Origin of the sequence: Sphingobacterium chuzhouense (assembly GCF_014692525.1) — a bacterium.
In the GTDB taxonomy this organism is placed as follows: domain Bacteria; phylum Bacteroidota; class Bacteroidia; order Sphingobacteriales; family Sphingobacteriaceae; genus Sphingobacterium; species Sphingobacterium chuzhouense.
The window spans coordinates 1,268,770-1,326,440 of sequence record NZ_JACNYL010000001.1; the positions used below are offsets into that span (position 1 = coordinate 1,268,770).

The 57,671-nt window shown below is 43.0% G+C and carries 45 protein-coding genes (2 of these 45 only partly in view); 13 read left to right on the top strand and 32 right to left on the bottom strand.

Annotation, left to right across the window (positions count from 1 at the left end):
- From H8B21_RS04820 to H8B21_RS04855, 8 genes are all read right to left on the bottom strand, one after another.
- Positions 1 to 998: the 5' portion of an SLC5 family protein gene (locus H8B21_RS04820; RefSeq protein WP_190312626.1), read on the bottom strand. 604 nt of this gene lie to the left of the window's left edge; the window shows 998 of its 1,602 coding nt (coding positions 1–998); the start codon lies at positions 996 to 998; the stop codon falls past the left edge of the window.
- 25 nt (positions 999 to 1,023) lie between these two features.
- Positions 1,024 to 1,731 carry a PIG-L deacetylase family protein gene (locus H8B21_RS04825; protein ID WP_190312627.1) on the bottom strand — a complete coding sequence of 236 codons (708 nt, stop codon included), beginning with the start codon at positions 1,729 to 1,731 and terminating at the stop codon, positions 1,024 to 1,026.
- A 34-nt stretch (positions 1,732 to 1,765) separates the two neighbouring features.
- Positions 1,766 to 2,449 carry an RraA family protein gene (locus H8B21_RS04830; RefSeq protein ID WP_223814835.1) on the bottom strand — a complete coding sequence of 228 codons (684 nt, stop codon included), beginning with the start codon at positions 2,447 to 2,449 and terminating at the stop codon, positions 1,766 to 1,768.
- A gap of 21 nt (positions 2,450 to 2,470) precedes the next feature.
- Positions 2,471 to 3,250: an MBL fold metallo-hydrolase gene (locus H8B21_RS04835; protein ID WP_190312628.1), complete on the bottom strand. Its 780-nt coding sequence runs from the start codon at positions 3,248 to 3,250 to the stop codon at positions 2,471 to 2,473.
- 6 nt (positions 3,251 to 3,256) lie between these two features.
- The gene (locus tag H8B21_RS04840; RefSeq protein ID WP_190312629.1) at positions 3,257 to 4,402 is read right to left on the bottom strand and encodes a mandelate racemase/muconate lactonizing enzyme family protein; all 1,146 of its coding nucleotides are present in this window, start codon (positions 4,400 to 4,402) and stop codon (positions 3,257 to 3,259) included.
- An 81-nt stretch (positions 4,403 to 4,483) separates the two neighbouring features.
- A complete protein-coding gene (locus tag H8B21_RS04845) occupies positions 4,484 to 5,488 on the bottom strand; it encodes a zinc-dependent alcohol dehydrogenase (protein ID WP_190312630.1) in 1,005 nt (334 codons plus the stop codon).
- Positions 5,485 to 6,348: an amidohydrolase family protein gene (locus tag H8B21_RS04850; protein WP_190312631.1), complete on the bottom strand. Its 864-nt coding sequence runs from the start codon at positions 6,346 to 6,348 to the stop codon at positions 5,485 to 5,487. Before H8B21_RS04850 ends, H8B21_RS04845 begins: the two co-directional genes overlap by 4 nt.
- A gap of 139 nt (positions 6,349 to 6,487) precedes the next feature.
- The gene (locus H8B21_RS04855) at positions 6,488 to 8,341 is read right to left on the bottom strand and encodes a glycoside hydrolase family 2 protein (RefSeq protein WP_190312632.1); all 1,854 of its coding nucleotides are present in this window, start codon (positions 8,339 to 8,341) and stop codon (positions 6,488 to 6,490) included.
- Between the two features lie 267 nt (positions 8,342 to 8,608).
- Between H8B21_RS04855 and pafA the strand changes: the two genes are divergently transcribed.
- Both pafA and H8B21_RS04865 read left to right on the top strand, forming a co-directional pair.
- On the top strand, positions 8,609 to 10,246 hold the full coding sequence (pafA, locus tag H8B21_RS04860) for an alkaline phosphatase PafA (RefSeq protein WP_190312633.1): 1,638 nt from the start codon (positions 8,609 to 8,611) through the stop codon (positions 10,244 to 10,246).
- Positions 10,247 to 10,311: 65 nt separating this feature from the next.
- Positions 10,312 to 10,749 carry an RrF2 family transcriptional regulator gene (locus tag H8B21_RS04865; protein WP_190312634.1) on the top strand — a complete coding sequence of 146 codons (438 nt, stop codon included), beginning with the start codon at positions 10,312 to 10,314 and terminating at the stop codon, positions 10,747 to 10,749.
- Positions 10,750 to 10,752: 3 nt separating this feature from the next.
- Here the strand turns inward: H8B21_RS04865 and H8B21_RS04870 are convergent, their stop codons facing one another.
- Positions 10,753 to 11,859: an SGNH/GDSL hydrolase family protein gene (locus H8B21_RS04870; protein WP_190312635.1), complete on the bottom strand. Its 1,107-nt coding sequence runs from the start codon at positions 11,857 to 11,859 to the stop codon at positions 10,753 to 10,755.
- Between the two features lie 18 nt (positions 11,860 to 11,877).
- Complete coding sequence (locus H8B21_RS04875; protein ID WP_190312636.1) at positions 11,878 to 12,594, bottom strand: FadR/GntR family transcriptional regulator; 717 nt, start codon at positions 12,592 to 12,594, stop codon at positions 11,878 to 11,880.
- A gap of 128 nt (positions 12,595 to 12,722) precedes the next feature.
- Here H8B21_RS04875 and H8B21_RS04880 point away from each other — a divergent pair, with 128 nt between their 5' ends.
- The 8 genes from H8B21_RS04880 to H8B21_RS04915 all read left to right on the top strand — a co-directional run bounded on the left by H8B21_RS04880 (position 12,723) and on the right by H8B21_RS04915 (position 25,397).
- Positions 12,723 to 16,106 carry a SusC/RagA family TonB-linked outer membrane protein gene (locus tag H8B21_RS04880; protein WP_190312637.1) on the top strand — a complete coding sequence of 1,128 codons (3,384 nt, stop codon included), beginning with the start codon at positions 12,723 to 12,725 and terminating at the stop codon, positions 16,104 to 16,106.
- A 20-nt stretch (positions 16,107 to 16,126) separates the two neighbouring features.
- Complete coding sequence (locus tag H8B21_RS04885; RefSeq protein WP_190312638.1) at positions 16,127 to 17,680, top strand: RagB/SusD family nutrient uptake outer membrane protein; 1,554 nt, start codon at positions 16,127 to 16,129, stop codon at positions 17,678 to 17,680.
- An 82-nt stretch (positions 17,681 to 17,762) separates the two neighbouring features.
- Positions 17,763 to 18,683 (top strand): dihydrodipicolinate synthase family protein, encoded by a 921-nt coding sequence (locus H8B21_RS04890; protein ID WP_190312639.1) that lies wholly within the window; start codon positions 17,763 to 17,765, stop codon positions 18,681 to 18,683.
- Positions 18,680 to 19,822: a hypothetical protein gene (locus H8B21_RS04895; RefSeq protein ID WP_190312640.1), complete on the top strand. Its 1,143-nt coding sequence runs from the start codon at positions 18,680 to 18,682 to the stop codon at positions 19,820 to 19,822. Before H8B21_RS04890 ends, H8B21_RS04895 begins: the two co-directional genes overlap by 4 nt.
- Complete coding sequence (locus tag H8B21_RS04900; protein WP_190312641.1) at positions 19,819 to 21,057, top strand: MFS transporter; 1,239 nt, start codon at positions 19,819 to 19,821, stop codon at positions 21,055 to 21,057. Before H8B21_RS04895 ends, H8B21_RS04900 begins: the two co-directional genes overlap by 4 nt.
- A 22-nt stretch (positions 21,058 to 21,079) precedes the next feature.
- Positions 21,080 to 22,264, top strand: a complete 1,185-nt coding sequence (locus H8B21_RS04905) for an AGE family epimerase/isomerase (protein ID WP_190312642.1) — start codon at positions 21,080 to 21,082, stop codon at positions 22,262 to 22,264.
- A complete protein-coding gene (locus tag H8B21_RS04910; RefSeq protein WP_190312643.1) occupies positions 22,261 to 24,219 on the top strand; it encodes a family 20 glycosylhydrolase in 1,959 nt (652 codons plus the stop codon). Before H8B21_RS04905 ends, H8B21_RS04910 begins: the two co-directional genes overlap by 4 nt.
- Positions 24,220 to 24,239: 20 nt before the next feature.
- Positions 24,240 to 25,397, top strand: a complete 1,158-nt coding sequence (locus H8B21_RS04915) for a sialidase family protein (RefSeq protein WP_190312644.1) — start codon at positions 24,240 to 24,242, stop codon at positions 25,395 to 25,397.
- 1 nt (position 25,398) lies between these two features.
- Here the strand turns inward: H8B21_RS04915 and H8B21_RS04920 are convergent, their stop codons facing one another.
- The 6 genes from H8B21_RS04920 to H8B21_RS04945 form a co-directional block, all read right to left on the bottom strand.
- Positions 25,399 to 26,709: a UDP-N-acetylmuramoyl-tripeptide--D-alanyl-D-alanine ligase gene (locus H8B21_RS04920; RefSeq protein ID WP_317170371.1), complete on the bottom strand. Its 1,311-nt coding sequence runs from the start codon at positions 26,707 to 26,709 to the stop codon at positions 25,399 to 25,401.
- Positions 26,706 to 29,027 carry a glycoside hydrolase family 95 protein gene (locus tag H8B21_RS04925; protein WP_223814836.1) on the bottom strand — a complete coding sequence of 774 codons (2,322 nt, stop codon included), beginning with the start codon at positions 29,025 to 29,027 and terminating at the stop codon, positions 26,706 to 26,708. Before H8B21_RS04925 ends, H8B21_RS04920 begins: the two co-directional genes overlap by 4 nt.
- A gap of 7 nt (positions 29,028 to 29,034) precedes the next feature.
- Positions 29,035 to 29,862: an NHL repeat-containing protein gene (locus tag H8B21_RS04930; RefSeq protein WP_190312645.1), complete on the bottom strand. Its 828-nt coding sequence runs from the start codon at positions 29,860 to 29,862 to the stop codon at positions 29,035 to 29,037.
- 64 nt (positions 29,863 to 29,926) lie between these two features.
- Positions 29,927 to 32,335 (bottom strand): TonB-dependent receptor domain-containing protein, encoded by a 2,409-nt coding sequence (locus H8B21_RS04935; RefSeq protein ID WP_190312646.1) that lies wholly within the window; start codon positions 32,333 to 32,335, stop codon positions 29,927 to 29,929.
- 5 nt (positions 32,336 to 32,340) lie between these two features.
- Positions 32,341 to 34,053: a PspC domain-containing protein gene (locus H8B21_RS04940; RefSeq protein WP_190312647.1), complete on the bottom strand. Its 1,713-nt coding sequence runs from the start codon at positions 34,051 to 34,053 to the stop codon at positions 32,341 to 32,343.
- A 33-nt stretch (positions 34,054 to 34,086) separates the two neighbouring features.
- Positions 34,087 to 34,422: a PadR family transcriptional regulator gene (locus H8B21_RS04945; RefSeq protein ID WP_148918313.1), complete on the bottom strand. Its 336-nt coding sequence runs from the start codon at positions 34,420 to 34,422 to the stop codon at positions 34,087 to 34,089.
- 178 nt (positions 34,423 to 34,600) lie between these two features.
- Here H8B21_RS04945 and H8B21_RS04950 point away from each other — a divergent pair, with 178 nt between their 5' ends.
- Positions 34,601 to 34,984, top strand: a complete 384-nt coding sequence (locus tag H8B21_RS04950; RefSeq protein WP_223814837.1) for a VanZ family protein — start codon at positions 34,601 to 34,603, stop codon at positions 34,982 to 34,984.
- Positions 34,985 to 34,994: 10 nt separating this feature from the next.
- On the opposite strand, the gene H8B21_RS04955 is transcribed toward H8B21_RS04950, so the two are convergent.
- The 11 genes from H8B21_RS04955 to H8B21_RS05005 form a co-directional block, all read right to left on the bottom strand.
- Positions 34,995 to 35,687 carry a ComF family protein gene (locus H8B21_RS04955; protein ID WP_190312648.1) on the bottom strand — a complete coding sequence of 231 codons (693 nt, stop codon included), beginning with the start codon at positions 35,685 to 35,687 and terminating at the stop codon, positions 34,995 to 34,997.
- Between the two features lie 233 nt (positions 35,688 to 35,920).
- Positions 35,921 to 36,979, bottom strand: a complete 1,059-nt coding sequence (gene rlmN, locus H8B21_RS04960; protein WP_190312649.1) for a 23S rRNA (adenine(2503)-C(2))-methyltransferase RlmN — start codon at positions 36,977 to 36,979, stop codon at positions 35,921 to 35,923.
- A gap of 19 nt (positions 36,980 to 36,998) precedes the next feature.
- Positions 36,999 to 38,033, bottom strand: coding sequence for an LLM class flavin-dependent oxidoreductase (locus H8B21_RS04965; RefSeq protein ID WP_223814839.1), 1,035 nt, complete (start codon positions 38,031 to 38,033; stop codon positions 36,999 to 37,001).
- A gap of 72 nt (positions 38,034 to 38,105) precedes the next feature.
- The gene (miaE, locus tag H8B21_RS04970; RefSeq protein ID WP_190312650.1) at positions 38,106 to 38,687 is read right to left on the bottom strand and encodes a tRNA-(ms[2]io[6]A)-hydroxylase; all 582 of its coding nucleotides are present in this window, start codon (positions 38,685 to 38,687) and stop codon (positions 38,106 to 38,108) included.
- 22 nt (positions 38,688 to 38,709) lie between these two features.
- A complete protein-coding gene (locus tag H8B21_RS04975) occupies positions 38,710 to 39,348 on the bottom strand; it encodes a gluconate 2-dehydrogenase subunit 3 family protein (RefSeq protein ID WP_190312651.1) in 639 nt (212 codons plus the stop codon).
- Positions 39,349 to 39,359: 11 nt separating this feature from the next.
- Positions 39,360 to 41,096: a GMC family oxidoreductase gene (locus tag H8B21_RS04980; protein ID WP_190312652.1), complete on the bottom strand. Its 1,737-nt coding sequence runs from the start codon at positions 41,094 to 41,096 to the stop codon at positions 39,360 to 39,362.
- A 99-nt stretch (positions 41,097 to 41,195) separates the two neighbouring features.
- Entirely contained in the window at positions 41,196 to 42,425 is a 1,230-nt protein-coding gene (locus tag H8B21_RS04985; RefSeq protein WP_190312653.1) for a glycosyltransferase, read from the bottom strand.
- Between the two features lie 34 nt (positions 42,426 to 42,459).
- On the bottom strand, positions 42,460 to 42,888 hold the full coding sequence (locus tag H8B21_RS04990) for a hypothetical protein (protein WP_190312654.1): 429 nt from the start codon (positions 42,886 to 42,888) through the stop codon (positions 42,460 to 42,462).
- Between the two features lie 77 nt (positions 42,889 to 42,965).
- The gene (locus tag H8B21_RS04995; protein WP_190312655.1) at positions 42,966 to 43,769 is read right to left on the bottom strand and encodes an ABC transporter substrate-binding protein; all 804 of its coding nucleotides are present in this window, start codon (positions 43,767 to 43,769) and stop codon (positions 42,966 to 42,968) included.
- A 171-nt stretch (positions 43,770 to 43,940) separates the two neighbouring features.
- Complete coding sequence (locus H8B21_RS05000) at positions 43,941 to 45,182, bottom strand: DUF4374 domain-containing protein (RefSeq protein ID WP_190312656.1); 1,242 nt, start codon at positions 45,180 to 45,182, stop codon at positions 43,941 to 43,943.
- Positions 45,183 to 45,226: 44 nt separating this feature from the next.
- The gene (locus H8B21_RS05005; protein WP_190312657.1) at positions 45,227 to 47,743 is read right to left on the bottom strand and encodes a TonB-dependent receptor; all 2,517 of its coding nucleotides are present in this window, start codon (positions 47,741 to 47,743) and stop codon (positions 45,227 to 45,229) included.
- A 112-nt stretch (positions 47,744 to 47,855) separates the two neighbouring features.
- Here H8B21_RS05005 and H8B21_RS05010 point away from each other — a divergent pair, with 112 nt between their 5' ends.
- Complete coding sequence (locus H8B21_RS05010; RefSeq protein WP_190312658.1) at positions 47,856 to 48,887, top strand: helix-turn-helix transcriptional regulator; 1,032 nt, start codon at positions 47,856 to 47,858, stop codon at positions 48,885 to 48,887.
- 123 nt (positions 48,888 to 49,010) lie between these two features.
- On the top strand, positions 49,011 to 50,051 hold the full coding sequence (locus tag H8B21_RS05015; protein WP_190312659.1) for a linear amide C-N hydrolase: 1,041 nt from the start codon (positions 49,011 to 49,013) through the stop codon (positions 50,049 to 50,051).
- A 70-nt stretch (positions 50,052 to 50,121) separates the two neighbouring features.
- On the opposite strand, the gene H8B21_RS05020 is transcribed toward H8B21_RS05015, so the two are convergent.
- The 5 genes from H8B21_RS05020 to H8B21_RS05040 all read right to left on the bottom strand — a co-directional run.
- Complete coding sequence (locus H8B21_RS05020; protein WP_190312660.1) at positions 50,122 to 51,414, bottom strand: acetylxylan esterase; 1,293 nt, start codon at positions 51,412 to 51,414, stop codon at positions 50,122 to 50,124.
- Positions 51,415 to 51,553: 139 nt separating this feature from the next.
- Complete coding sequence (locus H8B21_RS05025) at positions 51,554 to 52,840, bottom strand: DUF3748 domain-containing protein (RefSeq protein WP_190312661.1); 1,287 nt, start codon at positions 52,838 to 52,840, stop codon at positions 51,554 to 51,556.
- A 278-nt stretch (positions 52,841 to 53,118) separates the two neighbouring features.
- Positions 53,119 to 54,294, bottom strand: coding sequence for a sialidase family protein (locus H8B21_RS05030; RefSeq protein ID WP_223814841.1), 1,176 nt, complete (start codon positions 54,292 to 54,294; stop codon positions 53,119 to 53,121).
- A gap of 10 nt (positions 54,295 to 54,304) precedes the next feature.
- Positions 54,305 to 55,777 carry a RagB/SusD family nutrient uptake outer membrane protein gene (locus H8B21_RS05035; RefSeq protein WP_190312662.1) on the bottom strand — a complete coding sequence of 491 codons (1,473 nt, stop codon included), beginning with the start codon at positions 55,775 to 55,777 and terminating at the stop codon, positions 54,305 to 54,307.
- Positions 55,778 to 55,779: 2 nt separating this feature from the next.
- A protein-coding gene (locus H8B21_RS05040; RefSeq protein WP_223814842.1) for a SusC/RagA family TonB-linked outer membrane protein crosses the window boundary here: on the bottom strand, positions 55,780 to 57,671 show its 3' portion. Its footprint extends 1,432 nt past the window's final position; the window shows 1,892 of its 3,324 coding nt (coding positions 1,433–3,324); its start codon lies off the right edge, out of view; its stop codon occupies positions 55,780 to 55,782.

Genomic DNA, 57,671 nt, shown 5'->3' on the forward strand with positions numbered 1-57,671 from the left:
GCCAGCACAATGCCTTTAACACCCGAAGGCGCAAATGTCTGCAACGCAAGTGGAAAAGCTTTGTCGTAATTATTAGGTAATAAGCTTGGTCCTTGATGCATCACGTCTAACCAATGGTACATCACTAATCCCATCAAACAGGTGACAATCGGCAATACGATACCAATAAAACCCGCAAATACGATTCCCATCATACCGTCCCAAGTGCTTTTAGCAGACAATATCCGCTGTATCATTACTTGGTTGGACGATTGATAAAACAGAAACACGCCAAAGGATGCCACTACAAGCCCTAAGAAAGGAGCTTCGGGATCCGAGGGCGGATGATATAAATGAAAGCGTTCAGGAGCCGCCTCAACCATGGCATTCCAACCTCCTGGAATATGGTCAAGAGCCAACCAGAAAAAGAGAACACCGCCTACCATAAAGAGGATACATTGTATGGCGTCCGTCCACATCACCGAGTTCAACCCTCCAAGCAACGTATAACTCCCCGTAGCGATTACAATGCCGGCCATTACATAATACTGATTCCATCCTGTGAGTTCACTGACAGTAATACTCCCACCATAAAGAACAGGTGGGAGAAAGACAAACACATAGCCGGTCAACATAACCACGCTATATATACTGGCACATGCAGAACCAAAACGACGCTTCAAAAATTCCGGTACCGTCATAATCTTATTGCGTAAATACATCGGGATGAAGAAAATCATCGTCAGTAAATACGTAGGCAGAGCCCACCAAGTCCAATTTGCAATACCCATTCCATCTTTATACGTAGCTCCCATTGTTCCAACAATTTGCTCGCTTGAAACCGTTGTGGCAACAAAAGCAGCCCCAACAAGATACCACGGCATTTTGCCCGAAGCCAAAAAATACCCAGTTACCGTTCGGTCTGCCCGTTTTGCTGCCATCAGTCCAATAATGATGACGACTAACGTTATACATCCAATGATAACGAGATCCAATAAGGAAAGACTAAAATTTTCCATTCAAAATTAGTTTATAGATTCGCTATTAAGGTAAAACCCGACGGGTCAACCCCCGTTGGGAAGCGTCCAACCTCGTAAAGCCTTCCGCATACCGACATCCTGCTGCTAAGCCTCTGAATCCCGCCTGCATCTGAATCATCCAGTTCATATCAATACTGGCTAAATCTTCCATAGCGACAAATTGACTTTTGTGGCAAGCAAGCATAGCTTTCTTTGTCTCAAAAACGTCGGTTATATCGACATATTCGGTAGGAAGAAAGTTTATACCACCTATGTTATCCATATAATACAATTGTGCTCCCGCGAAGCGGCAAGCTGGCAGCGATTGTCCCGGCATATGTGGCAATCCTTTTTGGAAATAGGAATCAAATACCAATTGGCTCACATAGCGATGGTCAGGATGATAATCATTCGGCGAATGCGTAAAAATAACATCTGGATCTGCTCTTCTCAGCACGTCAATCATAAGGTGTCGTTGTTCTTTATCCGGGAACACCAGTTCGTCCGTTACCCCTGTCCATATTAAATCTGCACCAAGTATTTCAGCTGCTGCCCGAGCCTCTTTTTCACGGGTGGCACTTAAGATATCCGGTTTCACTACGGCATCACCGATACTACCATCGGTAAAGATGGCGATTGTAACACGATGGCCTTCTCGCACGTAACGCGCAAGAGTTCCGGCACAAAGCAATTCGGTATCGTCAGGATGTGCTGCTACACAAAGTATATTCATATTTTTATATTTCTTAAAATTGTTAGTTATCCTATTAAAGAACGCCATATCGGTCATACACGGTTCGCAATGAGTCACCGTTCAGCAAGTCTCTTCTCGACTGGTTTTCTTTTGAAACTTTCTCGAATGAAAGGTCAAGTACCTTGTCCTCTATGTTTTGCGGAACAACTACGACACCGTCAAAATCTGCGAAGATAAGGTCTCCCGGTTTGACCACGACCCCACCACATTTAACCGGTACGTCATAGGCCATTACGCGTCCGCGACCTAAGCTGTCGACAGGTTTGATTCCTACATAGAATAAAGGATAGCCCATGTCAATCACTTTAAGACAATCGCGTACCATGCTATCACAAATAGAACCTACTGATCCATTTCGCATAGCGATCGTACTCATCAACTCTCCCCAAGGAGCATTGGTACAAGCATTATCGGTTGAATGGATAACAACATCGTTTTTTCCCAAAGAATCTACAGCCTCAATCTCCAGGTCATATGCATCAGCTTCGATATAATCAGTCTCCATCCAGCGTAGTGTTCTCGCTCTGCCCACAATGGTACAATTCTTAGGATCCAAGGGTCTCAATCGTTGATGCATTGCACAATCCCGATAACCCAAAACGTCTAACACATCGGAAACAATGGGTACATATAAATTCTCCCTGATCCAATCAAATTTTTCCTGATCTTGCATAAAATGCTTCTTTTCCGTAATCATAATTATAGTTCAAAATATTATTTATAATTTCTTTATAGTATTTGCATCCCAAATAACCGGCTGCATTCTTTCGGGTTGGATACAGCGCTCAGCTAGTCCTTGCTGCGAGCAGTACCATCTGAAGGTTTCCGGATTTTCACTATTCAGCGCCATCATGTCATAGTGATTAGGATGTACATATTTAGGCTGCACAGCTTGAACAAAATGTGTTGCCTCTTCCGGGTTTGGATTTCCCCATTTTCCATTGATGGGAACCAACATGAGTTCCGGCTGTCTCGGTGCAGCAGCTAATACAAGAGGGTGATATTCTGTATCGCTGGTATGGTATACATTTCTACCGTTAGCAAACCGAACGGTATAGCCTGTAGTATCCAAGACATCCGCACCACCCGGAATTGTAAAGACTCCCGTTATTTCGACCGAGCGAAACTTCCATTGCTCACCCGCATGGAGGATAGCAACCTGTTTTTCCGGCACCCCAAGTTCAATTAATTTCTTCGCTGCTTGCCTAGGAGCAACAAACCGTGTCGTATCCTTGTATCTATAAGGACGGATAGTTTCGGGATCCAGATGATCCAAGTGATCGTGGGTCACCACATATACATCGGCTCGCAAAGCGTTAGGTTCGATAGGTACTGGATAGAGACGTGAGAATTCGGGAGCACCGTGAGCTGCAGAATCCGAAAGATAGGGATCGATTACAACCGTCATATCTGCTGAACGGATAATGTAACCTGCTTGCCCCAGCCACCACAATACGGCCTCAGTGTGTGATAATTGAAAATCAAGAATCTTTTCCATAATACGCTACAGATTTACACAAAATTTTCGCACAGCATCTTCATTCACCTCAATACCTAATCCAGGACCGTCCGGCACAGTGATATAACCGTCTCCCTCAAGCTGCACCGGATTGCCAATCACTTCCCGTAACATCGGGTTATCACTAACATTATATTCCAAAAAGAGGGAGCGTGGCAATACTGCGTTTACATGTAAAGCAGCTGCTGTATTTAAGTCCGTAAGCCAGGCATGTGGACATACATCCACGCCCGCATACTCCGCTTCCCACATAATTTTACGCATTTGGGTAAATCCTCCACAACGCGTAATATCCGGCTGCACTACATCAATACCGCCCTGTTGTATCAATTGTCTAAATCCCCAACCTGTAGCTTCCTGTTCCCCTGCTGCCAAACGGGTTTTAACTCCAGCAGCCTTCGTCTTTCCATAACCTTCATAATTTTCAGGGTGCATAAAATCTTCCAACCAATAGATATTATATGGTTCCAAAGCCCTACAAAGGGCAATAGCATCGTGTGCGCTGCGATCTACCATCCATCCGGGGTCAACCATTAAATCAATATCTGGTCCCACCGCCTCTCTTGCGGCTTCCACCAACTTGATATCCAATTTGGGATCTTGGCCAAACACCCCCCATCCAAATTTGATAGCTGTGAACCCGCGCTCCAGATAAAAAGCACAAGCGTCCCTGATGGCTTCGGGCGTTGGTCTGAAAAGCGTGGATGCATATGCCCTCACCCGGTTACGCCTGGCACCACCTAATATTTTGTAAATCGGTTTACCGATTGCTTTACCAATAATATCATGACAAGCAATGTCAAACCCTGACAGCAACTGCATAGCAACTCCCCTTCGTCCGTAATAAATCGAGTGCCTATAGATCTTATCCCACAAACGCTCGACATCAAAAGGATCTTCGTCAAGCACAATCGTGCGCAATCCCTCAAAAAAGGGTTCAGCCGGAGCATTCACCGCAGCAACGCCAACATGCGAAGAGGTTTCAATATCCGACCAACCTATTATACCCTCGTCGGTACTTACTTTTAACAGCAAGCAGTGTTTGACTCCTCTTGCCTCTTCGCTTCCTTCAGGAGCGGTGTTTTCGTAAGGTGATTCCAGAATAAAAGCTTCTACGTTTGTTATCTTCATCTAATTTTATTATTAATGAGTGTAAATTTCAATGGTATAAATGAGCTTGTTACACCAGGTTTGTTTGTATCTTTTCGTATTTTAGGTCTTATTAAATATTAGTGCTACTTTAAGCGCCAAATCATGTCGGTCTTTCGCCAAATGAAAAGCTTCTGCCCATTGCGCAAAAGGTACCTCATGAGTGACGAGATCCGAAAGATGTAACGCTGGATCGGACAGGCACGTTAGCGCCTCATCCATTTTATCCTCGTCGTTACAGCATCCCACGATTTCCTGTTCGGAGACGTGCAAAGTAAAAAGATCAATCGATACTGGATCTTGAAGCAAACTGAAAATTACCACCCGACCGCGTTTTCGAAGAGCAGACAGACAAGTCTGCAATGCCGTAGAAGAACTTACTGCCAATATCGCAATATCTACAGATCCTGACGCAGGATTATCTACAATTTCTACCCCAGGAATCATCCCCAAACGAAAAGGCTCCTTACCAGCCACCATTACGCGTGATGCTCCAGCCCGTATAGCTAAACGTGCAATGATATTTCCAAATGGCCCATCACCCACGACCAATACATCTTTACCCATGACGTTCCCTGCCCGTGATATCGCTTGCAAACAATTGGCTACAGGTTCCATAAGCGCTCCTAAAGAAAAGGAAACTTCGTCGGGCAACTCCCGAACCCGATCAACTCGTTGAACATAATATTCAGCAAAGGTTCCAGGGCGATCAATTCCGAGATGTCCCATGCGCAAACACAGATGACCGAAGCCCCGAAGGCATTCTGCACATTCTCCACATGGCACAACAGGATGTGTAGCCACACGCATGCCCGAAGAAAGGTCTTTTACGTCGGCGCCGCATTGCACAATGACTCCCGCCCCCTCGTGACCCAATACCTTCGGTAAAACAGTCCCAAATGGATTTTGTGCTATGTCATGCAGATCTGAAGTGCAAATCGTCGTCGCCATCGTCCGAATCAATACTTCATCGGGTTTCGGTATCGGCAATGGAAGCCTGACTTGAACCAATTGGTTTAATCCTTGTAACTGAAGTGCGTGCATGGTTGCAGGAAGTTGAATTGTCATTGCTGTATGGATTTAGGATTAGGTAGACCTAAGCATCTTAATGTGTCTCGGCGTATAATTCCTTCAATTACCTCGCTTGAAACGGTGGGCAAACCGCTTCCATCGATAATATTATTCAATTCCCGCACACCTTTCAGCGAATCCTCGGTAGTGGTAAAGGGGAAATCAGAACCAAAAAGTACCTTCTCATGCGTGCGATATTCTACTAATAAACGCATAGAATTATAAAATTGCCAAGGTCTGTAGTATAAAGCGGAGAGGTCACAATAGACATGCCGATGCCGTCGGATAAGCGCTATCGCCTCCCCCTCCCAAGGATGTGCCAGATGAGCGAGTACTATTCGTAGCTCCGGAAAGTCCATCGCAACGGTATCAAAATGGATTGGACGGGAATAATCCAACGGTGTACCGCTTACGAACGAGGTGCCCGCATGAAAAAGAACAGGCAGACCATGTTTCACACAGTAACGGTATATTTCATAACATCTCGGATCCGCAGGATGGACATTTTGATACAGGGGAGACATCTTAACACCCACGGCACCCCATTGTTGATGACATTTCTCCAATTCTTCCATAAAACCTGGTCTACCAGGATCGATAGAAGCAAAAAACAAGAGTCGGTGTGCAGCTCTTGAAACATGCATTGCAACGAACTCATTCGGGATATTCCAGTCCGTTGCTGCGGCCTGCAAACCAAATACAACGGCTACATCCGCTACCTTAGTTGTTTCCAAATGACGCTCGGCTACATTTCCCCAGACCTGAGGATCGACACCACAACGTTCCAGATCTGCTTTCAATTTAGGACCGAAATCTGTTTCGGCTAGAAAAACATGGGTGTGAACATCTACTATCATAAAATATTCTAAGCTGCCTAAAAAATGTGTGTTAACTAATACAATGATAAGATTTAATTTGTCAAGCTTTCTGCTCCATATAAACCAAAAACTATCCTATTTCTTCTTTTTGCATAAATCGTCGCCAATAGTCAATCCGTTATTTTATCAGATTTTTATCGTACAATTTTTGATGTATCTCCATTAACTCCTTCTCCGGAATCTTCATTACTTTTCGATCATACGTCATTAGTCCGTTGGTCTCTATTTCTACATCGGTTGTCTGCGTGTAAACGCCAGCAGACAGTCCTTTAGGAATTAACAAACTCAGGTTGCGAACTAATTCCATATATCGTTCTCTCAACTCGTTCTTATCTTTGAAAGACTGATAACCCCAATTGTCTTTTTCTTGCCAAGTATGTCCTTCTATAGGCAATCCCAATCCGCCATATTCACCCAAGACCAAGACATAATCTTTCCCAAAAAATTGTGGATTAGGCATAGCAGCATCTGGATAATTATGAATATCCAGTATATGACCTGGTGCATTGAAGTTCCCACCACTTGCACCATTGACCAACCGAGATGGATCGTATTGTATAGTCCAATCTACAATTTCTTGTGTCTTGAACTGTCCCCACGCCTCATTGAACGGCACCCAAATCACAATACTTGGAAAATTGTGGAGCGCATCCATGATATTTTTCCATTCTCTTCTAAAAATGGCCTCAGATTCAGGAGTACGATTTTTTTCCTGCTTTCCATGGCTTATTTTTCCCGGATCTTTATTCCAAATATTACCTTCAAAGTCATCTCCACTAGGCATATCCTGCCAAACCAATATGCCTATACTATCACAGTGCCTATACCATCGGGCAGGTTCTACCTTGATGTGTTTACGGATCATGTTAAAACCCATCTCCTTGGTTTTAAGAATGTCAAACTTCAATGCTTCGTCAGAAGGGGCGGTGTGTAACCCGTCTGGCCACCATCCTTGATCCAACGTGCCATAATGAAATACGAACTCGTCATTGAGGTACATGCGTTGTATACCTTGTGCGTCCCGTTTCTTCGTTATTTTACGCATAGCAAAATAGCTTTTTGCTTGATCGATGATTTTTCCTTTACGTAAAATTTTAACTTTGAGGTCGTATAATTTGGGATTGTCCGGTGTCCACAGCTCAGCGTTAGGAACACTTAAGTTCAACTCTTCTCCAATCAAACCCTTTTTTTTCACTATTTTTTTATTACCGTCATACGCTTCTACTACAAGCTCATCTCCGGATTGTGCTGCTATTATAGTGGCAGAGAATTTCAGTTCTGCACGATCAACATCTGGCGTTTGCCTTGTGCTTACAATATATGTTTCGGGAACATTTTCCAACCATACGGTCTGCCATATTCCGGAAACAGGCGTATACCAAATACCATGGGGATTATTGACTTGCTTTCCTCTTGGCTGAGGTCCATCGCTTGTGGGATCCCATACCCGAATGGCAATCTCCTGTTTATTGCCTTTTTTTAAATGGGGGGTAATATCCATACTGAACGGATCAAAGCCCCCTTCATGCCTACCGGTGTGTTTCCCATTGACATAAACATCACACTGCCAATCTACCGCGCCAAAATGTAAAATCGTTTTCTCTTTCCGTAAACTCTTGTTAATTATTATTTCATTTCGGTACCAAAGTGCCTCTTCTTTACTAATACGTTTACCAACACCTGAAAGAGCCGATTCTATTGCAAACGGGACCAAAATCTCACCGTCCCAAGAATCTGGGATACTTTCATTCTTTTTGTTTGTGATTTTATACTTCCAAAGTCCATTGAGATTCTGCCAATTCCCATTCCGTTCCAACTGCGGTCTGGGATATTCGGGATGAGGACACTGTGGATTTACCTTTTCCGCCCAGGGAGTCATTATTCTATTCTCGACTGGTTTCCAGGTTTGTGAATATCCAACTGTGGCTACTGCAATTAAGATACAGATAAATGCTATAGTTGTTTTTACCATGATTTAGTATAATTTATAAAGTTACATATTCTTTGATTCCGCTTCCCATAGAAGCTTTTTCAAAACATACTCGTCGGTACAATGATAAGGGCAATTAGATAAAACTCTTTGCTCCATGTAAACCAAAAACTACCCTATTTCTCCTTTTTGTATTTTATAAATATCTAAAAGTAACAACTCTTTTGTCTTATGTAACGAATCTTATACTGGGAAGTATCTAAAAAATCATCTACCTTTATCTACTCTTTCTAAGTAAACTAAGTTATTATGTGGAAATTTTTCTTTACAAGTCTTCTGACTGTAACTATAGCGCTTCAAGGACATGCACAACCGGCACGCCCAAAGTTGGTTGTTGGATTAATGGTAGACCAGATGCGATGGGACTATATCTATAGATTTGCAGACAGGTATGGCGATGATGGGTTCAAGCGTATGCTAAAGGAAGGTTTTTCTTGTGAGAACACCCTTCTCAACTATATTCCGACTTTTACTGCAATAGGACACAGCTCGGTTTATACGGGCTCTGTTCCATCCATCCACGGCATCGCAGGGAATGATTGGATTATACAGGCAACCGGACAACCCATGTATTGCACACAAGATGATAACGTCCAAGGAGTAGGGACGCAAGAAAAAGAAGGGCAACAATCGCCTCGCAACCTACTGGCATCCACCGTTACCGATCAATTGAAACTGGCGACCAACTTTCGGTCTAAAGTTATCGGTATCTCCATGAAAGATCGTGGTGGTATCCTCCCCGCCGGTCACTTTGCAGACGCGGCTTATTGGTTGGAAGGAAAATCCGGAAATTGGATCTCAAGTACATTCTATATGGAAAATTTGCCCCATTGGGTAGAGGACTTTAACAAACGGAAACTGGCAGATAAATATTTAAAGCAAGACTGGAATACATTATACCCTATCGAAACGTATACCAACAGCACAGCTGATGACACCCCTTATGAAGGCAAATGGCCTGGTGAAGAGGCTCCTACATTTCCCAGAAAAACTTCTGAATTGATGAAAGATATAGGTTACGAGCTCATCAAGACAACACCCCAGGGAAATACATTGACACTCGACTTTGCCAAAGCAGCTATCGAACAGGAGCAATTGGGTAACAATCCAACAGAGGATACAGACTTTTTGTGCGTGAGTTTATCTGCAACGGACTATGTTGGACACCGTTACTCGTTATCGGCTGTAGAAATAGAGGATACCTATCTTCGCCTTGACCAGGATATTGCAGATTTTTTGGCGTATCTAGATAAATATATAGGCAAAGGTAACTATACCTTTTTTCTTACCGCAGATCATGCAGCGTCTTATAACCCCATGTATTACACAGACCAACAAGGGAATGGAGGCTATTTATTTACACGGCAAATCCAACGTAGCCTGAATAGCGAACTTCAAGAAAAATTTGGCAGTGACAAAATAGTAAGGAGTTTGATGAATTACCAAGTGCATCTCAATTACACACTCATAGATTCCCTTCAACTCAACCTTAAAGATGTCAAGGAAACGATTATCAATTCGCTTAACAAGGAAGAGGGTATTACGTATGTCATTGATATGGAAGGGAACCAGAATATGTTCATTCCCGCCCCACTCCGGGAGAAAATTATCAATGGCTATAATCGTAGGCATAGTGGTGCTATCCAGATTATTGCAGATCCCCAATGGTATGCTGGCACACCGCGTAGCCCGGGAACAACTCATGGTGTGTGGTCGCCATATGATTCACACATACCACTCGTATTCATGGGCTGGGGCATATCGCAAGGCGTAAGCAATAAAGAAGTACATGTGGTAGATATAGCTCCAACACTGGCTTCATTGCTACATATTATGGAACCGAATGGTAACATCGGAAGGCCAATAGTGGAGGTATTAGGACAATAAGTCAAGGGCAAATTATTTTTCCGTATCTTTGCCCTACTATTGATTGATCCATAAAAAGGGAACGCATGCTTTCTAAGAAAACAAAATACGCCATCAAGGCGCTCATGGTGCTGGGACGTAACTACGGAAAAGAACCTATGCAAATTGTAAGGATTGCAGAAGAGGAACGTATTCCTAAAAAGTTCTTGGAACAAATTCTTTTAGAAATGCGTAACGCTGGCATATTGTATTCTAAAAAAGGCGCCGGTGGGGGTTACAGCTTGAACAAAGCGCCAGAAGACATCTACCTTTCTCAGGTAATGCGATTAATCGACGGCCCTATCGCCTTACTACCTTGCGTGAGTCTTAATTTTTATCGTTCTTGCGAGGAATGTGTAGAAGAACATGCTTGTGGTATTCGCGATACCTTTATTGAGGTTCGGAATGCGATGCTGCAGATTCTTAATGACACAAGTATCGCACAACTTATCAATAAAGAGAAGCACTTGTCCTTGGATGTATAACTGTTAAAAGAGGCTTTTCAAAAGTTTTTTATACGCCTCAGCGATTTTTAACATACCGGCATCATTAGGATGAACATAATCTACTGTCGAATCAATATCCAAACCGATTTCTTTATTCGTTAAAAGATATAGATTTACTATCCCTTCTTGTTTTAGTCTGTCCAGCGCAACCCTCAAAACCTCGGTCGTCTGCTGGAATTGTTGATTTTTGTCGGTATTTAGTATATGCGCATCAAATCCAGAAGAATGTTCTGTAAGAATAATCGGTGTTGTCTGTTGTTTCTCCCGAAGTGTTATGACTGCATGGTAGATTAAGGAGTCCAATTGTTGTTCGCTCCAATCGGGCGATATGGTGAGATTAGGTAAACAATCCAAAATAATAGCTTTCGCTGGAGTTGCTCCGATAAGTTCTAAAAGCGGGGCTTCTAACCGACCATTGCCCGAAAAGCCCAGATTCAACACCGGACTGCAGATAGCCCTTTGCAGGATGTTAGTCCAACCCAGACCGGGTCGAGATGCACATGCGCCCTGTGCGATCGAGGTTCCATATACTATAACTGGAGGTTCTGTTTCTGTAATAAAATCTACCGACAGCGAATCAGGAATGCCGATTTCCATCCAAGAGACTGTATTATACAAGGGTAAGTACAACTGATAGATTCGGTCGGCGCTGGTCTCCATCGCGTCAAACAGGTAGGTGATCGTATCTTTGAAATCATAACGCCCCGATGCCCAATGCCATTCATTTTTATCGGAATCGTAGGCATATAAATCTACACCACTCACACCGGTAGCTGGCATATGTGGCATATCTAAAGCATGTTTCACGGTGTAGCGCACCTGGATCCGGTTAGCTTCAGTTTTAAAACTGATCCTAAGACCGGCACTGTTCGTACTCAAGTACCACACGGGATCTCTAACCTCTTCCTTCATTGCCTGAGGCAGACGTTGATAGGAAGATATCCCTTCCCGGTCTAGGCGACCGTTGATATGTCCCTCTACTAGAACATCTATCCATTTCCAAGTTTGTCGGGCGTAGCCCTGCGAGAAGCTTATAGTCGAAAATAGTATCAAGCTACAGAAGCGAGCTATAAATCGTTTTTGTGTCATGTCTTCTATTGTAAAACTCTATACCACATCAAGGATGCGTGCAAAATGATTATTAAGATGCTGCCGGATAGCTTTGCGGTAGGCTTCTGCATCTCTTTGCTTCAATACCTGCACCAACTCCTTATGGGAAACAAATTCGCCCGCCACAATGGGTCTTTCCAACAAACCGCTTTGGTGTACATATTGAAAAATGGGGAATAACATTTCCTGTAACTCCATCAGAATTTTATTCCCAGATATTTTATATAGCTTTCCATGAAACTTAATCTCATCTTCGATTTGCCAAGGATAAGCCGTATCACCGGAAACCACGGTTTCCGCAATCTCTTCCAATTCTTTAATATCTTCTTCGGTAATCTTACTGACAATGAAGTCCGCCATCCCCACCTCCAGCGCCAACCGCATTTCAAATATATCTTTAAGTGTCTCACTATCGAGAATGGAGGGATGGAACACCTTTCGTAACGATCCTAATACATCTGGATTTTTCAATACCGCCCCTTTATGTTTCTTTGATTCAATCAGTCCGATCGTCTTTAGACGCAATAAAGCTTCTCGTATTACTGTACGGCTGACTCCAAAACTTTCCGCAAGATCAAGTTCTTTGGGTAATACATCTCCCACTTTCAGTTTCTTCTGTTGTATGAAATGGATAATACGTGCCTCTACCTTGTCTACTAGGCTGGAAGTATCTATCTCGCCTAAACTATCTATAGAATCCTCTACATTAATCATGTCTATTTTCCCCTAGTTTAATAATTTCTTACGCAATAATATCAAAAAAATTTTGATTTATAAAACATTATGTCATACATTTGTTTTTGATTATGTATAACATAACTCAATTTAAAAAAACAAAAATTATGAGGAGCACACATTTAACAACCACAAAAAGCCTCGTCTTACTATTTTTTCTTTGCCTACTGCAGGGAGATGTCTTCGCACAGTCCTTATTAAAAGGACGGATAGTCGGGGTAGACAACGTACCATTGAACGGCGCAAGTGTAAAAAACAACACACAAGGTGTCGCTACATCGAGCGATGAGCACGGTAATTTTTCAATACGTGCACAAGTTGGCGATATACTGATTTTCACATCGGTGGGCTATCAACCCCAAAACATGACCGTAACCAATTTGAATACGCTCCAGATTTCCCTACGAGTAGATGATACTTCTCTCGAGGAAGTTGTGGTCATGGGATACGGTACTGTCAAGCGCACAAAGATAACCGCTTCCGTTTCCACCTTGGACAACAAAGTATTGGAGACCGGTATGCGGGCCAATCCCGCACAAGCGTTAGCAGGAACGATACCAGGTGTCCGTGTATCAACAGGTTCGGGTCGACCGGGTGCTATGCCGAGTATAGTATTACGTGGGGGAACTCACTTCGACGGTTCGGGTAGCCCATTAATTTTAGTTGACGGACAGGTTCGCGGCAGTCTTTCCGACATTAACCCTGACGAAATTGAACGGATGGATATACAGAAAGATGCTGCTGCCACCGCGATATATGGAGCACGGGCAAGTAACGGCGTAATTATCATAACGACCAAGAGTGGAAAAAGCGGTAGTTCGTCCCTCGATTTTAAGGTAAATAGAGGTATTAATTACCTGAACGTGCCATACGACTATCTAAGTTCCGAGGACTATATCAAATGGAGTCGTTTGGGAGCTGTTGAAGCGATTAAGATAGGAACCTTAGCGAACAATACCTTGGGAGCTCCCGGTCCTCGGGGGACGGGTAATGCTTACTTCGCCGCCGATGGTACAACACCACTGGATGGTAACTACGTTAACGAAGGCCGATGGAGCTTAATGCGTCTAACCGATCAGAACCGATTTCTATTGGATCAAGGGTGGAGAACCATGAGAGATGCCGTTCCTACCAATGCAGCCGGTCACTATGATCCCAATGGTGAATACTACGATTTGATATACGAAGACTTCAACTATGGCAATCTAGCATTCCGGACACCAGCCCCGTCGCAAGATTATAATCTCTCGTTTTCTGGTGGAAATGACAAAGCCTCGTATTATAGCAACGTCGGTATCTATGATGAGCAGGGCTTGTCCTTAAATACCTTTTATCGTCGTTATAATTTCGCGGCAAACGCCGATTACAAACTCAAAGATTGGATTACTTCCGAATCCCGTGTGAACTGGACCCGTGCCAACTGGCGGGATCAATCTTTGACTAATGGCGAAGCGAATTACTGGGGCCGGATGCTATCCGCTCCTCCTACCCTGCGTAGCAGAAGTCCAATCACCGGCGATTGGATCTTAGGTAGAGACGCCAGCGACGGAAATCCTTTGGTCAACATTGACAAGTATATACGCCGTTCGCAAAATGATAAATTTACATTAAACCAAGGACTAGTTGTTAATTTCCTACCCGAATTGACACTCCGTCTGAAAGGTATTTTATATTATGAGGAGGAATACCATGAATCGTTCGACAAAGATTTCAGAACGGGTTTTTTGAGTACAACCAATCCAGATGCCGGATGGAACAGACAACGAAACAGTTCTGCCAGCTTTTGGCGCCGTATAGGTCAAACTTACAACGCGGTTTTGAACTATGATAAGTCCTTTGATCAGCATAATGTCAGTGCCTTGGCCGGTGCCGAGTTTTATGATGCCTATTATCGCTCTTTGGGAGCATCGGGAGCCTTAGCTCCTACAGATGATTTCATGGCGTTGGGTCTCACCACCAATACGTCAGACAATCCTACACGGGGTGCATCCTCTTCACACTCCAATGATCGAATCATTTCGCAATTTGCACGTATAAACTATGATTTCGACGACAAGTATCTTGCTTCGTTTACCTTCCGTCAAGACGGTATATCCCGATTACACAGAGATAACAGATGGGGCTTTTTCCCTGCAGCTTCTATCGGATGGGTAGCAACACAAGAGGATTTTGTCCGAGACAGTGCTCCATGGCTAAACTTTCTGAAACTTCGTGCCAGCTGGGGTAAAAACGGTAATATCGGTATAGGAACAAATGACCCCATAGGCATCTATCAAGTGCAGGGCAGCTACGGGGTAACAGGGGCGTATGACCAAACTCGCGGTTTCCTGTTTTCAGATCCCACTTTACCTGAGTTGACTTGGGAAAAAACCAATACAACGGAAGTGGGTGCCGACATTGGTTTATTAAATAATAGACTCAATCTTTCTGTGGCCTATTACAACAGAATCACCTCCGATAAGCTTGCTTACATTGCCCTCCCTAGTTCGGCAGGCATCGCATCCATTCGCACAAACAATGGTAACATGCGTAACCGGGGCATAGAATTCGAAGCTGGCTACCGCATCTTACAAAACGACAATTTCACTTGGTCGGTAAATGCCAACGCCGCTTATGTGCGTAACAAAATCTTGAAATTACCTTTTAATGGCAACGAACGGAACAGACAGGGAGGAACACAAGTATACGACCCTGCGAGCGGATCATTGGTATGGGTAGAAGGACTCCAGGAAGGCATGGAATGGGGTGAGATCTACGGTTTCCGGATGACAGGCATCATCCGAAACGAAGAAGACCTGGCGAACTACAATGTTCGGGATGAAGCCGCCGGAGAGGCATACAGTATTGGAGGTGCCGCAGGTCGACGTGTCGCCAGCCAGCGGGTCATCGATGAACAGGGCTTGACAGGTTATTTACCAACACAACTGGGCGATGCGATGTGGGACGATATCAACGGAGATGGCGTCATCAATCAAGACGACCGTGTCAAACTGGGAAACACCCTGCCGAGATGGACGGGAGGCTTTAACACCACATTCGGTTACAAAGGTTTCTCTTTGTTCACCAGACTTGATTTCGCCCTAGGCCATATTCAAATGGACCGTCAGCACGTTTGGTCGCTCGGTTATATGCAGGGTGAGTTCAATGCCGGAGATATTGTCAAAGACACATGGACACCCGACAACCCAAATGCGAAATATCCGCGCTACGTATGGGCGGATCAGTTAAACATGAAGAACTTCGATCGTCCGAGCAATCTGTTTTATGTAAACTCAAATTATTTGGCGTTCCGAGAAGTATCATTGAGTTATTCTGTACCGAAAGAATGGATTAGTCGGGCGAAAATTGCCGGACTGACACTAACCGCTACAGGGCAAAACTTAGGATATATTTCGAATAAATTGAATTCACTTCCTGAACGTACAGGTTTTCAAAACAGTGCTTATACTATTCCGACGATGTTGATTTTCGGCGGAAAGATTACATTCTAAATTTAATTGATATTAAAGCAATGAAAAAGCATATAAAAATATTGGCCGTCATCTTTTCTTTATTGGGAATGACCGCCTGTAATAGCCATTTAGATCTTGTTCCCGAGGATTACTTCGCAGACGGGAACTACTGGCAAAATGAAGCGCAAGTAGATAATTTCATGACGGGCATTCACTCTCAATTACGCGGGCAGCAGTTTCAATTTTTCCGCTTAGGGGAAATGCGTGGTGGTGGCTTGACAAACGTCGCAAAATTTCCTGTTTCATTAAATGAACTGACCTTAATAGAGCATAATATGACCGAGGTATCCCCCGGCTTGTCGGCTTGGGCTGGTTTTATGAATTCTATTCTTCAAATCAATCTCTTCATCGAACGGGTAAACAGTATTTCTTTCCTACCCGAAACTAAAAAGAATACCCTCCTTGGTCAAGCATACGGGTTAAGGGCTTTCTATTACTTCCATTTGTTGCGTACCTATGGTAGCGTACCATTACGTCTTTCAGCAGATGTATTGAATAGCCAGCCTGATCAGGTTGCCCTACGCTTAGCACGTTCCTCCGAAGCGGAAGTGTTAACTGCTGTGAAGACCGACATCACCAAATCGCTGGAACATTTCGGGTCTGAACAAGGAGCCAATAAAGCCTATTGGAGTCTGAATGCCACGCGTATGCTAAAAGGTGAGGTTTATTTATGGTCAGCAAAGGTATACGGTACCACGGCTGATCTTACAGAAGCGAAGGCTGCTCTAAATGCCATTACCGGCTATAATCTCCTATCGGATTTTGCAAACGTTATCAAAACGAAACGCAACGAGGAGATCATTTTTACCTTACCTTTTGCATTTAATGAAGCGGAGGCGTCATCATCGTCATTATTCCTATATGACTTACCTTCTTTTAGTGGTCTTTATTACAAAGATACGGTCGATGTTAACGCACCAGTTCTCTTAGACCCATTGACGCTGCAACAGACGAGTTCTCAAACGATACAACGCTATGCTTACAAATATGAATTATTCCAATCATATGAAGCGGGTGATCAACGGCGCGATGCAACTTTTTACGATTTTTATGCCTTGGACCGCAGCGTAACACCTCAACGTGTTACGACCCGCAATATCGTCCTTAATAAATTCTTAGGCACTATTAACAACAACATTCGTAACTATACCGATGATTGGCCCGTATACCGGGAAGCGGATCGTTTATTAATGCTGGCCGAAATTGCCAATGCGGAAGGTGCCAACCCACAAAATTTCATCCAGCAGATTAGAAATAGAGCGTTTAACGGAAACGATCCAATGCCTTTTGTAAATGGTAGCCGGGATGCTAACGAAATGGCTATTTTCGAAGAACGAATGAAAGAATTCGTTTGGGAAGGAAAACGTTGGTACGATATCCGTCGAATGAAATATGGTACTACACCACTGGTTTTCCGTTCTTCCAGTCATCCGTATGGCGTCCTTAACCAAAGTACAGAAGCTTACAAGATTTTATGGCCAATTGGTCGGGATGTGTGGACAAATGACCCATTGGTTGATCAGACACCGGGATATGAAACCACTAAACCCTAAATAACGGGAAAACCGATCTTGGCAAACAAGCTGGTTCGGTTTTCTTACATTTTTTAAATAAAACAAACAAATTCAACAAGATATGAAACGTATTGAAGGCCTTATTGCCGCTCCCTTTACACCTTTCCACGGTAATGGGGAGCTAAATCTTGATCTGATCCCGTCGTACTATGCGTTACTTAAAGCAAACAACGTAACCGGAGCATTTATCTGCGGATCGACAGGCGAAGGGGTATCGCTTACTTTTGATGAGAAAGTCGCCGTCATGGAAAAGTGGGCCACGTTAACAAAAGACGACACCGATTTTAGTCTCATGATGTTTTTAGGCGGAACAAATATTAAGGAATGCAAACAATTAGCTACGTTAGCCGAGAAAGCAGCGGTTGACGTCATTTCATTTACTTCTCCTTTTTACTTTAAACCTGCTACGGCACAACAGCTAGCTCAATGCTGCGCAGAAGTTGCAGCAGCGGCTCCAAACACGGCGTTTTACTACTATCATATCCCCGTACTGACGGGCGGAAATTATGCTATGATCGATCTCTTAAAAGAAGTCGACAACTTGGTACCGACCTTTACTGGCATCAAATATACCCATGAAGATTTCATGGACTTTTTATCCTGTATGAATTTTAACAACCGGAAGTATGATATGCTATGGGGTCGGGATGAAAACATGTTATCCGCATTAGTATTAGGGTCCAAAGGTGCCGTAGGCAGTACATACAATTATGCGGCTCCCATATATCACGAATTGATCGCGGCCTTCGAACGCGGCGACTTCCAGGCGGCTAATGCCTTGCAGCAAAAATCCATTGACATGATTACCTTGTTAGGAAAATATGGTGGAATTGCAACAGGTAAAGCTTACATGAAATTGGTAGATTTGGATTGCGGCACCTTCCGCTTGCCCGTCAAAAATATGAACGCGAAGCAATTTGAAGCGTTTAAGACAGACGTGGCTGCCATAGGGTTTGAATCTTTTAAATCAAAGCAAGCATGAAACTAAAAACCTCCATCCTCTTGCTGACCGTCGTTTTGGGATCCTGTTCTTCAGATGAGAAATCAAAGACGATCCGTTGGGATAACCAAACAAAGCTACCGACTAACGTCGATGGATCCGCGCATTTAGGTCTGGCAGGCCCAATAACCGGAATGATTGGTGACAGATTATTGATAGCTGGTGGCGCAAATTTTCCCGAGAAGATGCCTTGGGATGGCGGTACCAAACGCTATGCGGCACAAGCATATATTTATCAACTGGAGGATGGAGTATTAACATTTTTAGGCGAATCTGAACTAAAGGAAGCCGTCGCTTATCCGGGCAATTGTTCAGTGGGGTCAGCACTCTATGTAGCGGGAGGCGAAAACCAAAACGGTGCGGTTCGATCCGGGAAAAAATTTTACCTAGAAGCGGATACGCTCCATGAAGAGCCACTCCCTGATTTACCGGTTGCCTTAACCAACGGCAGTTTAGTATTTGCTTCTGGCAAGCTCTATTTTGTGGGCGGCGAAAATCAGCAGCTGGTATCAGACAAGATATATGGCCTGGATTTATCTGCTGAAAACGGTGTATGGGAAGAAGTACTCACCCTAGCACACCCTGTATCTAACGCTGTTGTCGTTTCGGATCAAAAAAATAAACTTTATATCGCCGGGGGCAGGATGCGCAATGTCGACAGCTTGAGCACCATCTACGATCAGCTATTTGAGGTTAACCTACACACCGTGTCAATCAATAAAATTGCGGAGCTCCCGGAGCCGGTTGCGGCGGGAACAGGTGTCTGGGATGATAACGGTCATATTTTATTGTTCGGTGGTGATCACGCCGAAACCTTTCATCGGGTAGAGGCTTTAATTGCACGGATTAACCAAACGACAGATGACTCATTGCGAAACGCATTAATCGAAGAGAAAGCGATGTTGCAACGCGAGCATCCGGGCTTTTTACCCCATACTTGGTCGTTTAATGTGAAGCGCAAACAATGGAAAAAACGGGATGATATCGTCGGCAAAAGTCCGGTAACTACCACCGCCCTGTGGTATCAGCAACATATTATTATCCCCAGTGGGGAGATTCGAGCCGGTGTGAGAACCGATCAGATCTTAGTAGGGCAAGCGGATAAAAACGGAGCTTTATGAAAAACAACAAACTTTATCCTTGGGTAGTTGTCGGATTGCTATGGGTAGTAGCATTACTCAATTACCTGGACCGTCAGATGCTTTCGACCATGCGCGACTCCATGCAAATCGACATTGTCGAATTGCAAAAGGCGGAAGCTTTTGGTGTATTGATGGCCATCTTTCTATACATCTACGGTTTTATGAGTCCGGTAGCGGGCGTAATTGCTGACCGCGTGAACCGAAAATGGCTTATTGTCATTAGCTTATTTGTATGGTCGGCCGTGACCTATGGCATGGGGATGGCCACGAACTATAATCAATTGCTCGTTTTACGGGCGATCATGGGTGTCAGTGAGGCCTTATACATCCCTGCGGGTCTTGCTCTCATTGCCGACTATCATACCGGGCGCACACGATCCTTGGCTATTGGTATCCACATGACAGGGCTATATATGGGGCAAGCACTGGGTGGATTCGGTGCTACCGTAGCTGCCAGTTATGGTTGGCACAGTGCTTTTCACTGGTTTGGCATTGTGGGCATCATCTATGCCGTCATCTTGAGTGTGCTCCTTCACGAGAAAAAGTCCGATATGGTGACCGGCACAACTGTTCCGATCAAGCTTTCCTTTCTAAAAAGTCTTTCCACTTTATTTTCGATGACGGCATTTTGGGTCATCTTGTTTTATTTCGCAGCACCTAGCTTACCAGGTTGGGCGACAAAGAACTGGCTACCGACACTTTTTGCGGATAATTTAGGTATTCCCATGGCACAGGCGGGACCACTCTCCACCATCACGATCGCTGCCTCGTCCTTCGTAGGCGTTATTGTTGGCGGTTTATGGAGTGACCGCTGGGTGCAGAAGAATATCCGCGGACGGGTATTTACGAGTGCTATCGGTCTTGGGTTTACCATTCCGTCGCTTATTTTGCTGGGCATGGGAGATACCTTTATCGCGATCGTGGGAGCGGCCGTACTTTTCGGTTTAGGCTTTGGGATATTCGACGCCAACAATATGCCGATTTTATGCCAGTTTGTACCGCCACGGCTTCGAGCTACGGCCTACGGATTCATGAATATGATGGGGGTATTTGCAGGGGCAGCCGTGACACAGGTTTTGGGTAAATTTAAAGATGAGGGTCTTTTTGGCGGGGGATTCGCCATGCTCGCACTCATCGTTGCTGCGGCCTTAATCCTACAGTTGTTAACGCTTCGTCCGAAGACAATCGATTATATCGACGAACAAAATAAATAAAACCCTCACAATAAAACACAAAATGAACAACGAACATCTCTTATCGCTTCGCGATTTTTATAAAAAACAACTACTAGAAGATACTGTTCCGTTTTGGTTTCCGAGATCATACGATCCTGAATACGGCGGCTACTTATTGATGCGAGATGCTGATGGCAGCTTAATCGATACGGATAAAGCGGTTTGGATACAAGGTAGAGCCTGTTGGCTTTTGTCAACCTTATACAACACGGTAGAGTCTCGGAAAGAATGGTTAGAGGGGGCCAGACTCGGCTACACGTTCTTACGGGAGAAGTGTTTTGATACCGAAGGCAAAATGTATTTTCACGTGGACCGTACTGGCGATCCTATTCGGATGCGTCGTTATTTCTTTTCCGAAACATTCGCCGTCATAGCTGCTGCAGCCTATGCAAAAGCATCTGGTGACCCTGAGGCAGCAGATTTTGCGCGTAAAATGTTCGGAATCTGTCTGGAATATGCACAGGGTGAACGCCGAATCGAACCGAAGTTTGAACCGACAAGACCAGCAAAGGGCATCGGCGTGCCTATGATTATGATCAATACCGCACAGCAACTGCGCGATACCATAGGAGACCCCCGTTGTGATGGGGCAATAGCGAGTTGGATAACAGAAATAGAAACATATTTTGTAAAAGACGATATCCGCTGTGTTATGGAGCAGGTTGCGCCTGACGGGAGCATTATCGACCATATCGACGGGAGGACGCTCAATCCGGGCCACGCTATCGAGGGCGCCTGGTTTATTTTACACGAAGCACGTTACCGCAATAACAACCCTAAACTGATTGATTTGGGCTGTCGAATGTTAGATTATATGTGGGAACGGGGCTGGGATAAGGAGTACGGTGGTATCCTGTATTTCCGTGATGTGTATGATAAGCCGGTACAAGAGTACTGGCAAGACATGAAGTTTTGGTGGCCACAGAACGAAACCATTATCGCCACTTTATTAGCGTATCTCGTGACCGGAAACGAAAAGTACGCCAATATGCATGAGCAGATTCATAACTACGCGTATTCCCATTTTCACGATAAGGAGCACGGAGAGTGGTTTGGCTACCTGCACCGCGACGGAAGGATTTCACAGACGGCTAAAGGCAACCTCTTTAAAGGTCCTTTTCACCTACCGCGTCAGGAATGGTATTGTTGGTCGATTTTAGAAAATTTTATCAATCAGGCAACATGAGATATATAGTTTTTATCTTCTCGTGCTTCATCATCTTAAGCGGGACTACCACATTTGCACAAGATAAACTCATCCCCCAACCGATTCATATCGAGCGGGGATTGGGTTTCTTAGATTTAACAGCGGGTATCCGGATCGAAGAATCTTCCGCTTCACTGACAAAGGAACATCAGCTTGCCCAGACGATTTTCGAAGGATGGGCTATCACTATTCGCGATCAAGCAGTGGAGAACGTGCCGGCTGTAAAATTGGTACTCGCTCAAGACACTACGGCCGATCAATCGCACGAGTCGTATCATCTCCAAGTCCACAAAGAGGGCGTAAAAATTACTGCGCCTTCACCTGCAGGAATATTTTATGGGCTGCAGACCTTGAGACAGTTTACGTTGCAAAACCGTAAGCTCGCGGTATATGAAATACGGGATAAGCCGGCGTTTTCCTGGCGGGGATTCTTAGTGGATGTAGGCCGTAATTATCAGCCGTTGTCTATGCTGAAAGAACAGATTGACGTAATGGCACGATATAAGCTGAATGTGTTGCACTTTCATTTTACCGAGGATATTGCCTGGCGTTTATCCAGTAAGAAATACCCCGGACTGACCAACGCTAAATACATGACCCGATGGGCAGGTGATTTTTATACAGAAGCGGAATTCCGCGAGTTGATAGCATATTGTGCTGACCACCATATCTTATTGTTGCCGGAAATTGACATGCCGGGCCATAGTGCTGCTTTCAAGCGTTATTTCAGTGTTGACATGCAATCGGACAACGGCATCATACATATTAAAGAGCTATTGGAAGAGTTTGCAACAACCTACCCCGGACTTCCTTATTTACATATTGGAGGCGATGAGGTCAAAATCACGAATAAAAACTTTATGCCGGAAATCACACGATTTGTGGAAGAGCTAGGCTACAAGACAGTGGGCTGGGATCCCGGTAGTAACTTGATGTCGCAGACCATCCGCCAACTTTGGATGGGTGGACCCGAAGCGGTGCCAGTGCAAGGAGAGATGGTATACATCGACTCGAAACATCTCTATATTAATCACATGGATCCTTTAGAAACGGTAACGACACTTTTCTTCCGCCGGATCGGTGAACAGGATGCGGGACATCGTAATCTGAAGGGAGCAATATTATGTTCTTGGCCAGACCGCGCTGTCGCTGCTCCTAAAGATATGTTTTATCAAAATGCCATTTATCCTTCATTATTGACCTTTGCGGAACGGATTTGGCAAGGTGGAGGCAAATCGGGATGGGTTGCAAATATCCCAGCGGTAGATACCGAAGGTTATACTTCTTTTAGGGAATTTGAAGAAAGACTACTCGATCATCGGCAGCGCTTCCTCTCGGATAAACCGTTTCCATATGCCAGGCAAACAGACATGCAATGGGAATTGATCGGACCATTCGACAATAACGGAGCGCTATCGCAATCTTTCGCTATAGAGACCGATCCTTTTTCCGACACGTTAGAACCTGTTAAAACGGTAGTGGGCGGTACAGTAATTTTAAGACATTGGTGGGCAGATATTATACCAGGAGTGATCGATAATCCCGAACCTAATACAACCTGGTATGCCCGAACAAAAATCTGGAGTGACGAAACGGGATCAAAACCTTTTTGGATTGGGTTTGATAATCTTTCGCGTTCTTACGCCAGTGACTCGCCCGCATCAGGAACCTGGGACAAGCGGCAAAGTAAGCTCTGGGTAAACGGTACCCTCATAGAACCGCCAATATGGAAACAGGCAGGACAAAAAGGGGAACTGGAAATCCCCCTAATCGATGAGGGATATTCATTCCGCGAACCGACTATGATTACCCTAAAAAAAGGATGGAACAATGTTTTGATTAAATTGCCTGTCGCATCGTTTAAAGGTGCGGATTGGCAAAATCCCGTCAAGTGGATGTTTACCTTTATACCTTATAATGTAGATGAAAATTAAAAAACGATAAATATAACAACATGAGAAAGCTATTGTTAACTTTTTGCTCCGTAACCTTTTCACTGCTATTGCATGCACAAGAGGTCACCGTTTTCAAGTCGGGCGATGACGGTTATGCCAGCTATCGTATTCCTGCTATTATTAAAAACAAAACAGGTGAATTGATTGCTTTCGCCGAAGGACGTGTAGATCATGCAGGAGATTATGGAAATGTGGACATCGTATACAAAATCAGTCATGATGGCGGCAAGACATGGGGAACATTGCAGGTAGCGGCAGATTACGACAAGCTACAAGCCGGAAATGCCGCTCCCGTAGTGGATTTATTTGATCCACAGTATCCAAACGGACGTATTTTCTTGTTCTATAATACCGGGAATAACCATGAGCATGAGGTTCGTGCGGGTAAAGGCCTCCGCGAACTGTGGTATATCACATCGACAGACGGTGCCAAAACATGGTCGGAGCCGGTCAATATCACCACACAGGCACACCGTCCAAACCAGCAGTCTGCTAATCCGGTCTATAACTTCCAAGAAGATTGGCGCGCTTATGCCAACACGCCTGGACATGCACTGCAATTTGATTCCGGGAAATATAAAGGACGCCTGTACATTCCAGCAAACCATTCCGCCGGAGATCCCAAAGAGAAGGGTAAAGACTATTTTGCACATGCTTATTACTCAGACGATCACGGTAAAACGTTTCAATTAGCAGACAAAATTACATTTGAAGGTGGTAACGAAACAATGGCTGCACAAATCTCGGATACAGAATTGTACATGAACACTCGCAACCAACAAGGGAATGTACGTAATCGTATTGTAAGCTATTCCAGCGACGGTGGCGTAACTTGGGATACCACATATTATGATCGTAACCTCCCTGATCCGGTCAACCAAGGTAGCACGCTATCTTGGAAAAAAGGCAACAAATATATATTGGCTTTCTGTAATGCAGCTCACCAAAAAAATAGAGACAACCTTACCTTACGCCTTTCCAAAGACAAAGGGAAAACCTGGTATTTCAACAAGGTCATCGCCAAAGCACCACAAGGTTACAACGGAGCTTATTCAGCCTACTCCGATATCGTTTTGGTGAAGAAAAATCAAATTGGCATTCTCTATGAGAAGGACAACTATAAAACGATTGTATTTACGGTGGAAAAAGTTAAATAATCTATAGCATATCCATCAGTTTTTCAAAAGCCATTCCACGAGAAGCTTTCAGTAGGATAGTACTGTTAACAACAGGATGTTCTCTGAGAGCTTCTTTAGCATTGTCCGTCGTTTCGTAAAATTCAGCTTTCGTATTTTGATGGGCATAAAACGCCTCACCCACAAAGATGGTCCGATCGGCATCGATGGCTAGCGCTTTGTCGACCACATATCGGTGTTCTTTCGCAGCATCGTCACCCAATTCAAACATATCGCCTAGTACGATTACTTTATGTTCCGCTTCGATAACTTCCAAGTTCGCCAACGCGGCTTCCATACTACTCACATTTGCATTATAATAATCGGCAATGACGACATTTTGTCCCGTTTTTGTGATTTGCGAGCGGTTATTGGTGGGCGTATAGGTCACAATCCCTTGATTGATATGGACATCATCTATACCGAAAAAATGTCCTACCGCAACTGCAGCTAATATGTTTTCCGTATTATACGAGCCTGTCAATTGCGTTCCTACTGTATGATACACCTCCGCATCACGTATTTTCCAAGAGACACAAAGAAGAGGATTGGCATATTCCAATCGTCCTACGATGTCGTTTGCCGGCGAAAAACCATAGCGAACAATTTTTGAAATACCGCGCTGCATTTCCATCTCTCGCAGGTATTCATTATCCCCTTGAAGGAACAATACGCCATCATGCATTTTGAGAAAATCATACAGCTCGCCCTTGGCTTTCTTCACCCCATCAAACGAACCAAAGCCTTCCAAATGTGCCTTCCCTACATTGGTGATCAGTCCGTGTGTCGGTGCAGCAATATCACACAAAAATGCAATTTCTCGCTGATGGTTTGCGCCCATTTCGATAACCGCTATCTCGATGCTATCATCTATAGAAAGCAGTGTTAGTGGGACACCGATGTGATTATTGAGATTTCCTTTTGTCGCATACGTTTTAAAGCGTTGCGATAATACCGCATATAATAACTCTTTGGTAGTAGTTTTTCCGTTCGTTCCTGTGATCCCGATAAAGGGTATATTCAGTTGGTGACGGTGATACCGAGCTAGATCTTGCAATGTAGCCAACACATTTTCTACCAGAATATAGCGCTCGTCCGTTACATATTTTCCTTCGTCGACAACCGCCCATTTGGCACCGTTCTCCAACGCTTGCGCTGCAAACTCATTGGCATTAAACCGTTCTCCTTTTAAGGCAAAAAATATACTGTTAGGTGTTATATTACGCGTATCCGTAGATACAGCGTGATGCACTTTATATAACGAATATAACTGTTCGATTGTCATGCTGTTCATATCTTTTTCTTTATCTTCTCCTGGTTCACGAGAACATCCACTATTTCGCCCTTTTTCCCTTGCACTTTATAGTCTATTACCCGACCATCTTTCCATCGAATATCCACGGTATAATTTCCTCGCGCTTTCAACCCTTTCACTTCACCACTATGCCACGCTTTAGGTAAGGCGGGGAGCAAATGGATATAACCATCATGCGATTGTATGAGCATTTCGGCAATTCCAGCAGAACCACCAAAGTTACCATCAATCTGAAATGGAGGATGTGCACAGAAAAGGTTCGGGTATGTTCCAGCTCCTACCCCTTCATAGGTCATTTCATCTTTAAAGGCAGGTTTGAGCAATTGTCGAAGAATCTCCAACGCGTGATCGCCATCGTGCAACCGAGCCCAGAACAAAATCTTCCAAGCACGAGACCATCCCGTTCCCTCGTCTCCTCTTGCAAGTAGCGTTTTCTTTGCTGCTTCCGCCCACTCAGGCGTGCTGACCGGCGAAATGAAGTGCGCAGGATATAGTCCATATAAGTGCGACACATGGCGATGTTGAGGTTCAACTTCTGCATAGTCCTCCAGCCATTCCATCACACGACCTGAGTGACTGACGACCACTGGGGGCGGTATGTCTCGAAGTTGCTGCTCCAACTCTGCTACAAAAGGATCCTTTAATTGGAGTATGTCATTCGCTTGAATCACGGCTTCATAAAGTTCCCGTACAATCTGATTGTCTATTGTAGGCCCCATGACGACCGATGCAACCTTGCCGTTTGACATCTTGAAAGCATTTTCCGGCGAAACCGAAGGAGCAGAGACCCACCAACCGTTCTTGGGCTCTTTGACCAATGTCGCATGGTAAAAAACCGCTGCATCTTTTAATACAGGGTATATTTCTGCAAGGTAATCTTCATCTTTCGTAAATTGATAATGCTCCCACAGATGATTACAAAGCCAACCCGAAGCTGTACTTGCGCCCCACGATGCCTGCTCACCTGGCGCTGAATAACCCCAAATATTAGTCATCATATACACCACCCAACCAGGCGCATTATAATAGGCTTTGGCCGTCTTCTCCCCTTCCTTTGCAATACGCTTAATCAAATTGATAAAGGGTTTATGGTACTCGGAAAGGTTATTTACTTCGACGCCCCAGTGATTCATCTGTGCATTAACATTCAAATGATAGTCTCCGTTCCAGGGCGTTTGGATTTGATGTGCCCACAATCCTTGCAAATTTGGTGGAAGTGCATTTTCTTTTCTCGGCGCCGTACTGGCTATACTCAGATATCGTCCAAACTGATAGTATAAGGCAGCCATCCCATTATCCTGCGTAGGATCTTCGAAAAACTGCTGGATACGCTTGTTGGTAGGGATGTCTTTATTATCCCCATTATCTTCTAGACGGAGAGAGACACGATTGAAAATTTCTCCAAATTGTTGACGATGTGCTTTCCATAGGCTTTTGTACGTCCATTTAGCAGCATCGGCCAACAAATGCTCCACAGCTTCTTCGGGACGGTGTCCATAATAATCTGTTGATGCCGCAAAAATGAGCAGTACTTCATTTGCATTTTTCACAATGACCTGATGGTCATACGTCATGTTGCTGCCTCCTTTAGTAAGGATTTTTACTTTGCCTGCAAATCGTAACCCATCCCCTCCTTTTCCATCGGGCAATGTACCACTCCATGTCATTTCGTTATCAGTCACGTTCATATGGCGCACATTTTCATCACGGTAAAAATGTGTAGCAAAGGTAATGGCTCCCTTCTTATTTGCCGATAAGCGGATTACACCGATATTCCCATCAAATGAAGTAAAATATTCGCGTAGATACCGTATACCATTCGCTTCAAATGAGGTTGTTGCGGTAGCATTTGCCAAATTCAATGTGCGTTTATACTGCGAAACCTCGCCCGGTATCGTATGTAGAAAATTGAGGAAACCAAAGTTCTGAAAGCTCCCATAAGGTACTTCTGCTCCCTTTCCATGACCCGAGCCCTTTCCTTTCGTTACAAAGTTCCTGTTGACCAACGCTTCTGCCTCATCATTCTTACCCTCGAACAATAGTTTTTGAATCGCATCAACACTTTTATATGCATCATCCTTATTCGGATCTTCGGGGCTTCCCGACCACATCGATATTTCGTTCAATACGATGGATTCATCCAGAATCTTCCCGTCCGGCATCATGCCAATCTGACCATTACCCAAAGGCAAGGTTTCTTCCCAACGGACAGCGGGTTTATCATACCACATGGTCAAATCCTGCGCACACAAATGGCAGGTGAAGTGGAGGAAGATGATAAGGCTTAAGATTTTCAACCTTTTTTTACTTTTTATCCAGCTTAAATGCTTTGACGCTATTGCTGTTAAACGTCGGAATGTATATCGTATTCGTTTCCGGGTGTATGCCCAAATCTGCTGTATTCATCTTCCCTTGAACATCCATCAACTTTTCAAAAGAACCGTCAGCCTTTACATAATACACCAAACCTCCCCAGCACGTAACAAGAAAATCTCCATCGTTACCTACTGGTTCCAATCCATCCCCTCCTAATTCAAAACCCTTCGCGATAACGGTGCTTTTCTTATTTGCATCGACCTTCCAAAGTTCCGGCCCTACTAAGGCATAAAGACTTCCCTTAATAAATTTGAGTCCATTGACATTCGGTGCATTTTCTAAAAATACCGTAGGTTTATTATTCCGCATCTGGTATATCGTACCCGTACGTGTATCGGATACGTAGACAACACCGGCATTATCTACTGTCACATCGTTCAAAAACACAGCTCCTGGAAATTCAATTTCATTAACGACATTACCGGTCACAAGATCTACAACAGAAACAGCGGTAATATCCGCCACATATAAAAAATCCTTGTAACTGGCCATTCCTTTGGGTGCATTCAATCCGGTTACCCAATTTTGGTCCTTCACGCTGCCATCCAGATTTAACACAGCAACACCGCCTTGCCCATCTTTTGTTGCACCGTCTCCGTCAATCAATGACACATATAACACATTATTTCCGGCATGATAAAGCACAGATTCGGGAACAGGCAAATTTTTCGTTTCCCACAATTCCGTCAGTTGATGTTGACCGAATGCCGTTGTGGACAATGCAGCTCCTAAAGAAAAAAGAAGTAATCGTTTCATATTATCTTAGTTTGTTTTAAACCCTTACAAGATAACAATTTTTTAGAAGTTTGGTTTACTAGCCCTACCTCGCACGGCTTGCTTCTTCAGATTCTGCATCTCTTTTTCTAATTTGTTGTTTCAGATTGCCGAATTTATACGTATAGGTCAACCGAATTGTTTGGTTATCGTTATACTGCCGGATTATCGAATTGAACTGTCCGAAATTTGTAGACACGTTATTCTGTTGTGTCCGAAAAATATCCGTTCCTGCCAATTTCAAAGAGCTTCGCTCGTTTTTGAAATTATAATTCACACCAATATCTGTTCCCCAACGTGCGTGAATTTTATAGACATTATATAGAAATGCACTGTTGTAATTAACAGACAATTCCGCAGAAAATGCTTTGTTCAGCTTAAAGTTATTTGTGCTGCGCCCTTGAAAGAAAGTAGAGCCCAAGTCTGCGTATTCTCCTGCGATAGGGCCTTTAAAATGCATATAAATAGTCGTCAGATTATTGTTCATCGTCCAGAACTTCCCTATTCTTACAGGTGCGTTGATATTCAAATAAGATGTCACCGTATTGGCTAAATTCTCCCGTGTAATCCACGCCTGACCTGTCACGGAATCCTGTCCCAAACTTTCTACCATCGCATCGTTGGTCAAATCCGTTCCCAATGTAAAGTTGAACATCTTGTATAGGGTATAATTCAAGGTAAAACCGTTGGTATACTGCGGATTGACATAAGGGTTCCCCCTCATAAACGTAAACTTGTCAATATAATATTCGAACGGATTCAAATGCCTGTAGTTTGGACGGCCTATCTTTCGAGCATAACTTAGCGAAAGAATATTGTTTTCATTCATCGTATAGGATACATTTGCCGAGGGGAACCAATCTAAATAATCGCGCTTCACACGTTTTTCCAATGTAATAGAGTTTCCATCGGAGACGGTGTATTCCGTTCGAAGCCCCATTTTCATCGACCATGGTCCGAATTCACGGCTATAGTCGGCATAAGCCGCTGCTATCTGCTCTGTATATACGAAATGGTTGGGACGACCTGCATAATCTTGCCATTGGTTATCGACAAAATGCTCAAATTGCAGATCATTATCCGAGCGCACATTACTATACTTCAATCCTGTCTCCAATTTACCACCTCTTCTCAACTTTTTTTCAAAATCCAACTTGGCAACATAGATATCAATATCTACAGGCATCCGACTCCTTTCTAACTCGGGATCATACAGCAGGTTTCCGGCAGGATCGGAAGTGCGATATTCGTAATTGATATTGGAGTTGTTGCGGAAAGCACTCCAGTCCAAATCTAATACCAGCTTACTACCCAATGTATCCAATTGGAGCTCGTTGTTAAAGTTGACCGAATAACGGTTAAAAGGTGTTATCGATTTCGAGGAGGCATCCAATACAGAATCAACAACGCCGATGCGAGGGCCGATATTGGTCAGGCTGGCATTATCCGAAATTTCCTCATCATTGTCACCTGAAAACTGCAATAACATTGTATTTCTTTCCGAGGTTTTCTGCTCTACTCCTACCCTATAGTTATGTGTTCTGTTTGTCTCGACAAGGTATGCATCCTGATCAAATACGCGATCGGTACCATCTGATGGAATAACCCTTTCCATGTTTAGATCAAATTGTCTTTTATTCCGGGCGAAACCATACGTTCCAAAAATAGTCGTATTGTTTTTCTTATAATTGAGGTTCAACGACGAATTTCCCCGGGCATGTTTACCGTGGGCAGCACTTGCCAAAAATGAACCATTAAAACCTTCTAATTTGTTTTTCTTCAACACGATGTTGATCGTACCAACCGTTCCTTCCGCATCTTCCTTTGCACTTCTTATCGTGCTAACCTCTACACGCTGAATCTGATCACCGTTCATGGCTTTAAGGAATGCCGCAAGCTGTTCGCCGGTCATATACGTCTGCCTCCCATCAATCGTTATATTTACGCCTTGTTGCCCCATTAGCTGAAGATTTTCATCTTTATCAACACTTACACCTGGAGCGCGTTGTACCACTTCAAGCGCATTATTGCCTGCTGCCAATGTGGAGTTCTCCACGTTCAAGACCAGCTTTCCATCTCGTTGCTGAACGAGTGGCACCTGTCCTTCCACCGTTACCGCATCGATTGTTTGCGATTCGGGCTTTAATATCATATTGTCTACTACAATCGATTGCCCTGTTACCTTTAATAAAGAAGATTTGCTTGTTTCGTATCCTACAGATGAAGCCTGTACTACAAATTCACCAGGAGGTACATTTTTTATGACATATCGTCCATGCTCATTGGTTACCTCTGTTTTTATGAGTGCTCCAACTTTTGCCGTCAATAAGTAAATTGATACATTTGCCAACGGTTCTTGCTGTTCATTAAAAACACGACCGCTTACTTCCCCTTGTTGTGCCTGTGCTGTAAATACAGTAACGAGGAGAAAACATACATTTAAAATAATGCGCATAAAAATTAGCTTTCTTCTTTTTTAGTATTGATTTTTACGTTGTTGTCTTTCACTTCAATTGTCACATTCGAGCCGTCGATACGGATGACGGAATCTTTCTTTTCAGACTCCACGATCTCTTTCTCTTCCTCTTCTTCTTTTGGCTTTGGTGGTTGAGCACAGCGCAACCCTGCATTAGTCATTGTCCACTCCGTGTACTTCTGTTGATTTTCATTGGGATAGTTGTTGCGACATTCCCAGTAAGAAATGTCCCGAATTTTATGCTCTATTTCTTGCTGAAGCACTACCTTGGCACCCTGCGGGAGATATACGGTCACCGTCACCTGTTGATCTCTGTCCAGCGCATTTTTCTTCAACAAAAAGTGGCTGGGAAACAAGAGAGTCTTATCTTCTTGTATAGCCTCATAAACGATATTATGTGCACGTTCAGAAGCCAATTGATATGTTTTTCCTTTGGCAGAATAACTATACTGTATATAAGGCTGGCTCAGTGAATCGATATTTTCAAAGTAGATACTGATATCACGATGCAGGTAATTCCGTAGATCCTGTCCATCCAGTTGAATATTAAATTTTGATTTTAGTGAGTCTTGTTCACTAGCATCCAGAACACGGATATCTTTTTCCGTAAAATAATAGATTTCCTGTGGTTGAATGCTTTTTTGCACATTGATGGTACTCTTTTCCCGAAAATCTTGCGACGCGGCTATACAATAGTAGACAATTCCGACGATGGACACAATCCAAGCAGCAAACATGGTCAACGACAAGTAGCTGTTCAGTTTGTCCGTTTTAAATAATATCCGCGTAAGCCAAAAGAACAATGCAAAAAAAGGTATAGCAATCGCTAGAAAGCCAAAAGTCAGCGCTATAACGCCTTCATTAGTAGAAAGCACTTTTAAGGGGGGAAAGAAAATCGGATTTTCAAGTCCAAAAAAGTTCATCATATTAAACACATAAACAATGAACAGCCCTAATAAATTTAAACCTGCGAAGATGAGCATAATCCACGCAATCATCTTTCCTATCAGACCAAAACAACCACTCAATAGATTACCTGCTGTACGTGCGCCACGACCGATACGCTCACCGGTTCCAGAAAAAGTTTCCGAAAAGCTCTTCGTTTCTTCGTCGAAGGATTTTTTAAAGTTCTGTAAATTTGGTTCCTCACCGCGCATCGCCATTTTGTCGGCACGGGTTTCTGCAATGGGCATAACAATCCAAAGGATAATGTATGCCAGAACACCGGAACCGCCGAGTAAGAAGAAAAGTACTAATAAAATACGTATCCAGATAGGCTCTATACCAAAATAGTGTGCCAAACCACTACAAACCCCGCCCAACATCTTGTCATCCGGATCGCGCATCAGTTTTTTGCCGACATATTCTACATGGGGAGCTTGCCCCGTCCGTTGCTCATGACCGACGTCCTCTTCCAACGTCGTCCCTTCGCTTTCTTCAAAATCGCTCACACGTCCCATCTGCTCAATGACCTGCTGAACATCATCCAAATTGATGACCTCTTTACGCCCCGTTTGAATACGCTCATTAAACATTTCCGCAATACGATTTTCAATATCTTCCAGTATCTCTTTGCTTTCAGCGGTATTTCCAAAATGCTTCTTAATATCAATCATATACGATCGTAACGTATCGTAGGCATCTTCCTCGATATGGAAGACAATGCTGTTGATATTTATAATAATTGTCCTGTTCATGACCTTGTTAATATATGTAGATGCTGTTCGTTATTAGTCGTTTCGTCCTTGTAAGGATGTTTCCACTGCGAAAACAAGTTCTTTCCATGTTACGTCTAGCCGAGATAACACAGCGCGCCCTTCATCCGTAATTTGATAATATTTACGGGGAGGCCCGGAGCTTGATTCTTTCCATGTATAACTCAACAACCCATTGTTCTTCAAACGCGTTAGTAAAGGATATAATGTCCCTTCTACCACTAATAATTGGGCTTTCTTAAGTTCTCCAATAATATCTGAAGCATAAATCTCCCCTCGGGAAATGATAGAAAGGATACAGTATTCCAGTATCCCTTTCCGCATTTGGGTTTGTGTATTTTCTGCTATCATAACATTACAAAGATATATGTTTTATACTGTACTATGCAATACATAGTACTATAAAAATTACAAAAATTTATATAATTAATTGACTAATAGCATTTTATTTTTCAAAAAACTCGTATTTAACTGTTTTTAAATATTATTTGCTTTGAAAGTTCCCTAATTAATACGACTTTTATCCCCCATGTTGAGAAACTTGTTTAACTACATTTGGGCGATTGTTTGGGGTATTATGATGCTGTTGCTCATGGGAATGCCATCAGACGATATGCCGGGAGTTGGTTTTTTTGAAGGGTTTGATAAGATGGCACATTGTGGTTTCTTCTTTGTCTTTACTGCGTTGCTGTTATTGGGTTCTATCTCGCCAGCTAGCGGTAACCCATCTAAGATAAAAACAATCATCGTTACATTTCTTATTGCCAGTATTTTTGCTTTCGGTACAGAAGCTATTCAATATTACCTGTCTACAGGCCGTCAAGCGGATTGGTGGGATATTTTTGCTGATTACGTTGGGATAGGTATGGCTCTCTTCAGCTATATCTTGTTTTATCGGAGACGCGTATATTGATAGATATATCTTAGGCTATCGCTAATACAGCCACGGAAACTTTACAATGGCACTGTTCAGCAAGCGTTCGCGCCGCAGAAGCAATAGTAGCTCCGGTTGTAAAAACATCGTCCACCAATAACACATGCCTATTTTCAAAGACGGAAGGTTGAGCACAAGAAAAAGCATTTTCGACGTTGTCATAGCGTTCCACACGACTTTTCTTGGTTTGTGTTTCTGTATTTGTTACCCGTATAAAATCCACTGGATTTAAGGGCAATGACATAGCTCCAGCAATGCCTTGGGCAATATATTCACTCTGATTGTATCCTCGAACTCGTTTCTTCTTTCGATGAAGCGGCAATGGAACCACCACATCAATATTTGTGTAAAACGGAGAAGTGCACAATTGCGCACCAAAGCACGTCCCCAGATATTCCCCAACACGTCGATCTTTAAGGTATTTCAATTTATGAATCATAGCTTGTACCACGGAAGATTTTGAAAATGAGAGATAGGCCGCACCAGCTTCAATAGGTGCTTTACCCAATAGGCGTTGGGTGATTTCGTTTTGTTGGAAAAGATAATGATCGTTTATAGGTAAATGGAATCGGCAGGTGGTACAAATAAATTCTTCTTGGTACAAAAGAACATTTTCGCAGGAAACGCATAATGGTGGGAACAAAATAGACACGAAGCTTTCCCAATACAATTTGATTTGCATACTGTTTATTACAATTGGTATATACAAATCTAGGATTTATGTTCTTTTTTTAGAAAAAAGAATCAAAAAATCGTCGCTTCAAATCTTTGAGAGGGTTGATCCGTGCTAAGGATGAGTTACTACATACCTCAAAAATTTGGATGCGACACTTAATGTTAAGGGAGGGATGATGCAATGGCGACTTGGTTACCAGTTGGAGGTTAATTGATAAAAAAGTTGTCTAAAGAAAACTTCTAAGCGACAGTTTCCTCTTTAATGGCGAGCTGACCACAGGCGGCATCAATATCTTTCCCCCGGCTGCGGCGGACGTTGGTCACAATATCTTGGCTGCGTAAATAATTTGCAAACTGATCGATTTTATCCGCCTCAGCATTCACAAAATCAGCTAAAGCGATCGGGTTGTATTCGATAATATTCACTTTACAGGGTACATGCTTACAAAATCTGGCAAGCTCTTTCGCATCCTGCAATTCATCATTGAAATGGTGGAACACAATGTATTCAAATGTTACAGGATTCTTGGTTTTTGTGTAATAATATTTTAATGCGTCTGCTAATGCTGCCAAAGAGTTTTGTTCATTAATGGGCATAATCTGGTTTCGCTTTTCATCGTTTGCGGCATGTAATGACAAAGCTAAATTAAAGCGCACTTCATCATCTCCCAGCTTCTTAATCATCTTGGCAATCCCCGCGGTAGACACCGTGATACGCTTTGCTGCCATATTCAAACCATCAGGAGCTGTAATACGCTCTACTGATTTCATCATACCGCTGTAGTTCAATAAAGGCTCACCCATTCCCATGTAGACAATGTTGGTCAACGGTTGATGGTACTTCTCCTCAGCCTGTTTAGCAATTAACACTACCTGATCATATATTTCATCAGCTTGCAGGTTCCGTTTTCGTTCCATATAGCCTGTAGCACAGAATTTACAAGTTAAGCTACATCCTACCTGTGAACTTACACATGCTGTCATCCGATCCGGAGTTGGAATCAGTACACCTTCAATTACATTTCCATCATATAGGGTAAAGCTACTCTTAATCGTCTTGTCCGAGCTCACCTGTGACTCCCGAACGTTCACAGCACGTATCTCAAAGTTACTTTTCAGTGTTTCACGCAATGCCTTGCTCAGATTCGTCATCTGGTCAAAATCCGTACATGATTTCGACCATAGCCATTCATATACCTGTTTCGCCCGGAATCCTTGTTCGCCCATTGCAGTTAGCTTATCTTTTAACTCTGATAAACTTAAACTCCTGATATCAATTAATTTACTCTGCTGTACCACGGTACAAAGATAGGGAATTTTATTTCAATGCCTCTTTCACTTTCGGGATAATCTGCGAGCCGTACAATTCAATTGCTTTCATCATGTCTTTATGATCCGGACTACCCACATCCATGTGTGCAGAAAAACGAGTGAGTCCAAACATCTCGATAACATGTAAGATCTTTTCTACGGATTCGTTTACATCTCCGACCACCAGATGTCCATGAATGGAATGCCCGAAATCGTATTGTGAACGTTGGTAAGGAGGCCAACCTCTCGAAGCACCGACTCTATTCATCTGTGCAGCATAAAGGGGATAATACCGGTCAGCTACTTCCTGTCCATTTTCTCCAAAAAAAGCATGCATGTGAACTCCTACTTGAAAGTCTTCCATAGCATGTCCATTGTCCTCCCACGTTTGTTGATATATTTCAAACAAGGGTTTAAAGTTTTGAATTGCGCCACCGATAATGGCAAACATAACCGGAAGCCCCAGTTTTCCTGCTCGGATTACCGAAGAAGTTGTGCCGCCGACGGCTACCCAGATTGGTAACGAACCACGGACAGGGCGCGGAAATATTTCTTGATTGATCAAGGGTTTGCGGAACTTGCCCGACCAGGTAACGGTATCCTGCTTATTCAATCGTAACAGCAAAGCTAATTTTTCCTCGAAGAGTTCCGCATAGTCCTTCAGATCATAACCGAATAGTGGAAAAGACTCTATAAAGGATCCTCGACCGGCCATTATTTCTGCCCGTCCATTTGATAAAAGATCTACCGTTGAAAAGTCTTGAAATAACTTAACAGGGTCGGCCGAACTAATAACGGAAACCGCACTGCCTAGTTTGATGTTCTTGGTTACCGTAGCGGCGGCCGCCAGTATAATTTCCGGAGAAGAAACGGCGTAATCTATTCGATGGTGTTCACCCATTCCAAAGAAATCCACACCCACTTCATCCATCAATTTGATTTCCTCGATAATCTCCTGCGTACGCTGCGCCGCAGATTGCATTTTACCTGTTGTGGGATCAATATGCACATCTCCAAACATGCCTATTCCTAATTCAATCATAGCTTTTTTTCCTTTCTGCTACAAAAATAGTGTATCCCCAACGTCAAGACATTGATATACATCAATAAATGCTTACCCGTGGATATATTCTTTTTTACCGTAGCTCTGGATCAGTTCCCCTTCAAAATCTAACCATTCTTGCCATCTTTTATCGACGTCGACATCCGTTGTATATTTACGTGCAAAATGGAGAAAAGTGGTGTAATGATTAGCCTCAGAAACCATCAAATCGTGGTAGAATTTTGCCAGCTCCTGGTCGTTTATATTTTTAGACAGCACGCGAAAACGTTCACAACTACGTGCTTCAATCATCGCAGCGAATAGTAGCCGGTCTATAAAAGCTTGATTACGGGAACCATCTTTCTTAGAGAATTTCATCAGCTGCCCGACATAGTCGTCTTTTCTTTCCCGTCCTAATGCATATCCTCGAGCTTTAATAATATCGATCACCATCTGGAAATGCTGCATTTCTTCTATTGCAATAGCAGTCAGCTCATGGACAAGATCTTCATGTTCTGGATTCTGCGTAATTAACGTAATGGCATTAGAAGCCGCTTTTTGTTCGCACCAAGCATGGTCTGTCAGAATCTCATCCAAATTAGATTCTGCGATATTTGCCCAACGAGGGTCTGTCAATAATTTCAATCCTAACATACGAATTCAATAAATCACAAAATTATCCCAAAAAGTTTTCCGGGTTAAACCCATGCTCCTTTAATACGTCTTCGGGAACACCGTTCCACACACCTGGTCTATTTCCTACATAACCAATATCCTTAACCCCCATCTCCGTCGTATAGAAACCCGACGCTGTCAAGTTACGCATCAAGGAGAAAAACGCAACACCTTGTTGCATTTCTGGCTTCGCTTTATCCGGATAAGCAATTTCGTCGATAAGTTCAATTTGTTGCTCTTTCGTGCATTTTATAAAAGCATTACCATATCGTTTCTGGCATTGTACATCTGTCCATTTTAACCCACCGCGCATAGGAATCTTGTTAGAAGGAAGATCCTTAACAATAAATTCGATAAAGTCCGGCACACCTGCTTCTGAAGCACTCCCAGATACATCATCCTTTGGTATAATAATATTCGCCAATACGGTAATGGTCGCCATTTCATGGTCTGTAAAAAACTTTTCTTCCAACAGTTTTTGCGTCCGTTCGTGTTCCCAATCCTCTACGCCCGGCAACTTATTAGAAGTCTCACTGGCGATTCTCGCTTCCTTTGCACTCTCTCCATTACAGGCTGTCGTTAAAACACCTGCACCTGCCGCAAGCAACCCTAATGCCTTAAGAGATTCTCTTCTATTCATATCTTTTTCGATTAGCCATTTAACTTTTTCTTCTCTTCCAATATGTATTCTGCTGTTCGCATGGACAGCGCCAAAATAGTCCAAGTTAGGTTCTTGTCTCCTTGTTGTACAAAAGGGCCTGCATCCACTACATACAAGTTCTTACAATCGTGCGCCTGACCCCATTTATTCAACACGGAAGTTTTCGGATCATTTCCCATACGGGTAGTGCCTCCTTCGTGGATAATTACACCCGGAGCTTCTAAACCATATTTTGTTTCCGGCCCCTGCTCGCTCGACAAAACAACCGCTCCCATCTCGTGCATGATGGACTTGAATGTGTCTTGCATATGCTTGGCCTGTTCAACCTCTTCGTTGGCCCATTTGTAGTGAAAACGTAATACAGGAATACCATATTTATCCACGCGTGTTGGGTCTATCTCGCAATAGTTATCTTTTCTTGCCAACGCCGTGCCACGTCCGGCCATTCCGATGGATGCACCGTAAAAGCGACGATAATCTTGCTTAAGCAACGCACCGTATCCGCCACTGTCCCGCGTTTCTCCATTCTTCCCCGCCACCATTCCGACAGCTCCAGGAACCCAATTTAAGAATCCATACCCCGGCATATTCAATCCACTACCATATTCAATATGATAACCTCTAGGGAAACGCAATTTTTTATTGTCTTCCCACCAAGGGGAATAAATATGCACGCTACCAACACCATCTTCGTTGAAACGTTTTCTATCTAGCAATTGTGGTAAAAATCCCCAAGCACTTGCCCCCGTAGAATCGTGTAGATACCTACCCACTAAGCCACTACTATTACCAACTCCACCTGGATGGGCGGATGATTTGGAGTTCAACATAATGCGCGCACTTTCACAAGCACTTGCACCCAAGATTACCGTCTTTCCCCTTACGGCATATTCTTGTAAGCTCTTCGTATCTACGTAAGAAACACCCGTCGCCAGCCCCTCATCGTTTGTGAGCACCTCACGAACCATAGCATTGTCTATCACCTTTAGATTTCCGGTCTTCATTGCCGGCATAACCAAGCAAGAAGAAGAAGAAAAATCACCGTAGACCTTGCAGGCTCTTCCACATTGCCCACAATAGAAGCATGTTCCACGTCCTTTAATTTCTGGAGAAGATTCTGTCAAAACTGCTCCCCGGCCAGGAAGAACTGGAACACCAGCTTTTTTTGCCCCTCTGGCGATATAAAGCTCCCCTAAACGTGGTTTCGGCGGTTTCATAAAGATTCCGTCCGGCTCGTTCGGGTATCCTTCTACCGTACCATATATACCGATCATACGGTCTACCCGATCATAAAATGGTTTGACCTCTTCATAGCTGATAGGCCATTCCTCGGTAATACCATCTGTTGGTTTGAAGTCATCTGGTCCCATCCGTAAAGAAATACGCCCCCAGTGATTTGTTCGCCCGCCAAGCATGCGGGCACGAAACCATTCAAATTCTGTCCCCGCTACCGTGGTATAAGGCTCTCCTTCTAATTGCCACCCGCCATAGGCTGCATCAAAATCACCAAACGGACGAGTCGTTCCCGCTCCTCTACGGGGCGACTCCCAGGGCCACCGCAACTGCAATGCGTCCTTCGCGGGATCCCAAAACGGCCCTGCTTCCAACATCAATACGTTAAGTCCGGCGTGGGCTAGAATATAACCAGCCATACCACCGCCCGCTCCAGACCCCACAACAATAGCGTCATAAACTTCCGGACTCTCTTTTATCTGATAATCGCCCATATTTTTGTGAATTTATAAAAAAGCGGTAAAATTATTTCTCTTCTCTGATACTGCTTAGCCACAACCAAAGTAAAGAAAATTTCTAATTTGAAAAGAATGTTATTGTATATTCTTATTTTTTTCCTCAATCCAGAGCGACATATATTTACTGGCGTTATAATGCTGGCTCTGTAAGATCTGGCCGACAAAATTCTGCCGACGATGTGTGTCCAAATCCTCTTCTAACTCATCTAGGTATGTAAGAAACGGCGTTTCAAACAGCTCTCTGCTGCTTGTTGCATTAAGTATAGTTATTCCCTTTTCCTGCGCCTCATGCCACACCTTCGAATCCCCGTATAAAAGAGCTGCTTTTTCTGCAAAGCTATTCAAATCATCTTCGATATATCCGTTCCAAAGCCCATCAATCGACATCGATTCTGCACCCACGGCGGTGGTAACCGAAGGAGTTCCTGCTTGCATGGCATCGATAAATTTACCTTTGACGCCCGCTCCAAATTGAATTGGCGCAATTAGCACCCGATAGGTTTCAAGAGTCTTGCGGGCATCCTTCGCTCTTCCTTTTATCAGAAAGTTTGTTTTAGGTTGATGTAGTTGATAGACTTTTTCACTCGCATAAGATCCGTAGATATGCAGTTCTGCCTCAGGTAGAAGTTTTCTCACTTCCGGCCAGATCCGTGTTTTTAAGAGCTGTACTGTATGCCAATTGGGCTCATGTAGAAAGTTTCCGATGAATACAAGATGTTTTCGCAGTGAAAAAGAAGTCCATGTATATTTTGCAGACGCTTCTATTTTCGGTTCTAAAAAAGGAAGGTAATATAACAGTTCAGCTGGCAAACGAAATGTTTCCAAAAGAAGTTTCATTTCGCTCTTTGAAATAATTAAGGAAAGGTCACAACGCAGTATTGCAGCAATTTCTCGCGTGGTAACGTCATTATAATAATCTATTATTGTATTTCGTTTTATCGCGTCTTGCCGTGCCTTTCGCAGAAAATGTAGATCCTCCGTATCTAATATCGTTAGCGCAGATGGCCAATATTGTCTTACACGCCAACCATATTGCTCCTCGGTGACAAAACGGTCAAAAACGACAATATTAGGTTCTAAACAAGTAATAAAGGCATCAAAACTGCTGTCGTTAAGCTGGATATGCTCCTCCCGAACATCCTCTTGGAGAAGCGGATGGCTATAGGAGGATTTGGAAGCAGCAGATGCGAAGACGACTTCGTAGCCTGCATGTTGAAACATCCAAATCAATTGCAGAATACGCGTTCCTGCTGCAGACGATTGGGGTTCTGGCCAAACAAGCCCGATGAAAAGCACTTTCTTCATCGGGCTAAAATAAGGAATTTACATTTTTTGAATGCTATCTCCGTCTAAATTCAATTTTTGTTGTGGTGTTGCCCGTTATATTTACCAACGTAAATTTGGCTACCGTTTGAACAAGATTTTCCTGAATATCGTATTCCACGCCAGCAAAGATCATTTTTTTACTCGTAGGCATACTATAAATGTAAGAGCCCGTTTCTCCTGCTCCCTTATATACATATGCATATCCGTTTGATTTGAACTCCATCGTCTCCCCTTCTCCTACCAATACCTCCCGCACAGGATCCTCATCTGCTTTGGAGGTTGTTTTCACCACATCAAACCACTTGTTTGAACGAATAATATTCAAGGCTGTATCGCGACCTATATTATCCACTGTTTCTTTACTACAGGACGATAGTCCTATCAAAATCATTCCAACAAACAGGAACATCCAGTTCCTATATGTCCATGTCCATCCTTTCATACTATAATCTTAAATTATAAAAGGACATGACCAAGTATAATGCCAAATTAGTTGGACATCCGTTAAGCTGCGCCCGACTATTTAATCCCGTACAACTTCTCGCCTATTTCACTTATTTTCTGGTCGACGGAAATCAAGCCGTTGCCAGAAAGATACCAGATCCAGCCGGGCAGAATAAACGCTTTATTGTTTTTATAGGCTTCGGTAGCCTTGACATCTTCGGTGAAGATATCGCTTTCCTCCGGCATAACACCTTTAATACCTGTATTACGATCAAAGATGAACAAGTAATCGGGATTAATGTCCGCTAACTTTGGTGCGGGCGGGCGCTGTTGCCGCTGTCCTTCCTGGGGCGCCGCAGCTGGCTGAGCTGGTTCAGCTGCCGGAACGTAGGCTGGTTTTAAACCCAATACATCATATGCAAAACCAAATCGCGAATTAGGTCCACTCGGATTGAAGCGGCCATTCATATGCATCGCCACAACTGCTTTTTTGGGGTCAGCCTGTGCTTTTGCTTTGACTAAATCCGCTTTTTTATGTAAAGCAGCCAGCTTCTCTTCAGCCAGCTTTTCTTTTCCATGTAACGCGGCAATCGTGCGGACGCTATAATCAAACGATGTCCAGAAATCGTCCGCGTCTGAACCAAAGATAATGGTCGGCGCCACCATTACCAGCGAATCATATTGTTTTCCCTGCCGACCACCCGTGATAATCAGATCCGGTTTCAGCGCTTCTAAAGCTTTAAAATCAGCTTTAACCACTGTGCCTACCTTGTCATATTTAGCATCGTTATATTCACCTAAATAGGCCGGAACAGTATTCGGCACGCCAGCAACCGGAATTCCTAGTTCATGGTATGTCTCCAAAGCGCTCAGATCCATAATAACCACTTTTTTCGGGTTTTTGGGGACCAGGGTTTCGCCTTTGCTGTGTTTGATATTGATTGTTTGCTGCGCGAAAACAAAAGAAATAGTGCAAAAAATCGCAAGCCCCAGGCTTACGATTTTGGTATGAATAGTTGATAATTTCATAAATCTTATTTAGCTATCCGACTATTTCTTTATATAAGTAGCTGCGGCAATCGACTCGGCATTCTTAACTGACAATCCTTTTGTTGCAGCACCTGTAGTAGGATCCAGTACATAAAATCCAGATTCACCCGATGATGTTGTTGTTATCCCTAAGTAAGCCTTTCCACCGTATACAAACGGGAGTTTCATGCATCCTTCAACGATATCGGCTTTAGCGGGCAGACCAGTTACCCAAGTTAATTTCTTAGACTCCATTGCCAGAACAGCATAATTAGTCGCGTTACCACTAGATGCGGTACCTTGCGCAGCTTGATCATTAAAAAACTCGACCAAGTAAATATCATCCTTCAGATTCCAGATTTTACGGAAACGGTATCCTGTTTCCGCTTCGATATCCCAGAAATAATCGGCATCAAAACCGGATGCCCCTGATTTGATTCTTAGCGCACCGGCAGTTTTCAGGCCTTTTTGATTTCCTGCAAATACATAAACATCACCATTTCCCGCCTCAGCAATTTGCGAGTAACGTGCAGATTTAAACTGTCCACCGGATAAAGGTAAACGCGCGTCCGTATAAACGGCCTCAGGCTTCAGGCTGCTAGCTTTTATCTTAGCAACAACCGCATCATTCATGTCCGGATTTTCCAGCGTAAAGTCCAGACCGGTGAAAAAAGATCCATCTCCTGCATCCGCAATGCCAACAATCGTTGCATTTTTCCCTTCATATCCTGTAAAGGCATTTACCGACATATAGGCAAACTTAGGCTCATCCTGTGTTAGTGGTATTAAATTGAATGTCGCTTTCGTCTTATCCGCTGCTCTGTTGCCGCTCATCGCACTATACACGGTGCTGCCTACTTTTCCGGTGGTTATAAATCCATCCTGTAGTTCAAATGCCTGACCAATCCTCACCGCATTACCTGTATTTGGATCGATTGTCACCCGTAAACCAAGGTGAGCCCCACCCTGTCCATATTTTAATCCGACAAGGCTTTCAAAACCATTATGAACATAATGCGAATAGGTTTCATTGATCTCCAATCCTGTACCAACAGGTGTGATAGATTTACTAGCATCGTCCAAAGACTCTACAGGGATAAAATATGTATTTTCTGACGTGCCGGTACCTTTAGCCGTTACGGCTACTAAAAAACGGGCGTTTCCTACATTATCCGGAGTTGGAGAATCGTCACTACTACAGCCGACAGCCAGTGTTGCTGCCAGCGCTAAAACCAATGATTGTTTGATAAATTGCTTTTTCATTGTATTAAATATATAACTGTATAAGTTTTGTGTTAAATATTATTTTATTGATGTCTTTTGATAAAAAAGTAACGTAATTTGACAGCAAAGCTGCGTCCCGGCTTTTGCAGACTAAAATTGTCATACAACATCGCATTTTCCATATTGCGAGATTCAACTGAAATATTGTATTTACCGTTATCCAGGATATAAGTTGCCGAGAAATCACTGTAAAGTTGTTTCGGAATGTAAGGTTTGGTTGCTTTATCACCAAAAGCTTCTGCATTTCTGTATATCTTATCTACAAAATTCAATGTATAATTTAAGTTGAGCGTGTTGCCCTTACCCAGGAAATCATGGAAATAATAAGAGGCATCCGCATTCCAAAAGAAATAAGGTAAATTTGGCATGCGATAATTGTAGTTACCATTTTCTCTATTTTTCGCTTCGTCGGCATACTTTGCCTTATCCCGAATATCCATATAGGTTAACGTAGTACCCAACGTTGCTTTATTTTTGTAATAAACACGTGCTTCAACGTCGGTGCCGAGGCGTGTCACACGCCCATGATTCATTCTCGTATACATTGAATTACCATTAACTTCATCTCCTACACGTGATAATAAGGTCTGGATAAAGTTATAGGTGTCCCGGTAATAACCCGACCAATCTACGTAAAGTGAATAAGCGCTATTCAATTCCTTGTTCAACGTAAATCCGATATTGTAATTATTTGATTCCTCCGGTTTCAGTGCAATATTTCCTGCTTCCAATAGCTCGTCTCCAAACAGTTCCCTGTCATTAGGTAAGCGAAAAGCTTTTTCTACGGATGCCTTTAATTGCAGATCAGGAAGGAAATAGGTTGTTGCTAGACCATAACCTAACTTGCTTACACTCTCTTTGCTACGATAGGCTGTCGCTCCTTCATCGTCAGATTTTGGGCCGGAAGCACGATTTGTATAATGTTTACCGAATACATTGGTAATCCATCGCTTCCGAAATGAGTATCTATATTCCAATCCCATTGTATTCTTGAAACTGGAGCGGCTCATACTATCGGCCGCCGTCGGTAAAGCAGGAAACAAAGCATCTGCTACCTGTTTCAAATCCGGTTTACGGGTGTAATTAGACACTACATCATTGAAGGATACCGAATGGCTGGGATTGATACGATAGCTAATGTTAACGGTGCCGGACTCATTGCTGTTAGCATATTCAGATAGTCCATAACTGGCTTCTCCAAAAGCGTTGCTCTGCCCCCGTAAATCTTTCATCAGCCGGCGCTCTCCCGTCCAGCTATATTTATAAGCAGTTGTATCTACGCTTCCTGCTTTTTGATAGTTATAGTTCCCGGTAACACGCACACTAAGACCATCTACAATCAAATTTCGCTTATCGTAAACGAAAGAAGGCAAAATGGATTTACTGTGTGCTGTACGCTCACCATATACATACCGCATTTCAGCACCATGTTGCACATCTTGGTGTACTTGTCCTAAAGTAAGTCCTAACAACATGCGATCCGCCCACTTTTTACCAACGATACCGACATTAGCCATAATCGTTTCGTTTCTATACGTATCATGAAAACGTCGGAACCAAGCGGAATCTGCCGACCAAGACGAACCTGTTTGCCAAATATCATCGTCTTCTCCGGTAGCTGGATCCCCTTCCGCCGCGAAAATCCGATAATCTGTCTTTACATTATAGTCATTATCGGAATAATTTTGAAATGCATTCAGCTGCAAGGATACGCCAGATTTAAACGTGTGGTTTAAACTTATATTGGACTTATGTGTATTGAATGAACCATAAGAATAGGAAGCATCAACCGTGGTATTCTGTGTACGGTTGGTAACAATATTGATAACGCCCCCCATCGCATCCGCACCGAACTCTATCGGCACAACGCCTTTATAGACTTCAATACGTTCTGCCATATTAACCGGAATATTATTCAGTTGGAATGCGGTTCCCATGCCTTCCATCGGCACGCCATCCATAAATACTTTGATATTACGTCCTGTAAAACCGTTTAGTGTAATATTCATGTCTGAACCGACTCCACCCGACTCCCGAATCTTAACGCCAGAGGCTCTATCCAACAAGTGCGCCAGATCAAGTGTCGAGTTGTAATGCGATTTAGCATCCAATGCGACAACATTAAATGGTGTTTCCCGCACCTCTTGTATCGCCGATTTCCCTGTTACTACGACTTGGTCAATTGTTGTATTCGGATCAACTTTCAGAACAAATCGCTGATGTATATTTTCACCTTGTTTTAAGGAGATAGTTCGCTTCTCTGCAAGAAAACCTATAGATGAGCTGATAATGTCATAGGTTCCAGGAGTAACAACTAATACGTAACGGCCGTCTTTGGCTACTTCTGTACTGTATTCTGTTCCGGGAATATAAACTGTTGCGCCTACCAAAGCTTTTCCCATATGATCTCTCACGTAACCGATAATTTTAGCATTATTGTGATGCTGTGCCAATCCAGGCAATGAAAACAACAAGCAGAAGAGGATCGTATTTGTATAAAAAAGCACACGTTTCGATAGCATATCCGTATAATATTCCATTTATCTGTTCCAATTATTGGTATTTAGATTAATTATAAATAACTTCGCAAAAGTAGTTAGTTCAGATGGTAGGAGATAACGTCAAAAAGGACAAAAAATAGCGAAAAAGGGGATGCATATATTTTCAAGAATTGTGGAGGTCGATCAGGTGCTTTGTGATCTTGACGTTCCCGACACGTATATGGATGATGCCGAAGTAAAGGATTACAGCCGTCATTTTACAGACAGGGAAACAGCCTCCTACGAAATTAAGGCGCTATATGTGCCGGGGTTATTTATCCAAAAAACGGAAGTTCAGACTATTAAGGAAATCACGGACGATTTTCTGACCTCGGGTAAGCATATACGTTTCTTTTTTTATCTAAAAGGTCATTCTTCGGTTAAACGTGGCGCGGGAAACCAGGATTACGAACATGCGGAGGGCATGCTACTACGCAATTACTTGGATAAAAGTGGAGGTGGCAGTTTGGTACACATACCGGGGAATGATGAGATGAAGTATGTGGTCATTAAAATGTCCCGAGAATTTTATATTCAACTCTTAAAAGACGAACAGTGGATTAATAACGACGCTTTCCACCAATATATCCTTGCCGGCGACCCAGAAAACAGACCCAATGAAACTTTATACGTCGATATGCGGACATTACAAATCCTACAAGAGATATTACATTGCGATCATATTCAGCAATACCGCTATCATTTTCTAAAGCTGAAACTTCGAGAACTGTTATTCATCGTACATCAGCTTACACACTTTGGCCCTGCAAACCATAGCGAACCAATTGCTTCCGATGTAGGTATTTTAGAAAAAATACGCGCGTATCTGATTCTTCATTTAGATAAGCCCCCAAGTGTTACCGAGCTCTCCAAAATGTTCATGCTCAATGAAAAGAAGCTCAAGCAGGATTTTAAATCAGTTTATGGTAATACCATTTACGCTTTTGTAATTGACGCGCGTATGAGAAAAGCCAAGAAACTACTCTTTGAAGACCACAACGTGAATGAGCTAGCGATGCTACTGGGTTATCAAAGCGTATCTCATTTTATAAAGGTTTTTAAAACCTATCATGGTTGTACACCTAAAGAAGCCCTTAGTAGGTTTAAAACGCTTACTTCAGCTACACAAAAAGAAAGAGGTTAATATACCTATAATAATTTATTGTAAGGATGTGGTCAAACAAATACACAGTATTGGCGTTAACATCATAGATTACTCACGTTATTCTAACGTTATAATATTGATTAATTTAAATTAGGTTACATTATGAAGTATTTTCTCTATTTTATTCTGGTAGCATTTGTATGTTTTCAACAGGAAACAATGGCATGTACACGGGTAGTGTATAAAGGTCCAAACGGAACGGTTATAACGGCACGCAGTATGGATTGGAAAGACGATATTGCTGCCAATATCTGGGTATTTCCCCGCGGCATAGCAAGAAGTGGAGAAGCTGGCCCGCAATCTTTTACCTGGGTTTCCAAATACGGAAGTGTGATTTCGAGTGCTTGGGATATCGCAACGACGGACGGTTTAAACGAAAAGGGGCTTGTTGCGAATGTATTATGGCTCGTAGAATCCAGCTATCCTAAATTTGACCCTCAAGGTACAAAGAAAGGAATCGCCATTTCGGCTTGGGCACAATATGTCCTAGACAATTTTGCAACCGTGAGTGAGGCGGTAGCAGCGTTAAAAGACGAGCCTTTTGTTGTCGTCAGCGACTACGTTCCCGGCACAACAAAATTTACAACGCTCCACTTGTCCATTTCAGACGCTACAGGTGACAATGCCATTTTTGAATACATAGATGGAAAACTCGTCATCCATCATAATCCTTCCTATACAGTAATGACCAATTCCCCTGTTTTCGAACAGCAACTTGCCCTGAATAATTACTGGCAAGGTATTCCGGGTACCGTTATGTTGCCTGGTACAAACCGGGCAGCCGATAGGTTTGTTAGGGCTTCTTACTATATAAATGCTATTCCGCAGACGGAAGATACGAGGATAGCGGTTGCTAGTGTATTCAGTGTTATCCGAAATTGCTCTGTACCTTTTGGTATTAGCTCAGAAACAGAACCAAATATATCATCAACACGCTGGAGATCTGTTGCAGACCAAAAGAATAAAGTCTATTATTTCGAAACAGTCTTAACCCCAAATACTTTTTGGGTCGACCTGACTAAATTCGATTTGCAAGAAGGAGCTAAAACAATGATGTTGGATTTAAAAGGACATGCAACATTCAGCGGTTTATCAAATAGCTTTTTCAAAGAAGCTAAACCTTTTAAGTTTATGGGGATTTAATCCCAATCTAGTTTCGCTAAACTTATTTTATAGACAGGGCATCTATAAGAGATGCCCTGTTACTTTTTTTCTATTTCCCTACATGTTTTAATATCCATTCCTTAATTTGTTGTTGTTGCTCCGGATAGGTCCAATGTCCGGTCTCTTGTACCAAATACAGTTCTTTTGGTGCATTAATCACATTATAGGCTGAATAATAAGATGTAGGCGGGCAAGTATCGTCATTGTAACCCCAGGTGTAGAATCCGGGGACTTTCAGGTTTCGGGCAAAATTAACAACATCGTAATAGCTTGACACTTTAATTTTTTCATCCGTTACATCCGTTTTGAACATGTGTGGCCATCCACCGGCACGATGGTGCAAATAACCCGTTAAGTCGCTCAACGCCGGATAAAGAGCTACCAAACCTTTTACACGATCATCTAACGAGGCTGTAACAATTGCCAATGCTCCTCCTTGGCTTCCTCCCCATACCAACAAATTGCTTGCATCAAACTGCGGTAAAGAATACAAAAAATCGATTGCCCTCACACAGCCTAAGTATACTTTGTTATAGTAATAGTTATCCCGATTATCAAGATTAAAAAATGGATATCCTCGCAGTGCTCCTCCGCCCAGATCAGTATACAACCCAGCTTCGTATGTGACTGGAATACCATGTATACCGATTTGTAATGTGATGATCCCTTGTTCCGCTAGATCGATAATACCGGCATAAGGACGAACTCCTGCCCCTGGAACCGACAAAACAGCCGGATATTTCCCTTCTTTCTTCGGTTTGGCCAATATACCATACAGACGATTGCCTACCATAGCATTTTGGATATTGACTTGAAATACGTCTACGGTTTCCGTACAGCGTTCCGGCAATAGAGTCAATTTTGCGTCCATCGGGATTTTTGCAGCCTTTTCCTTCGCTGTATTCCAAAACTCCTGAAAGTCATCGGGCAGCTTTTGCGTGGGTTGGATATCCAGTGGCGCGTACCCTGCCGTTGCAATACCACGATACGTATTGCCATCAATCGTCACATTGGCTTCGCAACGTAGAAAGCCCGGATCCGACAATTTTCCTTTTATTATCCCAGAACCGTTTTTTAATTTCAGTTTTCCTTCGTCCGTTGGCTGCATCTTCTCCGGGCCAACGGCATAGCTGATTTCTATATCTGTAAGTGGAACTTGATGTTTCAACACTTGTATTTTGAACATCGCCTCTTGGTTGGGCTCATATGTCCAGTCTGGCTTATCGGGCGAAACAAGCACTTGAATAGGTTGCGTTGATCGCGATTGAGAAAAACTTGCCAGTGAGATAAAAAGACAGCAACATAGCGTTGTTAAAAACCTGATAAAGTTAAATCTGTTCATAATTTGATTTATGTTATTTTTTTGATGGTTCAAGATAAGGAATTATCGAGAAAATTTGAAAACCAGAAAATTTAATAGAGACCTTGCGCACAACGTCCCTACCTTTTAAACATTTTTAACCCTATGAAAGTGAAGCAAATTATAGCACAGCTCGCTTTATCTGTAAATACTCTTCTCCTCCGATCTGCTGATATTGATTATACACCACAAAGCTTCCATCTGGCGAAAAGGAAGGAGTTCCGTTCACCTTAGGATCGTTAGGGCCATTGTGCGTAATCTGGATACATTCGTTGCTATCCATATCATAGACAAATACATTGTTCTCGGCTATAAAAGTGATTTTCTTGTTTTCCTTACAAAGATTAAACGGCGAAGATATAGAAAAGGGATTGTCCGTTACGAAAGAGAACTCTCCACTGTTTACAGCACATCTTATCACTTGGTTATTCCCGTTCTCATCTTTTGCCAAAGCATAGATATATTGCCCATCTTCACTTGAGCGAAGCCAATGTCGGAAATCAGATAGATTAGCTCCGTAGGTTAACCGTCTCTGCCGAATGCCTTTAGGAACTTTTGGGCGCTCTCCCACATTTCCTACGGCACGCATATCCACCTTTATCTTCTCCTCGTCAATATCTACGATAAATATCTCCGTAACTGTCTTCCCCTGTTTATTCAGCACATTTCCCTGAAAGGCAATTGCGTACCGCACTTCCCGGTTATCAGAAGTCCGGTAGCCCTTCCTCCCGATCCAGCACTCGTCAAAGGCTTTATTAATTTCGTCCGATCCGGGACGAGGCTCAGCAACCACATCCGAAACAATTGCTGCATACATCTCCCCGTGGTTATTTCCTGCAACTTCATCTACTTCAATCTTACCGTCATGCGGCAACATCACACCCACCACCCGAAGCTGCGGCTCTACCAACTCATCATTATAAGTAAAACTGAGCATTCCCCCGTCTCCACTCCAACAGTGAGAATGGGTACCTCCTCGCAGAGAACCGGGCGTATAAGGAGTAGTCATATCTCTCGCATCCAAAAAAACTGGGGTCATAGGTTTATCTAAATCTACGGCAACCCCAGTACGGCGTGTTATATCGTACGGTTTTTCCTGATCGGCATTGGGTAACCCATGAATAAAAACGATTCTATTCTGAACCGGACTAAAAGACGCTGCTCCTACCCCCGGACCATATATTGTTTGATCGTTCGTTTGATAAACAATCCGTTCTTCACCTGTTTCTACATTCACCACGCCTATGATAGCGGTTTCACCAATCTTCGTATCATCATTCCTACCGTCAAATACAATCCATTTGCCATCTTTGGAAAACACGCCATTGTGGTGTAAAGTATGGCCCTCTGGTGAAGCCGTCATGTTTACAACAGTTTCATCTTCTGCTACTTTATTTTTAATATCCATACAACTTTCTAAACAATATAGGGAAAAGATTATTACCGTGTACCGTAACAGGTTTCTTATTTGCTTATTTACCTTAACATCCATACCTGTATTTTCAGTTGCTTAGAAGGGGTGCAATGATGGGCTACAAGTTCCTGTCATAACATTTGCTTTAGATCTATAAAAAACAACAATCCTTCGGTTAAGCCAAAATTAGCTATCATTGGTTCTCCCAAAGTCATGCGAGTTGTCAAAGATATCCAATATATTGTCATCGAAACAATGACAAATTGTATCTTCTAATCCAGCAATCTAAATCTTTCAATCCGATGAAAGGTCAGAAAATTGGCATCATGGTTATTTTTGGCGTCCGCTTTTCCATCGAAATAAGCCGTGCGAGAAAGCACGATAATATCCTCCCCTTCAAACGACCAGTCCACATATTGGAAGCCATGGTTGATAACATCTTCGTGCTCCAAAACAACCTTGACATCTTCCCAGTTCTTCAAATCTTTAGATCTACGCAGTACCAATACATTCCGAAAACCCGCCGGATTCCGTTCGGGATACTGTTTACTGTATTGCTCAGGAATCGAGTTGACCAAGGTATAATAATAATCAGATATGGAATCGTATTTGACAACGAATTTCTTACTGCCACCGTCAAATGGGATAAACCCACTTTCAGGATTAAAAGATAGTTTTTTACCCTCCTCGGAAATGCTCACCATGGCAGCTTTTTCCTGATGTGACGTTTTATCATCGACACGCAGGATGTTCCACATCTGTCCGTCCTTACCCACCACAAAATTCCCCTCGAGCCAACCCGTAAAGTTACCATTCAAATAAGTGGAGTCATAGAGCAGGGTGCTACTCGTGGTCCACGATTTAGCATTCATCAGATCGGAGTCTAACGCAACAGACATTACCATAGCGCCATAACGCTTGCCCCAAGCCAGATCGGGACCGTGTGCTGTTTCCATCGGACGCCATAACCTACCATTGTGCTCTATTACGGGCATGGGGGCACAGTGAAACTGTCCAGTCAACAACACACCATTTTCTCTATTCGTAGGTTGAGTCCAGGTCTGTCCGCCATCGGTAGATTTACGGATTAATACGGTTCCGTGATGACGGTCGGGGCCTAGCAAATAAAGCTCTCCTTCGTGAACAAACAAACTACTCCAAAATGCCCCTTTTATTTCAGAAAGAAACCGCCAAACTTTTCCTTTATCGGAAGACGTATAAATTCGTGTCGTAGCCTGCTGCCATTCGGTACTTTTCGGACCGAAAAAATCGTGTGATGCTACGTAATCGCCATTTGGTAAGATTGCCAGACTCGGAGAGCCTATATATCGTTGAGCAGAACTGGGTTCATAACACACAATCTGACCAGGAACTTGTTGAGCTAACAGCAACGTCGGCAGAAAAAAAGAAACCCATAAAAAACAACATACTGCATATACTTTCATCATATTCTATATATTAAAAATTATCATTCTGTTCAATCGCAGAATCTGAATCGATTACCACTTGTGGAATAGGAAAGACGATATGATGCGGTTGCGCTTTCTTCCCTCTTCTCACCGCATCTGAGATAAATTTCCCATGCCTAATCATATCCATTCTTCGGTGTCCTTCATTATAAAACTCATGCCCTCTTTCTAACAGGATCTGGTCTCTCATCGCACTCTGACTAGTCACATCACCACTCGCGAGATCTTCGAGACCGGCACGCTGTCTAACTAAATTAACGTACTGCAAAGCTTCTTGACTCGGAAATTGAAGTTCGTTTAACGCCTCCGCACGCGAAAGGTAAATATCTGCTAATCGAATCTCTGGAATATCGTTGCCATGAGCTGCCCCAATATGATTTTCATCTGGCCAATATTTGAATGATCGAATATTGTCATTACCTGCAAGCACAATCTCTTGATCGGAATTATTGATATACTTTGTAATCATCAGATCCTTTCGTTTATCTCCATTTTCAAAGGTATTATAGAATTCATCATAGATCCGAAATTCGTTCGGCCAATTTAGCCAAGTGCTTCGAAAAACCAAACCTATCTCTGGAGCCGACTTAAAATTATCGGGAAACGACACATTGCTCCAGCTATTTGCCGTAGCTCTATCTGCCGATGGCACTGCTGGTCGGACCCAGATATATTCATTATTCTTTTCACTCTCCACCTTAAAGAGATGCTGATACGTCTCATGAAGGGAATAATTGAAGGAATCCAAAAATTCAGCCGTCCAGTCATCAGTCTTCTGCCACTGCTTGGTATTCAGGTAAAATTTGATTAAGAAGCCCATCGCTGCAGCTTTATGAGCACGGTATCGTTCGGGCTCGTTGCCTGGATTAGGCAATGATTCTACAGCACTCAACAATTCCTTTTCCATAAATTCTTTGATTTCATCTTCGGATGCCTTTGCCAAACTTAACTCTTGTGTAGTAGATGTTCTCAACGGCACCGGTCCGAAGAAAAAGTAGAGCTTATAATAGGAAATTGCCCGTAAGAATTTAGCCTCCGCTTCATACAGCACTTTATCCTCTGCCGATAAATCAGAGCCTTCTAAGCTTTCCAGAACAATATTCGCATTCCGGATACATTGATAAGGTGAATCCCAGTTCTGAATCAGAAAATCCATCGTTGGATCCCAGTTAAAATCCCGATGGTTTTTTATGGTTGCCTCCACATTATCGCCACTCTGGTATAGAATATCTGTAGAGAATTCTTGTGGGCCTAATACATAAATAGAATTATTGCTATTCATATTAGCTGCTTTTGCATATCCTTCATACAATACCGACGTTAGTCCCTCCTTTGTTTTTAGGTAATTTGTTGGAGAAAGCTGAGAAAACACCTCTTCTTCCAGAAAACCTGAACAGGAAAAGAAGCATATTGCAGAGGATAGAATAGCGGTAAAATAAATTTTTCTTATATTCTTTTTCATAACTATAGACTTAAATTGACACCAAACATAAACGTACGGGCAGTAGGATAAGCGTTCCAATCAATACGAGCACCACTACCATTTGGATTTATTGACGGATCGTAGCCTGTATATTTTGTAATCATAGCGAGATTCTGTCCCACCAAAAAGAGATTTACCCCTTTCACATATCTCGTATTTGTTAGCGAAAATGTATACCCAAGCTTCACTGTATTTAGACGGATAAAACTAGCATCCTCTACTGTATAAGAGTTCACTTCTTTCTTTCCTTGCCCGTTCGGGTTAACAAAAGAAGGGTAGACCGTCGAAGGGTTATCTTCCGTCCACCTATTCAGCATAGGTTCCGCCAATCGATTTCTTTTCAGGTTAGCCGGAAAATACGTATCAACTAAGTTATTGTTCAACATATCTACTCCAAACACACCATCCATAAAAATATTCAAGTTAAAGTTCTTATAATCGATATTATTTGTTAGAGAAGCGGTATATTTTGGAAAAGAATTTCCCAATACAACGCGATCGTCTGCATTAACAACACCGTCACCATTGATATCTCGATATTTGAAATCACCCGGACCAACCGGATCGTTAGTTACTGAAAAATCATCTGTAGCTTGCCATATACCATCGATTTGGTAGCCAAAGAAAGAATACATTGGTAGTCCTACCTCAATAATAGAGATATTGGATACACCACCTGCAGAACCCGAATAAATAATTGTATTGGATCCGAGGTCTCTTACCTCGTTCTGCAACCAAGCAAAATTCAGCGTGCTTTCCCATAATACAGCTCCTGTCGTATTCTGCGAGTTCAGCATCAGTTCCACGCCTTTATTCCTCACGGCTCCGACATTTGTCATCATTGTCGAAAATCCTGTTGTCCTTGGTACCGCCAAGTTCAACAACATATCTTTGGTATCTTTGTAAAACCAATCGATACTACCAGATATACGATTTTGCGAGAATCCGAAGTCCAATCCAAAATTCAGTTGTTCCGATGTTTCCCATTTCAAATCTGGGTTTGCTATCCGGCTGGGTGTTGTTGTACTTACTTGAACTTCTCCAATAACAGCTTTCTGTCCGGTAGCATAGGTAGACATCGATTGATAGTTACCTATTTCTTGGTTTCCGGTTCGTCCCCAGCTACTCCTTAGCTTAAGTGTATTAAATATATCCATGTTTTGGATGAACTCCTCTTGATCTAGTTTCCAGCCGAATGCAAACGATGGGAAAATACCAAAACGATTATTTTCTCCAAAGCGGGACGATCCATCAATCCGTAAAGAAGCCGTCAACAAGTATTTATCCATTAAATTATAATTGGCTCTACCTAAATAAGACAATAGGCTATTTCTAGTGCGCGAACTTCCTACGATAAATTTAGTCGGATCGGCCAAACCCATGTTATCGGTCTTAGTTGCATCAGAAGAAAATCCACTACCTTGAGAAGAAGATGATAGGTAATTGAATTGTTGACCTGTAACTCCCAAGATCACATCCAAATCATGTATATCCATTTTCTTTTTATACCCTACCGTAAACTCACTCAAATAACTGGTACGCGAGCCTTCTAAGATGCTTGCAATACCTTCGTTAGACCGCCCTTCAATCGTCTGCCGATCGATATATGTATCTCTTCTTTGGTTCGAAATATCAGCACCGATATTCAATTTTGCAGTAAAATCATTCAAAAAATTAATCTCGCCATACACAGTTCCAAGCGTTCTGTATAGGTTAGACTGAGAAGTCTTACCGTTCGCAATGGCTAAAGGGTTATCAATATTCATATCAGGGGAGAGCATATATCCCCCGTTAGCATCGTACACAGGAAGAGTAGGGTTATAGGCAATTGCCGCATAGATAATACCGGCACGCTCATTTAAATCCATACCGT

Coding starts and splice junctions, on each gene's coding strand:
- H8B21_RS04825 (WP_190312627.1), bottom strand. CDS start 1,731: ATGAATATACTTTGTGTAGCAGCACATCCTGACGATACCGAATTGCTT.
- H8B21_RS04830 (WP_223814835.1), bottom strand. CDS start 2,449: ATGATTACGGAAAAGAAGCATTTTATGCAAGATCAGGAAAAATTTGAT.
- H8B21_RS04835 (WP_190312628.1), bottom strand. CDS start 3,250: ATGGAAAAGATTCTTGATTTTCAATTATCACACACTGAGGCCGTATTG.
- H8B21_RS04840 (WP_190312629.1), bottom strand. CDS start 4,402: ATGAAGATAACAAACGTAGAAGCTTTTATTCTGGAATCACCTTACGAA.
- H8B21_RS04845 (WP_190312630.1), bottom strand. CDS start 5,488: ATGACAATTCAACTTCCTGCAACCATGCACGCACTTCAGTTACAAGGA.
- H8B21_RS04850 (WP_190312631.1), bottom strand. CDS start 6,348: ATGATAGTAGATGTTCACACCCATGTTTTTCTAGCCGAAACAGATTTC.
- H8B21_RS04855 (WP_190312632.1), bottom strand. CDS start 8,341: ATGGTAAAAACAACTATAGCATTTATCTGTATCTTAATTGCAGTAGCC.
- pafA (WP_190312633.1), top strand. CDS start 8,609: ATGTGGAAATTTTTCTTTACAAGTCTTCTGACTGTAACTATAGCGCTT.
- H8B21_RS04865 (WP_190312634.1), top strand. CDS start 10,312: ATGCTTTCTAAGAAAACAAAATACGCCATCAAGGCGCTCATGGTGCTG.
- H8B21_RS04870 (WP_190312635.1), bottom strand. CDS start 11,859: ATGACACAAAAACGATTTATAGCTCGCTTCTGTAGCTTGATACTATTT.
- H8B21_RS04875 (WP_190312636.1), bottom strand. CDS start 12,594: ATGATTAATGTAGAGGATTCTATAGATAGTTTAGGCGAGATAGATACT.
- H8B21_RS04880 (WP_190312637.1), top strand. CDS start 12,723: ATGAGGAGCACACATTTAACAACCACAAAAAGCCTCGTCTTACTATTT.
- H8B21_RS04885 (WP_190312638.1), top strand. CDS start 16,127: ATGAAAAAGCATATAAAAATATTGGCCGTCATCTTTTCTTTATTGGGA.
- H8B21_RS04890 (WP_190312639.1), top strand. CDS start 17,763: ATGAAACGTATTGAAGGCCTTATTGCCGCTCCCTTTACACCTTTCCAC.
- H8B21_RS04895 (WP_190312640.1), top strand. CDS start 18,680: ATGAAACTAAAAACCTCCATCCTCTTGCTGACCGTCGTTTTGGGATCC.
- H8B21_RS04900 (WP_190312641.1), top strand. CDS start 19,819: ATGAAAAACAACAAACTTTATCCTTGGGTAGTTGTCGGATTGCTATGG.
- H8B21_RS04905 (WP_190312642.1), top strand. CDS start 21,080: ATGAACAACGAACATCTCTTATCGCTTCGCGATTTTTATAAAAAACAA.
- H8B21_RS04910 (WP_190312643.1), top strand. CDS start 22,261: ATGAGATATATAGTTTTTATCTTCTCGTGCTTCATCATCTTAAGCGGG.
- H8B21_RS04915 (WP_190312644.1), top strand. CDS start 24,240: ATGAGAAAGCTATTGTTAACTTTTTGCTCCGTAACCTTTTCACTGCTA.
- H8B21_RS04920 (WP_317170371.1), bottom strand. CDS start 26,709: ATGAACAGCATGACAATCGAACAGTTATATTCGTTATATAAAGTGCAT.
- H8B21_RS04930 (WP_190312645.1), bottom strand. CDS start 29,862: ATGAAACGATTACTTCTTTTTTCTTTAGGAGCTGCATTGTCCACAACG.
- H8B21_RS04935 (WP_190312646.1), bottom strand. CDS start 32,335: ATGCGCATTATTTTAAATGTATGTTTTCTCCTCGTTACTGTATTTACA.
- H8B21_RS04940 (WP_190312647.1), bottom strand. CDS start 34,053: ATGAACAGGACAATTATTATAAATATCAACAGCATTGTCTTCCATATC.
- H8B21_RS04945 (WP_148918313.1), bottom strand. CDS start 34,422: ATGATAGCAGAAAATACACAAACCCAAATGCGGAAAGGGATACTGGAA.
- H8B21_RS04950 (WP_223814837.1), top strand. CDS start 34,601: ATGTTGAGAAACTTGTTTAACTACATTTGGGCGATTGTTTGGGGTATT.
- H8B21_RS04955 (WP_190312648.1), bottom strand. CDS start 35,687: ATGCAAATCAAATTGTATTGGGAAAGCTTCGTGTCTATTTTGTTCCCA.
- H8B21_RS04965 (WP_223814839.1), bottom strand. CDS start 38,033: ATGATTGAATTAGGAATAGGCATGTTTGGAGATGTGCATATTGATCCC.
- miaE (WP_190312650.1), bottom strand. CDS start 38,687: ATGTTAGGATTGAAATTATTGACAGACCCTCGTTGGGCAAATATCGCA.
- H8B21_RS04975 (WP_190312651.1), bottom strand. CDS start 39,348: ATGAATAGAAGAGAATCTCTTAAGGCATTAGGGTTGCTTGCGGCAGGT.
- H8B21_RS04980 (WP_190312652.1), bottom strand. CDS start 41,096: ATGGGCGATTATCAGATAAAAGAGAGTCCGGAAGTTTATGACGCTATT.
- H8B21_RS04985 (WP_190312653.1), bottom strand. CDS start 42,425: ATGAAGAAAGTGCTTTTCATCGGGCTTGTTTGGCCAGAACCCCAATCG.
- H8B21_RS04990 (WP_190312654.1), bottom strand. CDS start 42,888: ATGAAAGGATGGACATGGACATATAGGAACTGGATGTTCCTGTTTGTT.
- H8B21_RS04995 (WP_190312655.1), bottom strand. CDS start 43,769: ATGGATCTGAGCGCTTTGGAGACATACCATGAACTAGGAATTCCGGTT.
- H8B21_RS05000 (WP_190312656.1), bottom strand. CDS start 45,182: ATGAAAAAGCAATTTATCAAACAATCATTGGTTTTAGCGCTGGCAGCA.
- H8B21_RS05005 (WP_190312657.1), bottom strand. CDS start 47,743: ATGGAATATTATACGGATATGCTATCGAAACGTGTGCTTTTTTATACA.
- H8B21_RS05010 (WP_190312658.1), top strand. CDS start 47,856: ATGCATATATTTTCAAGAATTGTGGAGGTCGATCAGGTGCTTTGTGAT.
- H8B21_RS05015 (WP_190312659.1), top strand. CDS start 49,011: ATGAAGTATTTTCTCTATTTTATTCTGGTAGCATTTGTATGTTTTCAA.
- H8B21_RS05020 (WP_190312660.1), bottom strand. CDS start 51,414: ATGAACAGATTTAACTTTATCAGGTTTTTAACAACGCTATGTTGCTGT.
- H8B21_RS05025 (WP_190312661.1), bottom strand. CDS start 52,840: ATGGATATTAAAAATAAAGTAGCAGAAGATGAAACTGTTGTAAACATG.
- H8B21_RS05030 (WP_223814841.1), bottom strand. CDS start 54,294: ATGATGAAAGTATATGCAGTATGTTGTTTTTTATGGGTTTCTTTTTTT.
- H8B21_RS05035 (WP_190312662.1), bottom strand. CDS start 55,777: ATGAAAAAGAATATAAGAAAAATTTATTTTACCGCTATTCTATCCTCT.